Annotated in this window: 47 protein-coding genes (2 of these 47 running past the window's edge); 13 read left to right on the top strand and 34 right to left on the bottom strand. The window is 70.7% G+C overall.

Annotated elements, in window-relative coordinates; all coding sequences use genetic code 11:
• On the bottom strand, positions 1-192 hold the start of the coding sequence (locus EV279_RS04025) for a substrate-binding and VWA domain-containing protein (protein WP_133541618.1). It extends 1,569 nt beyond the left edge of the window; only the first 192 of its 1,761 coding nucleotides appear in the window; the start codon lies at positions 190-192; the stop codon falls past the left edge of the window.
• A 336-nt stretch (positions 193-528) separates the two neighbouring features.
• Here EV279_RS04025 and EV279_RS04020 point away from each other — a divergent pair, with 336 nt between their 5' ends.
• Positions 529-5,037: a DUF11 domain-containing protein gene (locus EV279_RS04020; RefSeq protein ID WP_166644434.1), complete on the top strand. Its 4,509-nt coding sequence runs from the start codon at positions 529-531 to the stop codon at positions 5,035-5,037.
• A gap of 52 nt (positions 5,038-5,089) precedes the next feature.
• Here EV279_RS04020 and EV279_RS04015 read toward each other — a convergent pair whose 3' ends face one another.
• From EV279_RS04015 to EV279_RS03995, 5 genes are all read right to left on the bottom strand, one after another.
• A complete protein-coding gene (locus EV279_RS04015) occupies positions 5,090-5,458 on the bottom strand; it encodes a DUF4870 domain-containing protein (RefSeq protein ID WP_347876848.1) in 369 nt (122 codons plus the stop codon).
• A gap of 98 nt (positions 5,459-5,556) precedes the next feature.
• A complete protein-coding gene (locus EV279_RS04010) occupies positions 5,557-6,360 on the bottom strand; it encodes a hypothetical protein (RefSeq protein WP_133541616.1) in 804 nt (267 codons plus the stop codon).
• 143 nt (positions 6,361-6,503) lie between these two features.
• On the bottom strand, positions 6,504-7,637 hold the full coding sequence (gene menC / locus EV279_RS04005) for an o-succinylbenzoate synthase (protein WP_133541615.1): 1,134 nt from the start codon (positions 7,635-7,637) through the stop codon (positions 6,504-6,506).
• Positions 7,638-7,926: 289 nt separating this feature from the next.
• The gene (locus EV279_RS04000) at positions 7,927-8,700 is read right to left on the bottom strand and encodes an isocitrate lyase/phosphoenolpyruvate mutase family protein (protein ID WP_133541614.1); all 774 of its coding nucleotides are present in this window, start codon (positions 8,698-8,700) and stop codon (positions 7,927-7,929) included.
• A gap of 134 nt (positions 8,701-8,834) precedes the next feature.
• The gene (locus EV279_RS03995; RefSeq protein WP_133541613.1) at positions 8,835-9,254 is read right to left on the bottom strand and encodes a hypothetical protein; all 420 of its coding nucleotides are present in this window, start codon (positions 9,252-9,254) and stop codon (positions 8,835-8,837) included.
• 170 nt (positions 9,255-9,424) lie between these two features.
• Here EV279_RS03995 and EV279_RS03990 point away from each other — a divergent pair, with 170 nt between their 5' ends.
• Positions 9,425-10,234, top strand: a complete 810-nt coding sequence (locus EV279_RS03990) for an SDR family oxidoreductase (RefSeq protein WP_133541612.1) — start codon at positions 9,425-9,427, stop codon at positions 10,232-10,234.
• A 173-nt stretch (positions 10,235-10,407) separates the two neighbouring features.
• Here the strand turns inward: EV279_RS03990 and EV279_RS03985 are convergent, their stop codons facing one another.
• Together EV279_RS03985 and EV279_RS03980 are read right to left on the bottom strand one after the other, a co-directional pair.
• Positions 10,408-11,346, bottom strand: a complete 939-nt coding sequence (locus EV279_RS03985; protein ID WP_133541611.1) for a cyclase family protein — start codon at positions 11,344-11,346, stop codon at positions 10,408-10,410.
• 142 nt (positions 11,347-11,488) lie between these two features.
• Positions 11,489-12,214, bottom strand: a complete 726-nt coding sequence (locus EV279_RS03980; RefSeq protein WP_133541610.1) for a GNAT family N-acetyltransferase — start codon at positions 12,212-12,214, stop codon at positions 11,489-11,491.
• Positions 12,215-12,451: 237 nt separating this feature from the next.
• On the opposite strand from EV279_RS03980, the gene EV279_RS03975 reads away from it, so the two are divergent.
• The 3 genes from EV279_RS03975 (at position 12,452) to EV279_RS03965 (ending at position 16,448) form a co-directional block, all read left to right on the top strand.
• A complete protein-coding gene (locus EV279_RS03975) occupies positions 12,452-13,852 on the top strand; it encodes an MFS transporter (RefSeq protein WP_133541609.1) in 1,401 nt (466 codons plus the stop codon).
• Between the two features lie 194 nt (positions 13,853-14,046).
• Entirely contained in the window at positions 14,047-15,495 is a 1,449-nt protein-coding gene (locus EV279_RS03970) for a peptide MFS transporter (RefSeq protein WP_133544583.1), read from the top strand.
• A 179-nt stretch (positions 15,496-15,674) separates the two neighbouring features.
• The gene (locus tag EV279_RS03965; protein WP_133541608.1) at positions 15,675-16,448 is read left to right on the top strand and encodes an SDR family oxidoreductase; all 774 of its coding nucleotides are present in this window, start codon (positions 15,675-15,677) and stop codon (positions 16,446-16,448) included.
• Between the two features lie 13 nt (positions 16,449-16,461).
• Here the strand turns inward: EV279_RS03965 and EV279_RS03960 are convergent, their stop codons facing one another.
• From EV279_RS03960 to EV279_RS03915, 10 genes are all read right to left on the bottom strand, one after another.
• Entirely contained in the window at positions 16,462-18,057 is a 1,596-nt protein-coding gene (locus EV279_RS03960) for a GMC oxidoreductase (RefSeq protein ID WP_133541607.1), read from the bottom strand.
• A 28-nt stretch (positions 18,058-18,085) separates the two neighbouring features.
• Positions 18,086-19,567, bottom strand: coding sequence for an MFS transporter (locus EV279_RS03955; RefSeq protein ID WP_243728428.1), 1,482 nt, complete (start codon positions 19,565-19,567; stop codon positions 18,086-18,088).
• 289 nt (positions 19,568-19,856) lie between these two features.
• Positions 19,857-20,774 carry a fumarylacetoacetate hydrolase family protein gene (locus EV279_RS03950; protein ID WP_133541605.1) on the bottom strand — a complete coding sequence of 306 codons (918 nt, stop codon included), beginning with the start codon at positions 20,772-20,774 and terminating at the stop codon, positions 19,857-19,859.
• A gap of 161 nt (positions 20,775-20,935) precedes the next feature.
• Complete coding sequence (locus tag EV279_RS03945) at positions 20,936-21,961, bottom strand: amidohydrolase family protein (RefSeq protein ID WP_133541604.1); 1,026 nt, start codon at positions 21,959-21,961, stop codon at positions 20,936-20,938.
• A complete protein-coding gene (locus tag EV279_RS03940; protein ID WP_133541603.1) occupies positions 21,958-23,091 on the bottom strand; it encodes an FAD-dependent monooxygenase in 1,134 nt (377 codons plus the stop codon). The genes EV279_RS03945 and EV279_RS03940 overlap by 4 nt, the downstream gene beginning before the upstream one ends.
• A 33-nt stretch (positions 23,092-23,124) precedes the next feature.
• Positions 23,125-24,123 carry a cyclase family protein gene (locus EV279_RS03935; RefSeq protein ID WP_133541602.1) on the bottom strand — a complete coding sequence of 333 codons (999 nt, stop codon included), beginning with the start codon at positions 24,121-24,123 and terminating at the stop codon, positions 23,125-23,127.
• On the bottom strand, positions 24,120-25,121 hold the full coding sequence (locus tag EV279_RS03930; RefSeq protein ID WP_133541601.1) for a fumarylacetoacetate hydrolase family protein: 1,002 nt from the start codon (positions 25,119-25,121) through the stop codon (positions 24,120-24,122). Before EV279_RS03930 ends, EV279_RS03935 begins: the two co-directional genes overlap by 4 nt.
• 78 nt (positions 25,122-25,199) lie before the next feature.
• On the bottom strand, positions 25,200-26,219 hold the full coding sequence (locus EV279_RS03925) for a VOC family protein (RefSeq protein WP_133541600.1): 1,020 nt from the start codon (positions 26,217-26,219) through the stop codon (positions 25,200-25,202).
• A gap of 107 nt (positions 26,220-26,326) precedes the next feature.
• Complete coding sequence (locus EV279_RS03920; protein WP_133541599.1) at positions 26,327-27,118, bottom strand: hypothetical protein; 792 nt, start codon at positions 27,116-27,118, stop codon at positions 26,327-26,329.
• Complete coding sequence (locus EV279_RS03915) at positions 27,115-28,167, bottom strand: Gfo/Idh/MocA family oxidoreductase (RefSeq protein WP_243728427.1); 1,053 nt, start codon at positions 28,165-28,167, stop codon at positions 27,115-27,117. The genes EV279_RS03920 and EV279_RS03915 overlap by 4 nt, the downstream gene beginning before the upstream one ends.
• 104 nt (positions 28,168-28,271) lie before the next feature.
• On the opposite strand from EV279_RS03915, the gene EV279_RS03910 reads away from it, so the two are divergent.
• Together EV279_RS03910 and EV279_RS03900 are read left to right on the top strand one after the other, a co-directional pair.
• Positions 28,272-29,540, top strand: coding sequence for an ROK family protein (locus EV279_RS03910; RefSeq protein ID WP_133541598.1), 1,269 nt, complete (start codon positions 28,272-28,274; stop codon positions 29,538-29,540).
• A gap of 110 nt (positions 29,541-29,650) precedes the next feature.
• Positions 29,651-31,144 (top strand): sugar phosphate isomerase/epimerase, encoded by a 1,494-nt coding sequence (locus EV279_RS03900; RefSeq protein ID WP_243728426.1) that lies wholly within the window; start codon positions 29,651-29,653, stop codon positions 31,142-31,144.
• Between the two features lie 29 nt (positions 31,145-31,173).
• Here the strand turns inward: EV279_RS03900 and EV279_RS03895 are convergent, their stop codons facing one another.
• On the bottom strand, positions 31,174-32,319 hold the full coding sequence (locus EV279_RS03895; RefSeq protein WP_133544577.1) for a Gfo/Idh/MocA family oxidoreductase: 1,146 nt from the start codon (positions 32,317-32,319) through the stop codon (positions 31,174-31,176).
• A 112-nt stretch (positions 32,320-32,431) separates the two neighbouring features.
• Positions 32,432-33,472: a substrate-binding domain-containing protein gene (locus EV279_RS03890; protein ID WP_133541597.1), complete on the bottom strand. Its 1,041-nt coding sequence runs from the start codon at positions 33,470-33,472 to the stop codon at positions 32,432-32,434.
• Positions 33,473-33,764: 292 nt separating this feature from the next.
• Here EV279_RS03890 and EV279_RS03885 point away from each other — a divergent pair, with 292 nt between their 5' ends.
• The 3 genes from EV279_RS03885 (at position 33,765) to EV279_RS03875 (ending at position 37,570) form a co-directional block, all read left to right on the top strand.
• A complete protein-coding gene (locus EV279_RS03885; protein WP_133544575.1) occupies positions 33,765-35,240 on the top strand; it encodes a sugar ABC transporter ATP-binding protein in 1,476 nt (491 codons plus the stop codon).
• The gene (locus EV279_RS03880) at positions 35,237-36,301 is read left to right on the top strand and encodes an ABC transporter permease (RefSeq protein ID WP_133541596.1); all 1,065 of its coding nucleotides are present in this window, start codon (positions 35,237-35,239) and stop codon (positions 36,299-36,301) included. The genes EV279_RS03885 and EV279_RS03880 overlap by 4 nt, the downstream gene beginning before the upstream one ends.
• A 129-nt stretch (positions 36,302-36,430) precedes the next feature.
• Complete coding sequence (locus EV279_RS03875; RefSeq protein WP_133544573.1) at positions 36,431-37,570, top strand: ROK family transcriptional regulator; 1,140 nt, start codon at positions 36,431-36,433, stop codon at positions 37,568-37,570.
• 123 nt (positions 37,571-37,693) lie between these two features.
• Here the strand turns inward: EV279_RS03875 and EV279_RS03870 are convergent, their stop codons facing one another.
• The 13 genes from EV279_RS03870 to EV279_RS03810 form a co-directional block, all read right to left on the bottom strand.
• On the bottom strand, positions 37,694-38,683 hold the full coding sequence (locus EV279_RS03870; RefSeq protein WP_243728425.1) for a Gfo/Idh/MocA family oxidoreductase: 990 nt from the start codon (positions 38,681-38,683) through the stop codon (positions 37,694-37,696).
• A gap of 2 nt (positions 38,684-38,685) precedes the next feature.
• Positions 38,686-39,558, bottom strand: coding sequence for a ThuA domain-containing protein (locus EV279_RS03865; RefSeq protein ID WP_133541594.1), 873 nt, complete (start codon positions 39,556-39,558; stop codon positions 38,686-38,688).
• 72 nt (positions 39,559-39,630) lie between these two features.
• Positions 39,631-40,638, bottom strand: a complete 1,008-nt coding sequence (locus EV279_RS03860; RefSeq protein WP_133541593.1) for a sugar phosphate isomerase/epimerase family protein — start codon at positions 40,636-40,638, stop codon at positions 39,631-39,633.
• Positions 40,639-40,692: 54 nt separating this feature from the next.
• The gene (locus EV279_RS03855; protein ID WP_208109462.1) at positions 40,693-41,895 is read right to left on the bottom strand and encodes a Gfo/Idh/MocA family oxidoreductase; all 1,203 of its coding nucleotides are present in this window, start codon (positions 41,893-41,895) and stop codon (positions 40,693-40,695) included.
• On the bottom strand, positions 41,892-42,308 hold the full coding sequence (locus EV279_RS03850) for a DUF6379 domain-containing protein (protein WP_133541592.1): 417 nt from the start codon (positions 42,306-42,308) through the stop codon (positions 41,892-41,894). Before EV279_RS03850 ends, EV279_RS03855 begins: the two co-directional genes overlap by 4 nt.
• Positions 42,309-42,317: 9 nt before the next feature.
• The gene (locus EV279_RS03845; RefSeq protein ID WP_133541591.1) at positions 42,318-43,121 is read right to left on the bottom strand and encodes a nuclear transport factor 2 family protein; all 804 of its coding nucleotides are present in this window, start codon (positions 43,119-43,121) and stop codon (positions 42,318-42,320) included.
• Entirely contained in the window at positions 43,114-44,187 is a 1,074-nt protein-coding gene (locus tag EV279_RS03840; protein ID WP_133541590.1) for a sugar phosphate isomerase, read from the bottom strand. The genes EV279_RS03845 and EV279_RS03840 overlap by 8 nt, the downstream gene beginning before the upstream one ends.
• Positions 44,184-45,308 (bottom strand): sugar phosphate isomerase/epimerase, encoded by a 1,125-nt coding sequence (locus tag EV279_RS03835; RefSeq protein WP_133541589.1) that lies wholly within the window; start codon positions 45,306-45,308, stop codon positions 44,184-44,186. The genes EV279_RS03840 and EV279_RS03835 overlap by 4 nt, the downstream gene beginning before the upstream one ends.
• A complete protein-coding gene (locus EV279_RS03830) occupies positions 45,305-45,712 on the bottom strand; it encodes a DUF6379 domain-containing protein (RefSeq protein ID WP_133541588.1) in 408 nt (135 codons plus the stop codon). Before EV279_RS03830 ends, EV279_RS03835 begins: the two co-directional genes overlap by 4 nt.
• 37 nt (positions 45,713-45,749) lie before the next feature.
• The gene (locus tag EV279_RS03825) at positions 45,750-47,318 is read right to left on the bottom strand and encodes a GMC oxidoreductase (protein WP_133541587.1); all 1,569 of its coding nucleotides are present in this window, start codon (positions 47,316-47,318) and stop codon (positions 45,750-45,752) included.
• On the bottom strand, positions 47,315-48,109 hold the full coding sequence (locus tag EV279_RS03820; protein ID WP_133541586.1) for a TIM barrel protein: 795 nt from the start codon (positions 48,107-48,109) through the stop codon (positions 47,315-47,317). The genes EV279_RS03825 and EV279_RS03820 overlap by 4 nt, the downstream gene beginning before the upstream one ends.
• A gap of 123 nt (positions 48,110-48,232) precedes the next feature.
• Positions 48,233-49,069 (bottom strand): carbohydrate ABC transporter permease, encoded by an 837-nt coding sequence (locus EV279_RS03815; RefSeq protein ID WP_133541585.1) that lies wholly within the window; start codon positions 49,067-49,069, stop codon positions 48,233-48,235.
• Position 49,070: 1 nt separating this feature from the next.
• Positions 49,071-50,030 (bottom strand): sugar ABC transporter permease, encoded by a 960-nt coding sequence (locus tag EV279_RS03810; protein WP_133541584.1) that lies wholly within the window; start codon positions 50,028-50,030, stop codon positions 49,071-49,073.
• A 155-nt stretch (positions 50,031-50,185) separates the two neighbouring features.
• On the opposite strand from EV279_RS03810, the gene EV279_RS03805 reads away from it, so the two are divergent.
• The 3 genes from EV279_RS03805 (at position 50,186) to EV279_RS03795 (ending at position 57,223) form a co-directional block, all read left to right on the top strand.
• Entirely contained in the window at positions 50,186-53,464 is a 3,279-nt protein-coding gene (locus EV279_RS03805; protein ID WP_243728424.1) for a glycosyl hydrolase, read from the top strand.
• 149 nt (positions 53,465-53,613) lie between these two features.
• Entirely contained in the window at positions 53,614-54,918 is a 1,305-nt protein-coding gene (locus tag EV279_RS03800; protein WP_133541582.1) for an ABC transporter substrate-binding protein, read from the top strand.
• Between the two features lie 157 nt (positions 54,919-55,075).
• The gene (locus EV279_RS03795) at positions 55,076-57,223 is read left to right on the top strand and encodes a glycoside hydrolase family 3 N-terminal domain-containing protein (protein ID WP_133541581.1); all 2,148 of its coding nucleotides are present in this window, start codon (positions 55,076-55,078) and stop codon (positions 57,221-57,223) included.
• A 121-nt stretch (positions 57,224-57,344) separates the two neighbouring features.
• Here the strand turns inward: EV279_RS03795 and EV279_RS03790 are convergent, their stop codons facing one another.
• On the bottom strand, positions 57,345-57,479 hold the end of the coding sequence (locus EV279_RS03790; protein ID WP_243728423.1) for a family 43 glycosylhydrolase. 1,332 nt of this gene lie beyond the right edge of the window; 135 of the gene's 1,467 nt are visible here — the last part of the coding sequence; the start codon falls outside the window, past its right edge — the gene reads right to left on this strand; it ends in the stop codon at positions 57,345-57,347.

Here is a 57,479-nt window from a genome sequence, read left to right as displayed (position 1 = left end):
GCGCACCGTGGCGCACGTGTCGAGGTCGTCGAACTCCGGCGACTCCTTGAACGCGTCCGCCAGCGCGTCGAGCATGTTGACCTTCTCCGAGGACGTCGCGATGACGACGCTCGTGCAGCCGTCGTCGGCGAAATCCCCGCCGTCGCCGTTGTCGTCCGAGCTCGCACCCGTGCACGCTGCGAGCACGATCATCGCCGCCGCCGCGAGCGCCGACGCAGCGGCGAACCGCCCTGATCGCGAATGTCCGTGTTCGGTCGGAAGGTCTGAGGAACCGGCGAGGGTGCGCCGTGGGCCGGGCGACATGTGGCCAGTGTAAGGCTGACGGTTCGGCTGTTGGGGTGGCCGAGCTGCGCGGGATGCCGAGCACATCGGACGCCGTCACCCGGAAGTGATGATTGCCCAGGTCGTATGGCAATTCAGTGATGCGCCGCGCGCGGGCCCTGTGCTTGACTCGCCCCAACGGGGAAGGCGGCCGACGTGCAGAAGCGATCCACTCACCGTCCTGAGGCGCGTCTATCGATGAGGGCGGTGGCGGCTGCATTGGCCGCCGTGCTGGCGATCGGGGGCGTGGCCGCCATGGCAGCGCCTCCCGCGGCCGCCGATCCGCCGACGGGCGGATCGGTCATCGTCGACGAGACGTTCACGGGAGCGTCGGCCGCCGACCCGGCCTGGACCGTGCAGGGGGACGCCTGCCTCACGGGGGCGGCCGCCGGAGCGACGCCTCCTCCGGGTGCGGCGCAGATCCCGTCCTGCATCGCGCATCGCTCGGGGCCGGTCCCGCCCATGGGAGGGGCGCCGAACGGCTACCTGCAGCTGACCGACACCGCGGGCAACCGCGCGGGCAGCATCCTGTACAACAAGCCGATCCCCGCCAGCAGCGGCGTCTCGGTCACGTTCGAGCAGTACCAGTACGGCGGGAACGGCGCGGACGGCATCGGGTTCTTCCTCGTCGACGGGTCCGTCTCGCTGACCAGGACGGGCGGACTCGGCGGGAGCCTGGGCTACGCCCAGCGAAACAGCGAGCCCGGCGTCAGCGGGGGCTATCTCGGCGTCGGACTGGACGCCTACGGCAACTTCTACGGCGACGGCGAGAATCGCGGAGCCAACTGCCCCGCCGGGCAGCGATCGCCGACGACGGCCTCCGGCGCGATGGCGCCGAACGTCATCACGCTCCGCGGCCCCGGCAGCGGACTGTCCGGCTACTGCTGGCTCAATGCGACGGTGCCAAGGCCCATCACCAACCCCACCAAGCCGGGAACGACCCTGAACGGGGGAACCGGGACCCTCCGCGCGGCGACGCTCGCGGCATCCAAGCGCACGGTCAACGTGCAGATCACCCCCGTCACGCTCGAGAGTCCGGTCGCTCGCGTGATCGTGCAGGTGCGCTACACCGACGCCGGCCCGTGGGTCACCGAGCTCGACATCCCGGCTCCGCCCAGCACGCCGTCCACGTACAAGTTCGGCTTCTCGGCGTCGACGGGCGGGTCGAACGACGTGCATCTCATCCGACAGACCCGCATCGAGACGATCGTCCCCCTGGCGAGCCTGCAGCTCGAGAAGCAGGTGGACCGGACCGGAGCGGCGCTGCCGCCGGTCATCGGCGTCGGCACACCCATCCCCTACCAGTACATCGTCACCAACACGGGCGCGCCGGTCAGCGGCCTCTTCATCACCGACGACCAGATCGCCACCGCCGGCATCACGTGCGCCGCGACGAGTCTCACGACGGCGCCCGCCCCGGGGTCGTCGACGGTGTGTCGTGGCTCCCACATCGTGACGGCGGCGGATGTCGCGGCCGGCCGAGTGGTCAACGTCGCGACGGCCACCGCGACACCCGACGGCGGAGGCAGCGTGTCGTCGCCGGAGGCCACGGTGACGGTGCCGCTCGTCTCCTCGATCTCGATCACGAAGTCCGTTGCCACGGCCGGCCCCTACTCGGTCGGGCAGCGGGTGGCCTACTCGTACACGCTCACCAACACGGGCGGAAGCGACCTACGCGGATTCGTCGTCACCGACGACCGCATCGCCGCGAACGGCGTCACGTGCCTCGCCGGGCTCCTCTCGCCCGGAGCGTCGACCACCTGCGCGGGCTCGCACACCATCCAGACCGGCCAGATCAACACCGACGGATTCGTCGTCAACACCGCCTCGGTCCGGGCGCAGTCGCTCATCGGGCAGGATGTGACGGCCGGTCCCGTGCAGGCGCAGATCCCGGTCGCGACGGATGTCGCGGTCACGAAGTCGGTCGACGATCCGGCGCCGCTCGTCGGGTCCGACGTGACGTTCACGATCACAGCGTCCGGCAACGGCCCCGCCACGGCGACGGGCGTCGTCGTGACGGATCTCCTCCCCGACGGCGACCCGGTGAACAGCATCGTGTTCGTCTCCGCGACCACCACCGCCGGCACCTACGACTCGGCGACCGGCGCGTGGACGATCGGATCGCTCACCACGGGCCAGACCGAGGCCCTCACGATCACCGCCACCGTCAACACGGGGACCCCCTTCACGAACACGGCCGTGCGAACCCGGAGCGACCAGCCGGACCGTGACCCCAGCAACGACGTCGCAGCCGTCACCATCAATCCCGTCCTGCCGTCGATGGACATCGCGATCGTGAAGACCGTCGACCAGGGTCGGATCCCGCTCGGCGCCACAGCGACGTTCACCGTCACCGCGACCAACTCCGGACCGCAAGGCGCCGCGGGCGTCCAGGTGCGCGACGTGCTCCCGCCGGGACTCACCTTCGTCGCCGACGCGCCCGGCGACCCCGACCAGGGGACGTATGACCCGGCGACCGGGATCTGGACGATCGGCACCCTGGCCGCCGGGGCGACGGCGACGCGCACCATCACGGTGACCGGGTCCGAGCTCGGGTCCTATGTGAATCTGGCCGCGCTCACCGGTGATCCCGTGCCCCCCGACAGCAACCCATCCAACAACTCCGACTCCGCGACCCTGGAGGTCGTGCCCGGGGTCGCCGACCTCGCCGTGGTGAAGTCGGCCTTCCCGCAGACCGTCGTGGTGGGGGACGAGGTCACGTACCAGCTGCAGGCGAGCAATCTCGGACCCGACACCGCCTTCGAGGTGAGGGTCGTCGACCTCTTCCCGCCGGGAGCGGTCGTGCTCTCCGCATCCGCGTCGACCGGCACGATCAGCCCGGACGGCGGCACGTGGACCATCGGGACGATGGCGCCCGGTCAGCAGGACGTCACGGCCACCGTCACCGCGCGGATCGATACGTCGGGGTCCCTCGTGAACACCGCGACGATCGGCTCTCCCGTCGTCGACGATCCGGATCCGTCGAACAACTCCTCGTCGGCGACGGTGACCTCTGGCCAGCCGGAGATCGACATCGCCGTCGGCAAGACCGTGACGGTCCCCTCGGGGGCGAGCCCGGACGCCGTGCCCCTCGGCGAGCAGGTGGAGTTCACACTGACGGCCGAGAACACCCCCGGACCGACGACCGCCGCGGCGACCGAGGTCGTGCTCACCGATCTCCTCCCCGATGGACTGACGTTCGTCTCGACCAGCGGCGACGGATCGTACGATCCTGTGACGGGGCGATGGACGATCGCGTCGATCGCCTCCGAGACGACGGCCTCCCGGACCATCGTCGCGACCGTCAGCCGGCCCGTCTCGTTCATCAACACGGTCACCCTCACCTCGCTCACGCAGATCGACAGCGACCCCTCGAACAACAGCGCGTCGGTGCAGGTGACCGGCATCGTGGTGGCCGACCTCCGGCTCACCAAGACCGCGGATCCGACGACCTCCCGGCCCGGCGAGCAGGTGACCTACACCGTCGTCGTCGAGAACGACGGACCGAACGGCGCGACGGGCGTGTACGCCTTCGATCCGTTCATGCCGGCGGCCACCATCGTCGGCTCGTCCGTGACGACGGGGACGTTCGACGAGGAGACCCGCGTCTGGGACATCGGCGCTCTCTCCTCCGGCGCGTCGGCGACGCTGACGGTCGTGATCGAGGTGACCCGCCCGGGCTGGACGCGCAACGTCGCCGTGGTGCTGGGGCTCGACCAGGTCGACCCCGACCTGGACGACAACGTCGACGACGCCGATCTCTTCGTGCCGGCAGCCGACATCGCCGTGGTCAAAGCCGTGGACGACCCCGAGGTGTTCGTCGGGGACGAGGTGGCGTTCACGATCGGGCTCTGGAACTACGGGCCGGATGCCTCTGGCCCCCTCGTCGTGAACGACCTTCTGCCTGCGGGGCTCACACTCCTCACTGCCTCGCCGAGCGCCGGCACGTACGACCCCGCTACGGGCGCATGGACGCTCGACGACCTCGACCCCGTCGATCTGCCGGGGGCCGGCCGAGACGCTCCCCCGCCCCAGCAGACGCTGCAGATCACGGCCCGGGTCGACACCGCGGGCTCGTTCGAGAACGTGGCATCCGCTCCCCGCGAAGCGCCCGACGTCTTCGATCCCGACCTCTCGAACAACACAGCGTCGGCGACGGTCGCGGCCACCCCCAGGCCGGCCACCCTGTTCGTCGCCAAGTCCGTCGCGCCCGCGACCGTCACGGCCGGCGGAGCCGTGACCTACACGATCACGGTGTCCAACGGCGGGCCCGCGGACGCTGCGGAGGTCGTCCTCGTCGATCCGTTCCCCGCCGGTGTCACACCGCTCGCGGCCGACGATCCCCGGTGCGTCCTCGACGCGGAGGGGACGTTCTCGTGCAGCCTCGGCACGATCGCCGTCGACGAGACGGCGACTGTGACCATCACGGCCAGCGTCGACGAGGTCGGCACGTTCGCGAACACGGCGGCGGCCACCTCCACCACACCGCTCTCCCCCGACTCGGAGCTCCGCGCCGAAGCGGTCGTCGAGGGCCTCGCGCCGGACAGCGGAGGAAGCGGCGGGAGCGGAGGCTCCGGCTCGGGCGCGGGTGGCCTCCCGGTCACCGGCGGCAGCGGGCCCGACGCGGGTCCTCTCGGCGGGATCGTGCTCACCCTGACCGGCGTGCTGCTCCTGGTGTGGTCACGCCGACGGCGGCGTGCATACCGCCTCGACTGACCGCGGGGGCCGGATCCTCGCCTCCGGCAGGGGGCGACAGAGCAGGCCGGGGTCAGCGGACGAAGGGGATCGACAGCGGATACGTGAACCACTGCCCATTGCCGGCCTTCACGGCGGCGATGATCGGGAAGACGATCGCGAGGATTCCCGCGGCGATCAGGATCGGGATGCCGATGAGCACGACGGACAGGATGCCGCCGACGGCGTAGGCGATGAGGAGGGTCAGCTGGAAGTTGAGCGCCGTCGCGGTGTGCGCGCGGATGAAGGGGCCGCGATCCTTGAGCAGCAGGTATCCGATGAGCGCCGGGAAGAAGCTCAGGAAGATGCCGCCGAGGTTGATGAGCACGGCCCACAGCTTCTCGTCGGAGGGGTTCATGGGGGCGGTCGGGCCGCCGTAGGGTGCGGGGTCGGGGTAGGTCACGGATCAAGAGTAGGCGCGGCCGCCGCCGCGCACCCGGTGGCTTTCCCCCGTCCTTCCGGGGGTCACCCATGGCGGCGGTGCACGCGGGCGGTCGTCCGTCAGTGCGGGAAGCCGCACCACTGGCCGACCCACGTGAGGATGCGGCCGCGCATCTCCTCGCTCGCAGCCAGCTGGATCTGGCCGGGCTCGCCGTCGACGGCGATATCGACGTTGAACACCGTGCCGCGCTTGTCCTCCTGCACCGCATGCGGGTCGCAGCGGAGCGGAATCATCGGGAGATGCACATCGAACGGCTCCGCACCGCCCGAGGCGATGTCGATGCCGAGCGGGTGCTCGACGTTCGGGTGGTCGGACCACGTCAGGAGATTCGTCGAGTGGATGCCCTCGATCCGCGCCGCCCCTTCGCCCGTCGGGGCGACCGTCAGGGTGAGGTCGGCGGGCTGCCCGGCCGGGGAAGGGGTGAAGGCCGAGATCGAGACGGCCGCCGTGGCCGCGAGCGCGAGTGCCCGGCACTCCCGTTCGTGCAGCGGAGGGACGAACGAGAGCGGATCGGTCAGCGGAGCCGTCGCGGTGCCCGAGGCATCCGTCGTCGCCCACTCGAGTGTCACCGTGCCCGTCGCCTCGTCGGGCGCGGGGCAGGCGACCGGCGGGAGCTGCACCGGGATCGCGACCGTCGAGCCGGCGCGCACGGTGCTCTCGCGGTCGTTGATCCGCCCGGCGGAGCCGTCGAAGCGCGGATCGTCGACGTGCAGCGGCCCCACCGTGACGTCGGTCTCGCCGTCGTTCGTGATCATGACCTGAGCCCAGCGCGCCGCGACGTCGGACCGGAGCTGCCGCAGCTCGACGCTCACGCCCGCGGGGAGCGCAGAGGGCGACGCCGTTCCCGCCGTCGGCCGGTCCATCGGCCCGTCCTGCCCGCTCGCCGCCGTGCAGGCGGCGAGCGCGAGGGTCGTCGCAAGCGCTCCGCACGACGCGAGCACGGCACGCCGTGCGTGCCCCCGCACAGGACGGCGTGTCTCCCGCGGGTCGTGCGGACGGCGCCGGCTCATCGCCGGAGGACGACCTTCTTGACGGTGAAGTCCTCGAGCGCGGACCGGTCGATGTCGACGCCGATGCCCGGTCCCGTCGGGACGCGCACGTGCCCGTCCTCCAGCACCGCGGGCTCGGTCACGATGTCGCGCGCGTAGAACCGGCTCGAGGCGGAGACGTCGCCGGGGAGCGTGAAGCCGGGAAGCGCCGCCAGCGCGGCGTTGGCCGCGCGGCCGATCCCGGTCTCGAGCATGCCTCCGCACCACACCGGCACCGAGGCATCCCGGCACAGGTCATGCACCCGGACCGCCTCGAGGTAACCGCCGACGCGCCCGGCCTTGATGTTGACGACGGATGCCGAACCCAGCGCGAGCGCGTCGGCGGCGGCCTTCGACGACACGATCGACTCGTCGAGGCACAAGGGGGTGCGCAGCTGCCGAGCGAGGGTCGCGTGGTCGACGATGTCGTCCTCCTGCAGCGGCTGCTCGATGAGGAGGAGGTCGAAGCGGTCGAGCTCGGTGAGCGTGTGCGCGTCTGCGAGCGTGTACGCCGAGTTCGCGTCGACCTGCAGCGGGATCGCGCCGAAGGCGTCGCGGACGGCGGCGGTGTCGTCGACGTCGCGCCCGGGCTTGATCTTGATCTTGATCCGGACGTATCCCTCATCGAGGTAGTCGCGGACGGTCTCGACGAGCGCGGCCGGATCGCGCTGGATGCCGACGCTCACTCCGCTCGGAACGCGGTCGCGGACGGCGCCGAGGTGTTCGCCGAGAGAACGGTCCTCGGAGCGCAGCGCCGCGTCGAGGACGGCGAGCTCGAGACCGGCCTTGGCCATCCGGTGGCCGATGAAGGGCTCGAGCACCGGGGCGACCTCGTCCGGCGCGAGCGTGTGCCGTTCGAGAAGGGCGGGGATGAGCCATCGGGTCGCGACATCCCACGCGCCGTGCGTGTACTCGCTCGAGTAGAGCGGCGCATTCTGCGTGACGATCTCTCCCCAGCCGTCGCCGTCGGCTGTCAGGGCGCGTACGACGATGACCTCGCGGACCGACTCGGTGCCGAACGAGGTGGTGAACGGCGACACGAGGGGGATGTGCAGGGTGCGCAGCTCGAAGCCGTCGAGAGCGACGGATGCCGCGTTCCGGGCGATGGGCATGGGTTCAGGCTAGCCCTGGGGCGGAGGCTCTCCGGCGGTCCGGGGCGTTTCGTCTCGCTTCGCTCGCTCTACGACCGGGTCGCTTCGCTCGCTCGACGACCGCGGGCGTCCGGGGCGTTTCGTCTCGCTTCGCTCGCTCAACGACCGGGTCGCTCCGCTCGCTCAACGACCGGGGGGCTTCGCTCGCTCGACGACCGGGCGGACGATTCCCCTTCCGGTCGTTGAGCGAGGGAGCGCAGCGACCGAGACGAAACGCGTCGATCCTTCGAGGAGCTCCCCCGCCCCAGAATCAGTTGAGCGGCTGCGTGCCCTCGGGGATCCCGCCCCCGGCGTGCACATCCCGCACGAGGTTCTGCAGCGCGGTCAGCGCGACTCGCTGCGACCAGGGGCCGTACGAGACCCGGGCCACGCCGAGCTCCTCGAGCTTCGCGAGCGGAAGCGAGCCGGGAACGGCGATGACCGAGAGCTTGCGCGGGCCGAAGGCGTCCACGAGCGTTCGCACCTGCTCCTCACCGAGACGTCCGGGCACGAAGACGACGGGAGCGCCCGCCGCGAGGTAGGCCCGTCCGCGGGTCACGGCGTCCTCGAGGTTCTCCTCCGGCGTGCGGTCGGCACCGCGGACGAAGGCATCCGTCCGCGCGTTGAGCACGAAGCGGATGCCCTCCGCCTCACCCGCCGACAGCGCCGCCTCGACACGGCGCAGCGCCTCGTCGAGGGGCCTCAGCTGGTCCTCGATGTTGGCACCCACGACGCCGACGCCGATCGCGCGGCGGATCGTCTCCCCGACGTCGCCGTAGCCCGCTTCGAGGTCTGCCGAGACGGGAAGGTCGGTCGCCTTCACGATGCGATCGATCGCGTCGATGTGCAGGTCGAGCGGGATGTGCTCGCCGTCCTCGTAGCCGAAGCTCGCGGCGATCGAGTGGCTCGCTGTCGCAAGAGCGTGCGTGCCGGGTTCGGATGCGACGACCTTGGCCGAGATCGGATCCCAGATGTTCACCACGGTCAGCAGCGCGGGGTCTTCGTGGAGCGAGAGAAGTCGGTCGGCGTTCTCCTGTAGTGTCATGCTCCGAGTCAACAGCGCCACCCGGTCGCCGTCATCCCTCTTGACGCCGGATGACGCTGCCGCGCACCCGTCCGCCCACCTAGGCAGGCATCCGCCCACCGGCGGACGGGACCGCTCACCCGGGGGCGGACCGATCAGCCGAAGGGAGTCGTCGTCACCTCTCCCGGCTCGCGGCGCCGAAGGGTCGGCGGCGCCGGCCAGGCGAGCTCGATCCTCTCCACCGGCGCGTCGATCGCCCCGAAGTCGTCGGTCTGCACGATGATCCGCCCCGGCTCGCCGACCCGCCCCGGCGTGACCTCGACGAGCTTGACGCGCCACATCGCCACCCCGGAGGCGGCCGCGAGCTGGCGCGGCGGGATCTCGAGCACCCACACGTCGGCGAGCCACGACAGGCCGTGAGTCTCGAGCGCCGCCTCGGCCGCGAGCCAGTCGACGGCGCCGGACGCTTCACGCCCCAGGAGATCGACGGCGACCCACTCCGCACCCTCCGGCCGGATCCACCCGAGCAGCTCGCCGTCGTCGCGGCGGTGCGGTGTCCAGTCGGGAGGCAGCATCCTTCCACGCTAGTGGCCGCTCATCGCTCGCGGACAGCATCCATCCGCTGCTCGAGCCGCCGGGTTCCGCCCCGGTCCGGCCGGCCGAAGAGGTCCGCCCGGGTAACCCATCGCCGGGGGCCTGTAAACCCCCGAGCGGCCGGCCGGCCGCTCAGCCTAGCGTCGGTCGCATGACCAAGACGCAGGAGTTCTTCCCCCGACGGGCGATCGTCACGGCCTCCGACTCGGGAATCGGCCAGGCGACCGCGCTCGCCCTCGCCGACGCAGGTATCGACGTCGGCATCACGTGGCACAGCGACGAGGAGGGCGCGCAGCGCACGGCCGACGCGGTGCGCGAGCGCGGCCGCACCGCCTTCGTCGCGCAGTTCGACGCGACCAGGCTCGAGGAGGTCCCCGGGGTCGTCGAGTCGCTCGTCGGCCGGCTCGGCGGTCTCGACGTGTTCGTCAACAACGCCGGCGGCGGTTCGGGCGGCCCCTTCCTCGACATGTCGGTCGGCGACTGGCGGGAGGTCGTGTCGCTCAACCTCGACGGCGCCTTCGTCGCCCTCCAGAGCGCGGCGCGGCACATGGTGCAGGCCGGCGCGGGCGGACGGCTCATCGCGATCACGAGCGTTCACGAGCACCAGCCGCGCGTCGCTTCGGCGGCGTACGTCGCAGCAAAGCACGGACTGGGCGGTCTGCTGAAGACGATGGCGCAGGAGCTCGCCGAGCACGGCATCACGGTGAACGCCGTCGCTCCGGGCGAGATCGCCACGCCGCTCACGGATCAGGAGCCGGAGGACGCCGAGCACACCCACCGCCCCGGCGTACCCCTCGGTCGCCCCGGCAAGCCCGAGGAGATAGCGGACGTCGTCGCGTTCCTCGCCTCGCCGAAGGCGAGCTACGTCACGGGCGCGAGCTGGGTCGTCGACGGCGGGATGCTGCAGATGGGGCCGCAGGCGGGCTCGCACCTCGAGAGCGACGACTGGCGCAAGGGCTGAGGCTCAGGCCCCTCGTCGGTGAGCGGCGTTTCGTCTCGCTTCGCTCGCTCAACGACCGGGTCGTTCCCGGTCGTCGAGCGGGAAGCGAAGCGACGCGACCGGTCGTTCCCGGTCGTCGAGCGAGGAGCGAAGCGACGAGACGAAACGCCCCGGACCCGCGAAGACGGCCGGCTTCAGGCCGGCACCTCTGCGAACGCCCGCACGGGGAACGTTCCGAACCCCTCGACCGCGGGCGGGGCGGCCGTGAACCGCGCGCCGCTCGGCGGCAGCGCGCCGAGGTTCGTGAGGTGCTCGACGACGTGGATGCCGGCATCCAGCAGCAGTGAATGAGCCGGACGCTCTCCACCTGACTCGGTGTCGTCGATGTTCAGGGCGTCGATGCCCACGAGCGCGGCTCCCGCCCCGATGAGATGGCGGACCGCGTCCTCCGTGAGGAAGGGCGAGCCCGTCCCGTACTCCGGCTGCCCGAACCAGCGGTCCCACCCCGTGTGAAGCAGCACGGCCGCGCCGCGCACGTCGCGGTCGAGGAGGGTCTCGGCACGGATGCCGCGGCGCTCGGGCGTCCAGGCGTCGTCGAGATGGAAGACCTCGGCGCGCAGCCCGACGAGCGTCGAGAGGTCGAGCGCGGCGAGGTCGGCCCCGTCGGCGTAGCGGTGGAACGGAGAGTCCAGGTACGTGCCGGTGTTGCCGATCATGTGGATGACGTCCATCGCGAACTCGGTGCCCGGCGCGTAGCGCGCCCGCGAGTCCTCACGCGTGAGGTGCGGAGTGATGGCGGGCGCCGGCAGGCCGGGGTAGGTGATGAGGCCGGCCCGGATCGGATGGCTGAGGTCGACGACGCGCGTCGCCGCGGCAGTTCCCCTGAGCTTTGTCGAAGGGTCCGTCGTCCTCCCGATCCCGCGGCTCCCGCGATGCGCCTCCTCGACGATGCGGAGCCCGCGCAGCTCGACGCTGTCGACGAGCGCGAGCCCGAGATGCCGGACGAGCAGGCGGCCGATCGCCGCCTCGTCGAGGTCGGCCGAGGGCAGATCGAGGCGGAACCCCGTGCCGGCGAGCTCGCCGCCGTTGGCGAAAGAGATCTGGAAGTCGAAGTGGGCGCGATAGTCGGGCATGCGCGTCAGCCTAGGACCGACGGATGCCGCGTCCCGTGCGGCCGTCGGACGATCGCGCCGGATTCGGATGATTCGGCAGGAATCCTCCGAATCCGGTGCGATCCTCCGACGTTCGACCCCTCGCCGAGGTCGGGGACCGCGATCAGGGCCGCACGAACAGGTAGCCGCGCGCGTCGTCGAAACCTCCGACCACCAGGCCGTCGGCCAGGTGCTGGAGGAACTGCGCGCGCACGCGCAGGCGCCAGGACGCGGCATCCGTCGCCTTCTCCCGGCGAAGGCCCTCGATGTCGGACGGAATTCCGACGGAGGCGACCACGGCGTCGTCGGGCGGCGTCGGGACCGGCGGAGCCGCGAGCGCCCACGCCACGAGCAGCCGGTCGGTCTCATCGCCGCGGTTGACACCGTCGTCCATGGGCCCGTACTGGTTGACGAGGTACTCGGTCACGCGCGTTCCGAGCACGCGCAGGTTGAAGTGGGCGTTGCGCGCGACCAGCGGATCGAACGTCCACGTGATGTGGCCGACCTCACGGGCGAACGCCCACGCACGCTGATGCTGCTTGAGCACGCGACCGAGGCCCTGTCGCTGGTACTGCGGCAGCACCCCCGTGATGTGCGAGTGCATCGAGCGCTCGGAGGGAGCGGCGAAGAACGCGACGGATGCCCCGACCAGCCGGTCGCCGTCGTACAGGCCGACGGCGTAGTTGCCCGAGTGCGCGAGCGCCCGCAGCAGGTTGGGCGGCATGCCGCCGCGGTCGCCGCTCCATACATCGGCCAGGACCTCGGATGCCGCGAACACCTCCTCGACCGTCTCGAGGGGACGGATCTCGATGCCGGGCGGAGGAACGGGGTCGGCGGAGGGGTCGGTCATGCGCCTAACCTACGCGCGCTCGGCGGTGCCCGTCGGCCCCGACCGTCTCGCCTCCGGCGCTGTGCACCTGGACTTCACGACCCGCGATCCTCCCGATCGTCGAGCGAGCGAAGCGAGACGCGCCGCGCACGAGCCGGGCCGGTCGGGCCCCCAGGCCCCGGCCCTCGCTCGTCAGCCCGCCGATAGCCTGGATCGGTGGCGGCGAAGGATGAGGAAGCGAGAAGACGACTCACCCGAATGCCGCCTCAGGGTGCGATCGTGGCCGTGCTCGCGATCGCCGGTCTCGCCTCGTCGTTCATGTTCACGCTCGTCGTGCCGATCCAGTCGAGGCTCCCCGAGCTGCTCGATGCCAGCCGCGAGGACACCGCGTGGGTCGTGACCTCGACGCTGCTCGCAGCGGCGGTGCTGACGCCCATCTCGGGCCGGCTCGGCGACATGTACGGCAAGCGGCGCATCGTCCTCGTACTGCTGGCGATCATGGTGGTGGGCTCGGTCGTGGCCGCGCTCTCCCCGGGCATCGTCGGGATCATCGTCGGCCGGACGCTCCAGGGGGCCATCGTCGGCGTCGTGCCGCTCGGCATCTCGATCCTGCGGGATGTGCTCCACGAGAACCGCGTCGACTCCGCGATCGCCCTCATCAGCGCGACGCTCGGCGTCGGGGGTGCGCTGGGTCTTCCGATCAGCGCCTTCATCACCGAGCGCGCCGATTGGCACGTGCTCTTCTGGGTGGCCGCGGGGCTCGGCGTCGTCGTGTTCTGGCTCGTGCTGTGGATCGTGCCGGTGAGCGTCCTGCGCACCGCCGGACGCTTCGACTACATCGGAGCGGCGGGGCTGACGGCGGGCCTCCTCGGCATCCTCCTCGCCATCTCGCGGGGCAACGAGTGGGGCTGGACGTCCCCCTCCATCCTCGCGCTCGGCATCGGCGGCGTCGTCGCGCTGCTCGCGTGGGGATGGTTCGAGCTGGGCATCGATGCGCCGCTGCTCGATCTGCGGGTCGCCGCGCGCCGCCCCGTCCTGCTCACCAATCTCGCGTCGGTCGCGATGGGCTTCTCGCTGTTCGCGTCGAACGTGGCCTATCCGCAGATGCTCGAGCTGCCCGCGGTCGCGGGCGGGTTCGGGCTCTCGCTCCTCGCCGCGAGCTTCGTCGTGATGCCGGCCGGGGTCGTCATGATGGTGCTCTCGCCGTTCTCGGGGCGGCTCGCCCGGACGGTGGGACCCAAGCTCCTGCTCGTGCTGGGCGCGATCTCGCTGATCGTCGCGTACGGCTTCACGCTCCTCTTCTCCACGGAGGTGTGGCAGCTCGTCGTGGCGAACTTCCTCATCGGCGCGGGCATCGGGTTCGGGTACGCCGCGATGCCGATGCTCATCATGCGCTCGGTGCCGCAGTCCGAGACCGGCGCCTCGAACGGCCTGAACGCGCTGTTCCGCTCGCTCGGCACGAGCACGGCGGCGGCGGTCATCGGCGCCGTGCTCGCGACCTTCGTCGTGGACGTCGAGGGGATGCCGGCCCCCACGCCGACCGCGTTCACCCTGTCGTTCGTCCTCGGCGGGATCGCCGCCGTGATCGCGCTCGTCGTCGCGCTCTTCATCCCGCGCCGGCATTGGGCGCAGGAGCGGCATCCGTCCCTCCGAGAGTGAGACGTCTGTCCCGCGAGGGACGCGGGGGCTAGCCTGACCCCATGAGCGACCGATCGCGGGGGCAGAGCGGACCGGACGACGAACCGGCGCAGGTGCCGGTCGGCGCGCCGGACGGCGCGACGGCGGCGGGGGCTGCCGGCGACGGAGCAGGGCGAGTCGCCGCGGAGCGCAGCGGGACGGATGCCGCCGGCACGATGGGGCGCGGCGATCAGGACACCCGGTTCTTCGGGCAGCCGTGGCCCCTCTGGCACATCTTCGGCGTCGAGATGTGGGAGCGGTTCAGCTTCTACGGCATGCAGGGGATCCTGCTGCTGTACATGTACTACTCGGTCGCCCAGGGCGGCCTGGGGATCGACCAGGCGACCGCGACGGGGATCGTCGGCGCCTACGGCGGCACCGTCTACCTCTGCACGATCCTCGGCGCATGGCTCGCCGACCGGCTCTTCGGCTCGGAGCGCGTGCTCTTCTGGAGCGCCGTGGTCATCATGGCGGGTCACATCGGGCTGGCGGTGCTGCCGAATGTGTGGGGACTCGGCGTCGGCCTCATCCTCGTCGCGGTCGGCTCGGGCGGCCTCAAGGCGAACGCGACGGCGGTCGTCGGCACGCTGTACCGGGCCGGCGACAGCCGCCGTGACGCCGGATTCTCGATCTTCTACCTCGGCATCAACCTCGGCGCCTTCCTCGGGCCGCTCGTGACCGGCTTCCTCCAGACGAACTACGGGTTCCACTGGGGCTTCGGGGCCGCCGCGGTCGGCATGGCCATCGGGCTCATCCAGTACTCGTTCGGCCGCAAGGAGCTGCCGAAGTCGGCGAGCGTCGTCGCCAATCCCCTGCCTAGGAACCGCTACGGCATGATGATCGGCATCGCGGCCGGCGGACTCGTGGTCCTCGCCGCGCTCGTGCTCCTGGGCGTCATCCGCGCGGACAACCTCGCCGGCGTGGTCATCATCGTCACCCTCCTCGCGGCGATCGCCTACTTCTTCGTCATCACGTCGTCCAAGCTCATCTCGTCCGACGAGCGGTCGCGGGTGCTGGGCTTCATCCCGCTCTTCATCGTCAACGTCGGCTTCTGGTCGCTGTACCAGCAGCAGTTCACCGTGCTGACGATCTACTCCGACCAGCGCTTGAACCGGAACATCCTCGGCTGGGAGATGCCCGTCTCGTGGGTCAACTCCATCAACCCGGTCTTCGTGATCATCCTCTCGGGCGTCTTCGCCGCGATCTGGACGAGACTGGGCTCCCGCCAGCCGCCGGCGCCGGTGAAGTTCGCCCTCGGTGCGATCATCATGGGCATCGCGTTCCTGCTCTTCCTGCCCTGGGCGAACGGAGCGCCCAACTCCACGCCGCTGCTGGCGATCGTGCTCATCCTCTTCGTCTTCACGATCGCCGAGATGTTCATCTCGCCGCCGGGACTGTCGGTCACGACGAAGCTCGCGCCCGAGCGATTCCACACGCAGATGGTCGCGCTGTACTTCCTCTCGGTCGCCCTCGGCACGTCGATCGCCGGCTGGCTCGCGCAGTTCTACAACCCGGACGACGAGGTGCCGTACTTCACGATCCTCGGCGCGATCGCGATCGTCCTGGGCATCGCGCTGTGGCTCTCGGTCAAGCCGGTGCTGAAGCTCATGCGCGGAGTCCGCTGACCGCAACCCGGCCCCGCGCCGGTCGACCAGGGCCGCGGGGGTGGCGCTCCTCGCGGATCCAGCGCGTTTCGTCTCGCTTCGCTCGCTCAACGACCGGGGCCCCGCTTCGGGGGATCCCGATGCGGGGCATCACCGATCGTGCGTTCCGCGCGCCGGCGGGTGGCGGCTAGCGTCGACGCATGACCAGCGCCGCCTACCCGGGACTCGAGAGCCGCACGATCGTCGTGACCGGGGCGGGCGGCGGCCAAGGCGCCGCCGAGGCGCGGCTGCTCGCGGAATCCGGGGCGCGGGTGATCGCGACGGACGTGACCGACGCCCCGCCGCGCGACCTCGCCGGGGTCGAGTACCGGCGGCTCGACGTGGCGGACGAGACGGCGTGGGCGGCCCTCGCGCGGGACCTGGCCGATCGGCTCGGGGACGAGCCGCTGCGCGGCCTCGTCAACAACGCCGGCATCACGCACCGCGCACGGCTCGGCGCCGTCGACCGCGCCGCTTGGGACCGCGTGCTCGCGGTCGACCTCACCGGCCCGCTGCTCGGCATCCAGGCGCTCGCGCCGCTCATGGGCGCCGGATCGTCCATCGTGAACATCGGATCGTCCGCCGCGCTGAACGGCCACTATCCGGTCGCGTACACGGCGTCGAAGTGGGGGCTGCGCGGACTCACGCACGCCGCGGCGACCGAACTCGGTCCCCGCGGCGTCCGTGTCAACGTCGTCCACCCCGGCTTCATCGAGACGCCGATGACGGCGAGCGCGCCGGACGCGATGCGCGCGGCCCAACTCGCCCTCACACCGCTCGAGCGCACGGGCGAGTCCGACGAGGTGGCGCGCGTCGTCGCTTTCCTGCTGTCCGACGCCGCGTCGTACGTGTCCGGGGCCGAGATCCCCGTCGACGGGGGGTTCACCTCGTCGGCCGGCGCGAAGTACATGTCGGACCGCGTCGCCGCCCCGTGAGCCGGGCCTGCACTCAGCCGGCCGAGACCTCCACTCGCGCGTCGGCGAGCTCGTCGACCACCCGCCGCGCCCCGCGCACGGCGATCGCGACGCTCATGAGGGTCGGGTTCATCGTGTTCGCGGTCGGGATGAGGGCGTTGCCTCCCACGACGAGGTTGTCGAAGCCCCACACGTGCGACCAGGGGTCGGCCACCGACGTGCCGTCGTCGGCCGCGCCCATCCTCATCGTGCCCATGTAGTGCAGGCTCGAGCCGTTCGGCAGGAGCCTCGGCTCGGCGATGAAGGTGCCGAGGGCCGCGCCGGCGCGGCGGATCCGCTCGTGGGCCTCGTCGAGCTCGGGCTGCTCGGCATCCGTCAGCGCGTACTCGATCGTCATGTTCGGGAAGCCCCGGTAGTCGAGCTCGTCGTCGTGGAAGGTCACGCCGTCCTCGACGCGCGGGAACTTGCGCACGCCGTAGCCCATGTTCACGTAGCCCCAGCGGTTGCCCGCGGCGGGGTGCGACGGGTCGAGCTGGAAGGGCGGGTTCTCGGCGTACATCACCTGCAGCGAGAGCGGGTGATCGGGCTCCGAGAACGGGATGCGGTTGACCGCCGCGACAGGATCGGCGGCGTTCAGCGCGCGGCGGGCGAGCTCGGTCTCGAACTCCTCCTGCGAGATGAGCCCGCCCATCCGCTCCTCGTCGAGCGCGATCGTCGTGATCACCACGTGGTGCTCGGTGAGGTAGCGCCCCAGTGCGGCGGGTCGGATGCCGGATGCCCACAGCAGCTGCGGAGACCGGAAGGCGTCCGCCGCGACGACGACGACCTCGGCGGGGACGAACGACACCTCCTTCGTGCGGAGGTCCTCGATCGTGACGCCGGTCGCGTGGCCGCCCTCGTGCTCGATGCGCCGGACGAGGGTGAGGTCGCGCAGCTCGAATCGTGCGGATTCGGGCGTCCCCGCCTCGATGAGCGGTCCGAGGACGGTGTTCGCTCCCGCCCAGACCATCGACCCGTCGGGCTGCGGGTCGCCCGCGACCGGCAGCGTGCCCACGCCGTAGCCCGGCGGGAGTTCGGCGCCGAACTCGTCGTCGAGGAGGGAGCGGATGGCGGTGCCGATCGGCGAGTCGGCGAACGCCGCGCTCTGGGCGTGGAGCAGCCCCTCGGCGGTCGAGATGAGGTCCTCCCATTCGCCGTCGTCGATGAAGTCGACCTTCTCGCTGAAGGCGGGCCGCGGGATGGCGCAGGTCCAGTGCGCACCCTGGCCGCCGACGTTGGTCGCGCCCGCCGCGGCAGGGAAGGTCGGCGCGTGCGCCGAGCCCTCGCCGCCGAAGTCGAGGAGGTGCGTGCCCTGCCGGGCCGTGAACATGCCTTCGACGACGACACCGGCGGGGATGCCCAGCGTCTCGCGGAAGGCGCCGGACTGCGGCCCCTGCGACATCTCGCGGGCGCGGGCCTTCTCCTCCGGGTCGGTGATGTTGCGCACGCTCTCCCCCGGGACGGCGGTGAGCTGCGGCCCGGCTTCGAACATGACGACGCGGACGTCTGGGTCGGCCTCGAGGATCACGCGGGCGTACGCGGAGCCGATCGGGCCGGAGCCGACGATGGCGACGGTGGGCTGGTGCGACATGGGAGTACCTCTTCTGGTCACGTCGGGGTCACGCGGTGACGGGTTCGGAGCTGGCAACGGGCGCGGTCTCGTCGGAGAGCCGGCCGGCGGGAAGGAGGATCGCGGCGATGACGCCGGCGGCGTAGACGACGGCGAGCGCCGCGAAGACCGGGGCGAAGACGCCCGTGTAGATCGCGGCCACCTCCGTCTGAACGGCGGGCGCCGCCGCGTGCACGAGCTGCGGCGTGAGGGTCGAGGCATCCATCGATCCCGGCAGGCGAGCGGCGACGCCGAAGCCGACGACGCCGCCGATGATCGCCGTCGCGACGGTGGAGCCGATCTGGCGCACGAGGTTGACGGTCGCGGTCACCGAGCCCGTGTCGCGACGCGGCGCAGCGCTCTGCACGACGGCGATGACGAGACTCATGAACGCGCCCGTGCCGACGCCGACGACGGCCATGACGATCATCGGCACCCACAGCGGCACGCCGACCGGGAGCAGCGACATGGTGAACAGTCCCGCGGCGCCGAGCGCCGTGCCCGCGATGGGGTAGACGCGGTAGTGGCCGGTCCGGCTCACGAGCCAGCCGGTGGCGAGGTTGGAGAGCAGCATCCCGAACACCGTCGCGATGGGAATCAGGCCCGAGACCGTCGCGCTCGTGCGGTACGCCATCTGGACGTAGGTGGGCAGGTAGGCGGTGATCGAGAAGAGCCCGATGCCGATGATCGCCGAGAGCGCGACCCCCGCCGCCACCGTCCGGTTCGCGAAGAGCCGCAGCGGCACGAGAGGCTCGGGGGCGCGCAGCTCGAAGAGGAAGAACGCCGCGAACGCGATCGCGGCGACGGCGAACGAGACGATGGATGCCGCGGTGAGCGCCGCATCGCCGACCCACGTGACGGCGAGCACGAGCGCCACCATCCCGACCGTGAACGCGACAGATCCCGCGAGGTCGAAGCGCCGACGGCCGAATCCCGCGATCTTCGGCACGGCGACGATCGCAAGCAGCAGGGCCGCGACGCCGAAGGGGAGGTTGATCCAGAAGACCCACTGCCAGCCCCAGTAGTCGGTGATCAGACCGCCGAGGACGGGGCCGATGAGGATCGCGATCGGGAAGGCGGCGCCGATGATCGCGAGGTACTTGGGCCGCACGCGCGGGGTCGTGACCTCGGCGACGATGGTCTGGGACATGAGCTGGATGCCCGCCGAGCTCATCCCCTGCACGACGCGCGCGGCGATGAGCTGCGGCATGTCCTGCGCGAACCCGCACGCGAGCGAGGCGAGGAGGAAGAGGATCAGCGAGGTGAGGAACACCCCGCGCGGACCGATCGCGTCGCCCAGCTTGCCGATGACAGGAAGCAGCACGGTGCTCGCGAGGGTGTAGCCGACGACCACCCAGCTCATGTGCTCGAGGGCGCCGAGCTCGCCGGCGACGGTGGCGAGCGAGGTCGCGACGATCGTGTGATCGAGGGCGCCCAGCAGGGAGACCGTCAGAAGGGAGACGATCAGGAGGCGGAGCCTCCACGGTGACATGCTCATACGCGCAAAGACCCGTACGACCGGGCGATCGACGCGACGGGGTGTGCCCCCGCGGCGGCTTCGCTTCGGGGAACGGGCTCCAGGAAGAAGCCCCGACGTCACTGTCGATTCTAGCCGATCTTTGGCTATTTTTCAACCAAAGCCTCGATCGTCGGCTCTCGCGGCCCTTCCCCTCTCCGCGGGTCGAGTCCGCGGGGACGAGTCGAGGTCTCCTCCGCCCTGACCCGCACCCGAAAGCCCGACTCGCCGGCGTGCGCCGCGTGCGGAGGGTGGTGCGGGGGGATCAGCGGCGGCGGGCGCGGGAGCGCGGGCGCGCGGGCGGCAGCTCCGGCGGCACGACGACCGGGCCGACCGTGCCGACCAGCTCGCCGATGCCTTCGACCGTCATCCGGACTTCGTCGCCCTCCTGCAGGGCGGGGAGGGTCGAGCCTCGCCCCCACAGCTCGCCGAGGCATCCGCCGTTGCCGACCGTGCCGCTGCCGAGCACATCGCCGGGCACGACCCGGGCGTTGCGCGAGGCGTAGGCGACGAGCTCGGGGAAAGGCCATCCCATGTTCGACACCAGGTCCTCGCCGACGAGGTCGCCGTTGACGCGCACCTCGGCGCGGACGGCGAGGAACCCGTCGGCGTCGAGATACTGCTCGAGCTCGTCGGCCGTGACGATCCACGGGCCGAGGGCCGTGCCGAAGTCCTTCCCCTTCGCGGGGCCGAGGCGCACCTTCATCTCGCGGGCCTGGACGTCGCGCGCCGACCAGTCGTTCATGATCGTGTAGCCGAAGATCCGGGATGCCGCATCCCCCGCCGTCAGATTCGACTCGCCCACCTCCGGCGCGTTGCCGATGACGACGGCGACCTCGAGCTCGAAGTCGAGGCGCCTGGTGACCGGCGGCGAGACGGCGTCACCGGGTCCGAGGATCGTGTGCGGGTTCGTGAAGTAGAAGGTCGGCGCCTCGTACCACTCGGGGGCGACGAAGCTCCTGCCCTCGACCCCGGCGCTGACGCCCTCCACGTGCTCCTCGAAGGCCACGAAGTCGCGGACGGATGCCGGGACCACGGGCGCCAGCAGCCTCACGTGCTCGAGCGCCGTGCCGGGCTCGTCTTTCACACGGGCGAAGGCGGCGTGCGCGGCATCCACACCTCCCGCCAGGATGTCGGCAACGGTTCGGCCGTCCGGGAACGGGACGACGCGGTCGTCGATCACGAACCCCTCGCCGACCGAAGCCGCCCGCGCCTCCGAGCGCGTTTCATCTTGGCGCTCCGCTCCTGGGTCAACGACCGGGAGAGGAGTACCGGTCGTCGAGGGAGCGAAGCGAGGCGAAGCACCTGGAGCCTGCGAGGGCTCTTCCACCCACCGGGCGATCCTCATGCGCGCACCTTCGTCTGGAGGAGGGCCTCCGCATTGCCCGAGAAAATCCGCGCGGTGAGCTCTGCCGGGAGGTCGGCACCCCGCACGAAGCCGACCGGGTCGTCGAGCCCCATGTCGAAGGGGAAGTCGCTGCCGAGCACGACCTGCGTGCCGCCGGCCACCTCGACCAGGTGACGCACGGCCACGGGGTCGTGCACCACCGTGTCGAACCAGAGCCTGCGGAGGTACGTCGACGGCAGGTGCTCGCACCGCCGCGCCTCGGGACGCACGCGCCACGCCCGGTCGGAGCGGCCGATCGCGAACGGCAGGTACCCGCCGCCATGGGCGGTGACGACCTTGAGCCCGGGGTGGCGGTCGAGGACGCCCGAGAAGATCAGGTGCGACAGCGCGACGGCGTTCTCGGCGGGCTGTCCGACGGTGTTCGCCAGGTAGAACCTGTCGAGCCGCTCGTCGAGGCTGCAGCCGAAGGGGTGCAGGAAGACGATCGAGCCGAGCTCCTCGGCGCGGGCCCAGAACGGCTCGAGCCGCTCGTCGGACAGCTCGACGTCCCCCGCGAACGACGAGATCTCGACGCCCGCGAGGCCCCGGCCGAGGACAGCGTCGTCGAGGCACTCCAGGATGCGGGAGGGATGCTGGAGCGGTACGAGGCCGAGACCGACCAGCCGGTCGGGAGCCTGCGCGACATGCTCGGCGATGAGGCGGTTCGCCTCGGATGCGATCCACACGCCGAGGCCTTCCGGCGCCCACGGATAGAAGTGGTTCGGCGAGGCGCTGACCCACTGGCGGTCCACGCTCTGCGCGTCCATCGCGGCGAGGCGCTCGGCGACCGACGTGAGCTTGGGCACGCGTGCGCCCACCATCGGCCCCGACACGGCCTGACTCTCGGCGCCGTTGCGGCGAAGGTCGAGCGCGGCCGCCTCCGCCACCCCCTCGGGCGCGCGGCGCTCCACCTCCGCGTGCAGCGACGGCAGGAGGACGTGCGCGTGGACGTCGGTGATCGGTGCGGTGGTCGCGTCGCTCATGCGGGGAGCGCCATCTGCTGCGCGATGCCGAAGATCAGTCCGCCCGCGTCCGCGTCGCGGTCGCCGTCGATCTGCCACTGGCCGAGCTGGACGGATGCCTCGACGACCGCCTTCGCGCGCGGAAGCCGGCGCGCGTGGAAGGCGTCCCACAGGTTCTGGTCGAGCGTGTCGGACTGCACGAGCAGCTCGGTGAGCACCAGGGCGTCCTCGAGGCCCTGGGCGGCACCCTGGGCGATCGTCGGCGGGCAGCTGTGCGCGGCGTCCCCGATGATGACCACGCGGCCCCGGTTCCACGGCTCGTCGACGAGATGCTTGGTGAACCACGTGTAGTTGGCGTGCGCTCCGCCCTCGAGGTCGGCGCGGATGTCGTTCCACGGGCCGTCGTAGGCGCGGGACTCCTCGATCATGATGCGGGTCGCGTCCTCGTCGCTCACCCCGAAGCGGTCCTGAGCCTTCTCGACGAGGAACGCGTACATCGAGTCCTCGCCGGTGGGGGTGTAGCCGGCGATGTAGACGGGTCCCCCGTAGTAGAGCTCGCTGCGCTCCACCTCAGCCGGGCGCGAGACGAAAGACCGCCAGATCCCCATGCCGGTGGGCTCGGGCTTCTGCTCGATGCCGATGAGGTCGCGCACGGTGGAGTTGAGGCCGTCCGCACCGATGACGAGGTCGTAGCGCCCGGCGGACTCGTCGTCGACGAAGAGCTCCACACTCTCGGCATCCTGCTCGATGGCCGTCACCTTCCGACCGAAGTGCGCGTTCGCGCCGGCGCGCTGCGCGTGCTCGAGGAGGATGCGGGCCAGTTCGGGACGCGGCATCCCCATCGCCGACGGATAGTCCGGCCCGCCGGTCTTGACGTCGGGCAGCTGCGCGACGATGGGTGCGCCCGGTCCGGGGGCGCGGAGATTCAGCCCTTCGAACGCGTAGCCCGCCGCGCGGATGTCGTCCCACGCGCCCAGAGCGTCGAAGACGCGGAGGGCATTGCCCTGCAGCGAGATGCCCGACCCGAGTGCGCTGAGCTCGGGCTTGGCCTCGAACAGGTCGACGTCGACGCCGGCCTTGGCGAGCTGGATGGCGGCGGCGAGTCCCGCCACGCCGCTTCCGGCGATGGCGACCTTGCGGACTGCGGTCATGTCAGAACCTCTCTGTTCTTGTTTGCGGGGGATCTAGAGGACGGCGACGGGATTGACGGGCGACCCGACCGCTCCCGTGATCGGGAGAGTCGGAGCGGCGAGGAAGAAGTCGTACCGTCCGAGCCGGCGGCACGTCTCTGCGAGCTCGTCGAGGTCCCACATCTCGCCGATCGACAGGCCGATGTTGGGGATGACGACTTGGTGCAGCGGCTGGAAGGACGGCACGTCGAACTCGTTCGGCCGCACCTCGAAGCCCCACGTGTCCGTCGCGATCCCCGCGATCTGAGTGCGGTGGAGCCAGCCCGCGGTGGTCAGCGACAGACCCGCCGCGGGACCGCCGGCGTAGCCGTTCCAGCCTTCGCGGCGGGCGCGGGTGTAGCGCCCGGTGCGGACCACGACGATGTCGCCGCGACCCACCGCGCTGGAGGGGCCCTGGGCGGCGATCGTCGCGTCGAGGTCGGCCGCGGAGATCGCGTAGCCGTCCTCGAGCTCGCCGGTCTCGGGCCGCAGATGCCGGGCGACGTCGAGGAGGACGCCCCGGGTGACGAACGCCGTGCGGGTGTGCTCGATGCCGGTGACGAGGTCGCCGTCGCTCGTGACCACGTCGCCTGCGCGGCGGCCGTTCCACGCATCCCCGTGGTCGAAGATGTGACCGAGGCCGTCCCACTGCGTCGAGCACTGAAGGGGCATCGCGATGACGTCGTCCGCGCCGCCGATCCCGTGCGGGAACCCCTGGTTGCCGCGCTCGGCGTCGGTGCCGGTGTCCGTCATCGTGTGAACCGGGTTGGTCCGGCGACGCCACCCGGTCTGCGGACCGTCCGTGTCGAACGGCTGAGAGAGGGAGACGACGATGCCCTCGCGCACGAGACCGGCGGCCTCGACGCGCTTGGCGGCGTCGATGAGGTTGAGGGTGCCGAGACGGTCGTCCTCGCCCCAGCGGCCCCAGTTGCGGTACGCGCGGGCCCGGGCCGCGATCTCGCCCTCGGGGTTCTGCCGGTCGAGGTCGCGCGGGTCTTCGGAGGGGCCGGTCATACCGCGGGCCCCTCCGCGAGGCAGCGGACGACCTGCGTGCCCAGGCCCTCGATCGTCCCCGTCATGACGTCGCCGTCGCGCAGGTACCGCTTCCAGTGCTGGCCGTTGCCGGCGGGGCTGCCCGTCAGCAGCAGGTCGCCCGGCAGGAGCGGGAGGGTCTGGGATGCCGCGGCGACGAGCGTCCGGACGTCGAAGACGAGCTCGGCGGTCGTGGCGTCCTGCATCACGTCGCCGTTGAGCCGGAGCGTGATCGACAGGTCGCCGGGGTCGACGAAGGTCGCCGGCACCAGGAACGGCCCGGCGGGGAGGAACCCCGGAGCGTTCTTGGAGCGGTACCAGTCGGCTCCGATGTCGCCGACATCGGGCGGGAAGACCCGGTCGCGCGTGGTGATGTCGTTGACGATCGTGTACCCGGCGACGTGGTCGAGAGCGTGCTCGGGGTCGACGCGGAACGCCTCGCGGCCGATCACGACGGCGAGCTCGAGCTCCCAGTCGTGCGTCTGGCTGTAGTCGGGCAGCACGAGCGGCACGTCGTCGCCCACGACGCACTGCGGGAGGCCCAGGAAGATGAACGGACGCCCGCTCGCGGCGCGGGCATCCATGATGCTCTCCGCCTTGGCGCGCACCTCGTCCGGCGACAGGGCCGACTCCCCGCCCTTGGTGAGGCCCGCCATGATGAGCTGCACCACGTGGGTGCGGTAGTTGGCTCCCGCCTGCAGCACCTGCCGGGGCTCGACGGGTGCCGCGAGCACGACGTCGGCGAGCGGCATCCACCCTTCGACAGGCTCGGGGACCGTCGTGGAGCCGGGCTCGGCCAGCGCGTCCAGGCGATCCCAGTCGGCGTGCGCGAGGAAGTCGTTGAGGTCACCCGCGCCGAGGTCGTCGGCCGAGAGCGGCCGGATGCGGTCACCCGCGACGAGGCCCAGACGCACGGAATCGCCGTCGCGGAATCGTGCGAGGGCGAAGGGGGCGGCGAGCCCCTCTGACGTCGTCGTCATGTGTCCTCCGAGTTCGTGGCTGCCAACGTGGTGCGAGGGCGGGGGCGCCTTCACGCAGCGCCCCCACCCTCGAGCCTGTCAGCCCTGGCCGTGCTTGGCGTAGGGGTTGATCAGGGCGTCGCGGATCTCGTCGGGCACGCCCTCCTCCGTCGCCGACGGACCGTCGGCCGGGGGGAACGACTCCGTCATCGACATGGGCATGACGCTGTTGCGGTAGAAGTTGTTCGATCCCTGCGACGGGCGCCAGGTCTGGGCATCCCAGTCCGGCACGTAGTTGCGGTAGCCGCCGGTGTTGAGCTCGATGCGCAGCGTGGAGGGTTCGCGGTAGTAGAGGAAGTTCTGCTCGCCGATGCCGTGGATCGACGGGCCGTACTCGATCGGGTAGCCGTTCTCGCCGAGGATGTCGGCCGCGATGAGCAGCTCCTCTCGCGTGTCGACCCAGAAGGCGTAGTGGTTGACCCGGCCGGCGCGGGTCGAGCCGTCGAGCACGACGCCGAGGTCGTGCGACTTCTCGTTGGTCGTGAGCACGGAGAACACCGAGATCGGCGCCTCGTCGAGGACCGTGCGGGCCATGAAGCGGAACCCGAGCACGTCGACGTACCACTTAACGAAGGCGTCGACGTCGCTCGTGGCGACGGTGACGTGGTCGAGCTGTCGCGGTGCGCCGGCGACCTTGCTGCGGCGCGAAGGGCGGTCGGGGTAGATCGACGCGGCGTCGCCCTCGGTGTCCTTGTGACGGGTGACGTCCCAGTGCAGCGTCAGCGTGTGGCCGAAGGGGCCGGTGAACCGGTAGGCGCGGCCGATCTTGTGCACGTCGACCCACTCGCCCTGGACGCCGGCGGCCTCGATGCGCCTCGCCGCCTCCTCGAGCGCCTCGGGGCTCGAGGTGCGCCACGCCGCGGTGTCGAGCGACGGCTCGTCGCCCGGCAGCACCACGACCGAGTACGCGTAGTAGTCGCCCCAGCAGCGGAGGTACACGGCGCCGTCGACGCGGTCGACGACCGTGAGTCCGACCTGGTTGACGTAGAAGTCGACGGATGCCTCGACATCCGGTGACGTGATCGCCACGTACGACAAGTGCGAGAGCAGCTTGATCATCTTCGATCCCTTTCGGTGAGTCTTCGGGTGTGGTCCCGTCAACAACTTTCGTCGGAGACCGGCATATCAGGGAACGGCATATCGCCTATCTCACGGATCAGCACCGTTTATGAAGTGGATGCCTCGGCCCCGGCGTCCGATGCGCGGCGCCAGATCGCCTCGGCGAGCGCGGAATCGCGCGCGTAGTCGGCCAGATCGGACGGCATCGCACCCGACCGCACCGCTTCTGCGGCACGCCGGAGCGCGATGCGTTCGGCGCTCTCGAACCGCGTCGGCCAGACGCGGCGGAACGCGGCATCCGTCGTCGTGAGGCGGATGTCACCCTCCTCGAGCTCGACCTCCAGACGCGTCTCGCCGAGCGTCGTGGCGCGGATCCTCCCGCACGGCGGAGCGCCCGCCGATGCCCCTGCGACGAGGGAGACGGTGACCCCGCCGCCCGCATCGATAAGGGCCGTGCCCCGACCGTCGGCGAAGGCCGTCGAAAGGAGCGCCGGTGCCCCGGGCGCCAGCTGCCGGACCCACCCGAGCGCATCGCGGAGCGCGGCTCCGAGTTCGGCCGCCGACGCGTGGCACTCAACGACGAGAGCCGAGGCGCTCGGGGCGGCGGCCTGCGCCGCTTCGACGTCGGAGGCGGTGTCGGGTCGGAGGAGCGGCCGCTCGAGAACGACCGGCGCGCCGGCCAGGCGTGCGACGCCCGCGGCCGGAGCGGGAGCCGGCCGGCTGACCACGATCGCCGCGGCCCCTGCCGAGATCGCCAGCGCCGCGTCGTCCCACCAGCGTCCGGCGCCGTCGACGACGACCACCGAGCCGGCCGCGGAGTCGGACGTGAGGGCGGTCACCGGAAGCTCCCCGACCGCGCCGCGGTAACGGGCCGGCGCGGCGGAGACGGGAATGCTCATGCGGAGACCTCCACGAGCCCCGCAGTCGACACGACGGCCGCGGCTTCGTCTGCCAGCCGGAGCGCATAACGCACGTCGTCGAGCAGCTCCTCGTACTCCACCGGCTCGCCGAACTCGACAAGCTCGGCCAGAGCGCGCCATTCGGCGACGTACCCGTCGTCGTGCTCGCGCGCATAGGCCGTGTCGCGGCCGTCGATCGTGCGGACGCGCACCGAGGCGCTGCCGGCGTGCACGAAGGCGGGCGGGAAGTCCACGTCGAGCCGGTCGCGGTCGGTCGTGACGGTGAGGCGCCACAGTGCGTCGGCCCCGTCGGGGAGCATGACGGTCGTGAGCTGCACGGGGATGCCGCTCGCGACGAACCCGACCGCGTAGCCCACGGGCGCGAGAGCCCGCGCGAACACGATCCGCTCGAACCGGGGCGCGAGGTCGCGCACGAGCGGCAGATCGTGGATCGCGAGACCCGTCAGCAGAGCCCGCACGACTCCTGCGGCGACGACGGGATCGGCGAGGTCGGCTCTCGGTCGCGCAGGCGACGGTTCGAACGCCTCCGTGACGACGTCGTGATACCGGCTGTTCGGTGGCAGGGCGAGAGTCACCGAGATCGATACGACGGGCCCTCCGGACACGGTGAGGTGATGACGCGCCCGCCCCCACGCTGGGTCGTAGTAGTGGTTGGTTCCCACGACGAGCGGGATGCCCGCTCGACGGCAGGCCTCGATCACCTTCTCCGCGTCGGCGACCGTCGTCGCGAGGGGCTTCTCGCAGAGGATCGCGCGCTTGCCTGCCGCGACGCTCGCGAGGATCTGGGCAGCGTGGTCGCCAGGAGGACTGCAGATGGCGACGACCTCGACGGCCGGATCGGCGAGCAGTTCCGCCGTACCGCTCGACGCCCGGGCATCGGCGCGGGCCGCCAGGGTCGCCGCGCGTCCGCTCCCCGCGTCGGAGACGTGGACGACACGGAACCGGTCGGCCAGGCGCGCAATGGTCGGCAGGTGCAGGGCCGCGACGCCTGGCCCCGCTCCGATCACGCCGACTCCATGAGGCATCATCGCCCTCCCTCGCTTATGCGAGAAGACTACATAAGTTTCCCTCGATGCGACGATAGATGCTCTCAAATGGACTCATCCACCCCGAGCTTGTGTCAGAATCTGCTATGGCCAAGGAGTCCACACTGCGCTTCGGCGCGCAGACCGACGAAGTGACGAGCCTGCTGCGCATCGTGAACATGGTGCGCACGCACGAGGCATCCACCCGGCCCGAGATCGGGCGTGTGACAGGCCTCGGGCGCGGGGTCGTGACGCAGCGCGTCGATCAGGCCATCGATATGGGGTTCCTCGAAGACGGGGAGTTCGGTCCCTCCTCGGGCGGCCGCGCGCCGCGCACTCTGCGCTTCCGCAGCGATCAGGGTCGCATCGTCGTGTGCGCGCTCGGGGCCCTTCACATCCACGTGGGGGTCGCGCTCCTCGAGGGCGACATCATCGACGAGACGCACCGCGCGTGGGACGTCTCCCGGGGGCCGGCAGAGACCCTCGACACCGCCATGTCGATGCTCGACGAACTGCTCGCCCGTACGCCCGATGTGCCCATCTGGGGCGTGGCCGTGGGCGTTCCCGGCCCCGTCGACTTCCTCACGGGCCGACCGGTGGCACCGCCCATCATGCCGGGATGGAACGGGTTCGACGTGCGTCGCAAGTTCGAGCAGCGCTACGACGCGCCGGTGTGGGTCGACAACGATGTGAACCTCCTCGCACTCAACGAGCGGGCGCGCCGTCGGGACGAGCACGCCGATCTCATCTACTGCAAGATCGGCACGGGCATCGGCGCCGGGCTGCTCTCGCAGGGACGCCTCCATCGGGGGGCGAACGGGGCCGCAGGCGACATCGGCCACGTGCGCGTGCGCGACTCCGACGTGCCGTGCCGCTGCGGGAAGGTCGGATGCCTCGAGGCGGTCGCGGGCGGCTGGGCCCTCGTCCGCGACGCCGAGCAGGCGATCGCCGACGGCGCGACGGGGTACCTCGCGCGCGCGGCACAGACCGGCGAGGCCATCACGCCGGAGCGGATCTCGATGGCCGCCGAAGACGGAGACGCCGTCGCGATCGCCCTCGTTCAGCGGTCGGCTCGCGTGATGGGCGAGTCCATCGCGGCCCTCGTCAACATGTTCAACCCCAGCACGATCGTGGTGGGCGGGGCCGTTCCGGCGGCGGGCGAGATCTTCCTGGCCGAGGTGCGCCATCGGGTCTACGAGCTTTCGCTGCCGCTCGCGACCCGCGACCTCACCATCGCGCAGTCGGTTAACGACGTGCGCGAGCCCCTGCGCGGCGGAGCCGAGATGGTGCGCGAGCAGCTCTTCGACGCGACGTTCCCGCGGTGGTTCGCCGACGGGCGGCCGACGGTGCAGGGAATCTTCTCGGTCGCGGCGTGAAACACTTCTTCCGAAAATAGACAAAAGCAGGTAGATTCCTGTCTCAAGTCCGAGACACGAGGAAGTGACCCATGCCCGCACCCGTTCCCGCGCCCGCCGAGTAGGGCGCCATGTCGCTGCCCGTCCTGCTCCCCGACGCCCTCCGCTCGACCGAGTCCGGATTCGCCCTGCGGGTGAGCCTGCCGTGGATCCGCTCCCTTCCCCTCGCGAGCGTCGCCGATCTCGGCGTGGTCATCGACGGCGAGCCCGTCGATGTCGTCGTCGCGCTCGAACGGCATCGGGTCGCACCGTCCGCCCTCGTGTTCGAGTCCGGGTGGTGGTTCGTGCAGAACCGGCTCGTCCTCGAAGGGCGACGGATGCTGCGCCCCGGGCTGCGAGACGTCTCGGTGTCGTTCACGCTGGCCGTGCCGTATCTGCAGGCCGGTCCCGCGGGCCCGCTGACCCTGCCGTTCCGCGCCGACGCGGCGCTCGCGCTGGACGCGTCGGCCGAGGCATCCGGCTCCGCTCCCTCCGGGACGTGGTCTCGGCATCGGATCCTGACACCGGATCCGGATGCCTCGGCGGCGTTGATCCGAGACGAGCGCGTCGATCCGCGACCGGCGATCGGCGAGGCCGGCTGGGATCTCGGCGCGAGCGCGTTCAACTGGACGCGCGAGGTCATCCGCGCCGAGCGGCCGGCGACGGACATCGCCGTCGGCATCGTCGGAAGCGGCATCGCCTCGACCATCGAGGTCGAGCCGGGCCAGCTCTGGCGCTCCTTCCCGCAGCCGTCCGACGCGGAGATCGACGCTCTGGCCGCGCGTCTCGCGGGCGCCGGCGGGCGCGTGAGCGTCGTGGGCGGCAGCCTCGACGACTGGGCGCTGCCCGTGCGTCGCCGCTCGCTCGAGGAGCGGGCGGCGTTCCTGGAGCCGCAGCTGCGCGCCGCCGCCCGGCTGGGCGCCCGGGGTGTGCGGGTGCCGTTCGGGCAGGCAGGAGGCGAGCTGCTGCGCCGACTCCAGCCGGTCCTCGCCAAGCTCGACGTCGTGCTCTACGAGGAGATCCAAGGTCAGCAGAGTCTCGATGTGCCGGGGAACGCCGAGAATCTCGAGCTGCTCGCGTCGCTCGACGATCCGCGGATCCGTGTGCTCATCGACATCAGCATGCTCATGCCCGCGCTTCCCCCGAGCTACCTCGAGGAGCTGCGCGCCGGAGGTGTCGGCGACGCGCTGCTGGACCGGCTCGAGGACGACTGGCGCTCACCGCAGACGCACGCGGCCGTCCTCGCCGCGCTGCGCGGCGGCGAGGTGCCCCCCGCCGTGCACACGCTCTTCATGAATCTGCTCGTGCGCTTCGGCCGCTCGTCGGTCGCCGACCTCGAGCCCCTGCTCCCGCTCACCGCCGGCGTACACCTGAAGTTCTGGGACCTGGATGACGCGGACCGCCGCGTGTCGCGCCCCATCGCCGACATCGGCGCGGCCCTGGTGCGCAGCGGCTTCCGCGGCACGCTGACCAGCGAGTGGGGCGGCAACGAGTGGCTCGGGGACGACCCCGCCGCGATGACCCGCGCGCACCTCGCGCTCGCGCGCAGGGCTCTCGCGGAGGCGTCCGTTCCCTCCGCGCACTGAGCCGGGCGTCGCCCGAGGGCGCGGAGCGCCTAGCTGTCGGTCGGGGTCCAGGCGCTGCCGTCTTCCGAGCTGCGCTCGACCGCGGCGAGCACGCGCTGGATGTGCAGGCCGTCCTCGAACGAGGGCTCGGGCTGGGTCCCGTCGGCGATGGCGGTGACGAAGTCGGCCACCTGGTGACTGAAGCCGTGCTCGTACCCGAGCATGTGCCCCGTCGGCCACCACGGCGCGAGGTAGGGATGGTCGTGCTCGGTCACGAGGATCCGCCGGAAGCCGAGCTCGGTGCCGGGGGCGGTCGCGTCGTAGAAGCCCAGCTCGTTCATGCTCTCGAGATCGAACGACAGCGCGCCGAGCGAGCCGGCGATCTCGATGCGCAGCGCGTTCTTGCGGCCGGTGCGGAACCGGGTCGCCTCGAACGACGCGAGCGCGCCCGAGGAGAGCCGCCCCGTGAAGAGCGCCAGGTCGTCGACCGTCACCTGGCCGCGTTCCTGGAGCGCGGTGCCCGAGAGACCGACGCCCTCGCCGAGAAGCGGGCGCTCCGTGACGATCGTCTCGAGGATGCCCGAGACGGTCTCGACGCGCTGCCCCGTGATGTACTCGGCGAGATCGATCGCGTGGGCGCCGATGTCGCCGAGCGCACCCGAGCCGGCACGGTCCTTCTGCAGGCGCCACGTCAGCGGCGCCTCGGCGTCCATGAGCCAGTCCTGCAGATACTCCGCCCGCACCTGCCGGATCTCGCCGATGCGCCCCGCCGCGACGAGGTCGCGCGCGAAAGTCGCGGCGGGCACGCGCCGGTACGTGAAGCCGACCATCGACCGGACTCCCCGCGCGGCCGCACGGGACGCGGCATCCGTCATCGCCTGCGCCTCGGCCACCGTGTTCGCCAGCGGCTTCTCGCACAGGACGTGCTTGCCGGCCTCGAGGGACGCGATCGCGATCTCGGCGTGGGTGTCGCCCGGGGTGACGATGTCGACGACGTCGATGTCGTCCCGCGCGATGACCTCCCGCCAGTCGGTCGCGCTCTCACGCCACCCCCACTTGCCGGCGGCCGCCGCGACGGCCGCGGCGTCGCGCCCGACGACGACGTCCATCGACGGCGCCAGCGGCAGATCGAAGAAGCGCGGTGCGACCCTCCAGCCCTGGGAGTGCGCGGCGCCCATGAAGCCGTAGCCGATCATGGCCACGCGAAGAGGTTCCTGAGCTTGTCGAAGGGGGGTCACGACTCATCCTCTCTGGGGTCGACCGAGGGCGCCCGCCGTCATCGACGGACGCCCGAGGTCTGGTCTCTGCTTACTGGAACGACAGATCGATGTATTGGTCGACGTTGTCCTTCGTGACGACGGGAGCGTCGAGCACGATCCGGTTCGGGATGCTGGGAGTGACGAGGTCGCCCATCGTCTTCGACTGGGCGATGAGACGCGCGAGCGCGACGCCGTCGGCCGCCTGCGTCGACGGGTAGATGACCGTCGCCTTCAGCACGCTGTCGTCGGCTTCGATCGCCTCCATGGCGCTGCGGCTTCCCGCGCCGCCCATCATGAAGAACTCGTCGCGACCGGCTGCCTCGATGGCGGCCAGCACGCCGATGCCCTGGTCGTCGTCGTGGTTCCAGATGGCGTCGATCTGGGGGTTCGCGGCCAGCAGCTGGGATGCTGCGGCCTCCCCGCCCGCGACCGTAAAGTCCGCGGCGACACGGGCGTCGACCTTCAGTCCGCAGTCGTCGAGCGCGTCGGCGAAGCCCTGCGAGCGGTCCTGCGTCAGCGGCAGCGAGTCGATGCCGGCGATCTCGGCGACGAAGCCTTCGCCGCCGAGCTGCTCGCAGATGTACGTTCCAGCGCTGACGCCCATGCCGTAGTTGTCGCCGAGGATCGTCGAGCGTGCGGCGAAGGGGCTCGAGAACTCGCGGTCCACGTTGATGACGGGGACGCCCGCCTCCATCGCGGCGATGGCGGCCTCGGTGAGAGCGGCGCCGTCGGTCGGAAGGAGAACGATGGCGTCGACGCCGTCGTTGACGAACGTCTCGACCGCGGCGATCTGGGCGATGGGATCGTTCGTCCCCTCGGCGACGCGCAGCTCCACATCATCGAAGCTGTCGGCGGCCGCCTGGGCACCCGAGTTGATGGCACCGAGCCAGCCGTGGTCGGCGGCGGGGCCCGAGAAGCCGATGACGACGGTGTCGCCCGACTCCGCGTTCTCCTCGGTCGTCGTTCCCTGGTCGACGACGCTGTCCTCGTCGGCGCCCGTCCCGGTGCAGCCGGCGAGCAGACCGATGGCGGCGACGACCGCCGTGCCGGTCAGCACGAGCCGCGTGCGCGCCTTCAGGTGTGAGCGCATTCTTTCCTCCTTGAAATGTGATGCAGGTCGGCAGCGCTCGGGTGAATCCGTCGAAGAACGGGCTACGGACCGATCCGTCCACGCTGACGGGCCTCAAGGTAGCAGACCGCTGTCGTCAGCGACAGCTTTTGTATTAGTTGCGGCAGAAGCGCTTTCCTCGCGGTCCGCGTAAAGTCAACGGGCAGCCGGGGCTCGACGCATACCCAGCAGCATCGACGGAGCGGAGGGCTCATGTTATGTTCATGCCGTGATCAAAGATGACCATGGTGCGGCGTTGCTGCGCGTCCAGGGCGTGACCAAGTCGTTCGCGGGCGTGAAGGCGCTGCGGGGCGTGGATCTCGATGTGGCGCCCGGCGAGGTGCACTGCATCCTCGGACAGAACGGCGCCGGCAAGTCCACCCTCATCAAGACCCTGGCGGGCGTTCATCGTCCCGACGAGGGGGTCATCTCATGGCAGGGCGAGCAGGTGGAGATCCCGAACCCGGAGTCGGCGATCGAGCTCGGCATCGCGACGATGTACCAGGAGCTCGACGTCGTCGACGGCCTGACGATCGCCGAGAACATCTTCCTCGGCCACGAGCTGTCACGGGGCGGTTTCACGAGGAGATCCGAGGCGGCGAAGCAGACCAAGGAGCTGCTGCGGCGGCTGGGGCACGGAGGCCTTTCGCCTCACACCGAGGTCGGCTCGCTCAGTGCGGCGAACAAGCAGATCGTGAGCATGGCGCGCGCGCTGTCGCACGACATCAAGCTCATCATCATGGACGAGCCCTCGGCCGTGCTCGACACCGAGGAGGTCAAGAACCTCTTCCACGTCGTGAAGGAATTGACGGCGGAGGGCATCGCGGTCGTCTACATCACGCATCGCCTCGAGGAGATCCGGCAGATCGGCGACCGGATCACGGTGCTCAAGGACGGTCGTTCGATGGCCAGCGGACTTCCGGTCGCCGGGACGCCGACGCCCGAGCTGATCCGGCTCATGACGGGCCGCGAGGTCGCCAACGTCTTCCCGCCCGCCGCGCCCGTCGCCGCCGACGCACCGGTCGTTCTCGAGGTGGCCGATCTCGGCCTCGCCGGCGTGTTCGCCGACGTCTCGTTCTCGGTGCGCGCGGGCGAGATCGTCGGTCTCGCGGGGCTCGTCGGATCGGGCCGCTCCGAGATCCTCGAAACGGTCTATGGAGCGCGCAGGTCGACGGCGGGATCGGTCGCGGTGGGCGGCAGGACGCTCCCGCGGGGATCGGTGGTCGCGGCGGTCGACGCGGGCATCGGCCTGTCGCCCGAGGAGCGCAAGAGTCAGGGACTCGTGCTCGACGAGCCCGTCTACTTCAACGTCACCCTCGCCTCGATGCGAAGGTTCGCCAAGGGGGGGTTCCTCGATGAGCGGGGCGCGCGGGCCGCAGCCAGGGCGCAGATCGAGTCGCTCGAACTCCGCCCGGCCGACCCCGACCGTCCCACGATCACGCTGTCCGGCGGGAACCAGCAGAAGATCCTGCTCGCGCGATGGCTCGTGCACGGCACCAAGGTGCTGCTGCTGGACGAGCCCACGCGAGGCGTCGATGTCGGCGCGCGTGCCGAGATCTACGCGCTCATCCGCGAACTGGCCGCCGCCGGCAACGCCATCGTGGTCGTCTCCAGCGAGATCGAGGAGGTGCTCGGCCTCGCCGACACGGTCCTCGTCATCGCCGACGGCCGCATCCTCCAGACGCTCCCCGCCGCCCAGATCGATGAGCACGGCGTGCTCGATCTCGTCATGAAAGGAACCGCCGCGTGAGCGAGCAGACAACGCAGGGAACAGCCGGCGTCCCCACCGCCAGCGAGGCACCGCCGCCCGCGGGCGCACCGGATACCGAGCGCGCCTCGGGGCTCCGCCGCTTCCTGTCGGGATCGATCGGCCGCAACCTCGGCCTCGTCGTCGCGTTGCTGCTTCTCGTCATCGTCGGTGCGATCACCGCGCCCGACACCTTCCTGAGCGTGAGCAACACGCTCACGATCCTGCGGCAGGCGTCGATCCTCGGCGTCGTCGCGATCGGCATGACCCTCGTGATCACCGCGGGCGGCATCGACCTCTCGGTCGGGTCGGTCGCCGGGCTCGCATCCGTCGTCGCGGCCCTCGCCGTGATCCAGGATCTCGCCGACCAGCTCCACTGGGCTGTCATGATCGTGATCGCACTGCTCGTGGGCGTCGCGGCGGGGCTCATCAACGGCATCGTGATCGCCTACGGCAAGGTCGTCGCCTTCATGGCGACGCTCGCCATGCTGATCGCCGCCCGCGGGCTCGCCGAGGTGCTGGCCGAGCGGCGCACGCTGCAGGTCGGGGACCGCAGCTTCATCGAGTTCATGAACCTCGACATCATCGGGGTCGACATGCTCATCTGGATCTTCGCGATCGTCGCCGCGATCGGATGGGTGGTGCTCAACCGCACCACCTTCGGCCGCCGCACCGTGGCGATCGGAGGCAACCGCGAAGCGGCACGCCTGGCGGGCATCAACGTCAGGCGGCACACGATGTGGCTCTACGCGATCTCCGGACTCTGCGCGGGCATCGCGGGGATCATGTTCCTCGGCCGCACGACCGCCGGCACGTCGACCCACGGCACGCTCCTGGAGCTCGATGCGATCGCTGCCGTGGTCGTCGGCGGGACCCTGCTCGTGGGCGGTCGCGGCACGATCACGGGGACCGTCTTCGGCGTCCTCATCTTCACGACGCTGACCAACGTGTTCGTGCAGAACAACCTGAACTCGTCGATCCAGGCGGTCGTCAAGGGCGTCATCATCGTCGTCGCGGTGCTTCTGCAGCAGCGGTTCGCCAGGCCGACGGGTCGGGCGACGTGACGCGTCCGTCGAGGCCGGGGTCCGGCATCCATTCATGCACACGTGTGACGGGTTCTCGCCCGCGCGGCGCCGCGAGGTGACCGAGCAGTGGTCACCCTCTCCCCCGAGTCGGCCGCCGGAAGCGGAGCGATGGAACTGTTCCAGCTGCTGCGGGATGGCACGCCCCGCACTCGCGCGCAGCTGGCGAAGTCGACCGGCTTAGCCCGGTCGACCATAGCGGCGCGCGTCGACGAGCTCATGCGCATGGGGCTCATCATGCCGGTGGCCGAAGCCGCGTCGACGGGCGGGCGACCGCCTTCGCAGTTCGCTCTCAACCCGAGCGCGCGGGTCGTGCTCGCCGCCGACATCGGGGCGTCGCACACGACGGTCGCGGTCATGGACCTCACGGGCGCCATCCTCGGCAAGCGCAGCGAGGAGCTCCCGGTGGCGGAAGGCCCGGTGCCCGTGCTCACGCGGATGCTCGATGCGGCGACGGGGCTCCTCGACGAGCTGGGCCGCGACATCCGCTCGCTCGTCGGAATCGGGATCGGCGTGCCGGGGCCGGTCGAGCACTCGACGGGACGGCCCGTCAATCCCCCGATCATGCCCGGGTGGGACCGCTTCGACGTGCCGGGATGGGTGCAGCAGCACCTGGAGGTGCCCGTGCTCGTCGACAACGACGTCAACATCATGGCCCTCGGCGAGCGCGCGACGGCGTGGCCCGCCACGACGCATCTCATGTTCGTCAAGGTCGCCACGGGCATCGGCGCGGGCGTCATCTCCGGCGGCGAGCTGCAGCGCGGAGCCCAGGGAGTCGCCGGCGACATCGGGCACGTGCAGGTAGCGCGAGGGTCCGACGTGCCGTGCCACTGCGGGAATCGCGGATGCCTCGAAGCCCTCGCCTCCGGCCCCGCGATCGCCCGGACGCTCCGCGCGCAGGGCGTCGCCGCCGACAGCGCCAAGGACGTCATCGCGCTCGTCAAGGGAGGGAACCTCGATGCGATCCAGGCGGTGCGGCAGGCCGGACGCGACATCGGCGAGGTTCTCACGGCATGCGTGAGCCTCATGAACCCCTCCGTGATCGCGCTCGGAGGATCGATGGCTCGTGTCGGCGAGCATCTCATCGCCGGCGTGCGCGAGGTCGTGTACACCCGGTCGATGCCGCTTGCGACCGAGCACCTCGCGATCGTGCAGTCCGCCGCCGCCGAGAACGCCGCTGTCATCGGGGCCGGCATGCTGGCGATCGACCACGCGCTGTCGCCCGACGCTTTCCACTCCCTCGCCGGCTGACCCCGTCGCCAGGCGAGGGGATCCCGCGGGACGAGGAGGATCGGCGGTACTGAGCGCTCGTTTCGCGAGATCCCCTCGCTTCGTGGTCGGCCGGATGAGGCTCCGGATGCCCCGGCCCGGCGGTCAGCGTGGCTCGAGGCCGGCCGCGCGGTAGATGTCGTCGACGATGCGCATCGTGCCGACGCCGCGCTCGGCGTCGAGGATGCTCGGGGAGCCGTCCTTCAGGACGGCGACGAGGTGCTCCAGCTGGCGCGCGTAGCTGTTCTCGCCCTCGGCAGCCTTCTCCTCCACGAGGACCTCGTCCCCCTCCGTGACCCGCAGCGTCGCTCCCCATTGGGGCACGATGACGCTCGTGGCCTCGAGGCGGGCACGCGTCCCGTCGACCCGCAGTGACATAGCGCCCTCGTCGTCGCCGATGAAGGATGCCCGCACGTGCGCGGGCGCTCCCGAGGGCAGGCGCAGCACGGCATCCGTCCGCAGATCGATCCTGGGATCGGCGTCGTAGCGCGCGGCGGTCGCCGACTCGACGACGGGCTCGCCCCATGCGGCCCGCAGAAGGTCGACCGCGTAGCATCCGACATCCATCACCGCTCCGCCCCCCAGGTCGCCGTCGAGTCGGATGTTCCCGGGCTTCACGACGAAGTGCGGGATGCTGAAGTCGATGTCCACGCGCCGGACGTCGCCGAGCACGCCCGAGGAGATCACCTCGATCAGTCGCTGCGTGAAGCCGTGCAGCCGGTAGTGGAAGCCGACGAACGCCCGGCGTCGCGTCGCCTCAGCGGCATCGGCGATGGCCGCCGCCGTCGTGCCGTTGACCGACAGGGGCTTCTCGCACAGGACATGCTTGCCCGCCTCGAGTGCGCGCACGCCCCACTCGGCGTGCGTGATCGGTGGCAGCGCGAGGTAGACCAGATCGATGTCGGGGTCGGACAGGATCGCCTGGTAGTCGCCGTGCTTCGGCAGATCGACCCGCTCGGCGAAGGCATGCGCACGTCCGGGGTCACGAGCGCCGATCGCGACGACGCGGACGCCCTCGACCTCGCGCGACGGCTCCACCATCGCGCGCTCTGCGATACCGCCGGCACCCAGGATGCCGATCCTCAACTCGGACATGGTCATCCCTCCCGGTTGTAGTACGGCCAAGGCAGGAAGCGCCGCTCGCCGCGGCGGTCGGGGCCCTCGAGCGTCACCTCGCCCGTGGCGGCCCACTCGACGCCGCGCGGGAACATCCGGATGAACTCGATGCGCCGGAACGTGTCGATGTCGTGACCGATCGTGATGGTGAACGACCGCCCTTCGCCGTACTCGTTGATCCACGCGATGGGCTGGTCGGTGTTCATGCCGTTGAGCTCGGCGATGCCGCCCTCGGGGATCTCCACCGGGTAGTGCGACATCGGCCACATGGGCGCCTTCTCGTAGGCCTCGAGGTCGTCGAACGTCGTGAGCAGGACGTGCGCGCCCTGGTAGAGGTCGACGCCCGTCAGGATGTCGTCGCCGGTCACGGTCCAGCGGGCGCTGATCCCTTCGGTGATGGGATGCCGCGGCTCCACCGTGTCGAGCTGCGCCTCGCCCCACGGCCGCGGGCGGAGGCCGGTCTCGTAGGCGCTGAGCTTCGCGCCGCGCATGACGTTGTACTCCTCGGGATAGCCCCAACGGTCCTCCTGGGCCGCCGACCCGTGGAACCACACGATGCCCCTGCCGTGGTCGTGCACGAACCGCAGGATCGCGGCATCCGTCTCCGCTCCGAAGCCGACGGCCTTCTCGAAGAACCCGTCCCGTCCCTCGAACACGACGATCAGCACGTCGTACTTGTCGGTGATCTCGGCGCCCAGGCCCCGCGGGTCCTCGATGACCCGGACCTTGAAGCGTCCGGTGTCTTCCAGCAGCGTCGTGATCCATTGGTTGTGCAGGCGGAAGCTGCGGTGCTCGTTGTCGTGCTCGCGGGTCATGTGCCCGGAGAGGATCAGCGCGTTCAGGACGTCGGTCATCGTGTTCCTTCGGTTCGGTGTCCGGGCGCGCCGAACGCCGGCCCCGTCGGGCCGGTGTCGCGCGTGCGAGCGTCAGTCGGTCTTGGTCGAGAACGCAGCGTCGAAGGCCGCGGCAGGCGGGGTGATCGCGTTGAGCTTGCGGACGAAGGCGAGAGCCTCGGGCGCGCCGTCGAGGCGGTCCATGCCGGCGTCCTCCCACTCGACCGAGGTCGGGCCGTCGTAGCCGATCGCGTTCAGCGCGCGGAACAGCGGCTCCCACGGCACGGCGCCGTGGCCGGTCGAGACGAACGTCCATCCGCGACGGGGGTTGGCCCACGGCAGGTGCGAGCCGAGCACGCCGTTTCGTCCGTCCAGGTTGGTGATCGACTCCTTCACGTGCACGTGGAAGATGTGGTCGGCGAAGTCGAGCACGAACGCGACCGGGTCCAGCTGCTGCCACATGAAGTGCGAGGGGTCGAAGTTGAGGCCGAACGAGGCACGGTGCCCGATCGCCTCGAGCATGCGCTTGGCGGTCCAGTAGTCGTAGGCGATCTCGGACGGATGCACCTCGAGCCCGAAGCGCACGCCCTCCTCCTCGAAGACGTCGAGGATCGGGTTCCAGCGGTCCGCGAAGTCCTGGTATCCGGCGTCGATCCACTCGTCGGAGGCCGGCGGGAACATCGCGACCGCCTTCCAGATCGACGAGCCCGTGAAGCCGTTGACCGTCTTCACACCGAGCTTCGCGGCGAAGCGCGCGGTGTTCTTCATGTCCTCGGCCGCGCGCTGCCGCACACCCTCCGCCTCGCCGTCGCCCCACACGCGGGCGGGGAGGATGTCCCTGTGGCGGACGTCGATCGGGTCGTCGCACACGGCCTGACCCGTGAGGTGGTTGGAGATCGCCCAGACCTTGAGGCCGTTGCGCTCGAGGATGTCGCGGCGGGATTGCACGTAGGCCTCGTCGTCCCATCGCGACACGTCGATGTGGTCGCCCCAGCAGGCGATCTCGAGGCCGTCGTAGCCCCACTCGCCGGCGAGGCGTGCAACCTCCTCGAAGGGCAGGTCGGCCCACTGGCCCGTGAAGAGGGTGATCGGACGAGGCATCGCAGCTCCTTTGCTTTGTTGTGATCTCAAACCTATCCGGTGACGGGAGTGCGCTCAGCGTGTCGGCGAGGAGATTCCTGCGGCGACGCGCACCCAGGCTGCATCCCGGGCGGAGCTGTCTTCGACGGCGGCGAGCACGCGCTGCACCGACAGGCCCTCCTCGAAGGAGGGATGAGGATCGGTGCCCTCGGCGATCGCCGTCACGAGATCGACGACCTGGTGGCTGAACCCGTGCTCGTAGCCGAGCATGTGCCCGGCGGGCCACCACGCGGAGACATACGGATGCTGCGCCTCGGTCACGAGGATGCGCGTGAAGCCCTGCGTCGCCTCCGGTGCCGTGCGGTCGTAGAACCACAGCGAATTGAGGTCTTCGAGATCGAAGCGCAGAGCGCCTTTGTCCCCCGAGACCTCGATCGACAGGTCGTTCTTGCGGCCGGTCGCGAAGCGGGATGCCTCGAACGAGACGAGGGCGCCGGACTCGAGCCGTCCCGTGAAGATCGCGATGTCGTCGACCGTGACCTCGCCGTAGCCCTCGGCCGCCGTTCCGCCCTTCGACAGGCTCAGGGACCGGTTCTCGCCCGACCCCTGGAGGGGGCGCTGCGTGACGATCGTGTCGACGACGCCCGACACGGCATCCACCGACAGACCCGTCACGAACTGCGTCATGTCGATGATGTGCGCGCCGATGTCACCCAGCGCCCCGGAGCCCGCGTGCTCCTTCTGCAGCCGCCACGCGAGCGGCATCTCCGGGTCGACGAGCCAGTCCTGGCGGTAGGCCGCTCGGACCTGCGCGATCCTGCCGACGGCGCCCTGCGCGATGAGGTCGCGGAGGAACGTGACGGCCGGGACGCGACGATATGTGAAGCCGACCATCGACCGGACGCCTCGGCTCGCGGCGCGGGACGCGGCATCCGCCATCGCCTCCGCCTCGGCGACCGTGTTCGCGAGCGGCTTCTCGCACAGCACGTGCTTGCCCGCCTCGAGGGCCGCGATCGCGATCTCGGCATGCGAGTCGCCGGGCGTCACGATGTCGACGATGTCGATGTCGTCGCGCGCGACGACCTCGCGCCAGTCGGTGGCCGACTCCTGCCACCCCCACTTGGCGGCAGCCTCGGCCACCGCCTCGGCGTTGCGGCCGACGACGACGGCCATCTCGACGTCGTCGGGCAGGGCGAACATCCGCGGCGCCTGACGCCAGCCCACCGAGTGGGCGGCGCCCATGAACCCGTAGCCGATCATGGCGACGCGGAGGGTCATGCGAGCACGACCTCTCGCTCGACGGGGACGCGGTTGGTGACGTAGCGGCCGGGACCGCCGTCGACCCCGGGCGCGATCTGCATGTAGAGGAGGCGCATCGTGAGGACGACCTCGACCGTGAGCTTCTCACCGGGCTCGGGCGTGCGACCGAGGTCGATCACGACATCCGGCTTGTCGGCGACGAACCACAGCGTCTCCGACTGCTCCGGCAGCTCCTCGATGCGGTAGCTCTTGCCCTGCAGCTCGAACCGCAGCGAGTCCTTCGGGATCTCGACGCCGTTGACGGATGCGGCGACATCGTCGACCGCCGAGAGCCACAGGCTCCGGTACCACGGCAGCTGCAGCGAGACGGCGACGCCGTTCTCGGTGCGCCGGACGTCCTTGTCGGCGAAGAGGGAGTCGTGCGTTGCCATGATCGTTCCTCAGGCGTAGGTGTCGGTGAAGGTCTCGTGCGGCACCGGCGGGGCCGGCTCGAGCTTCTGCACCGTCTCGGGGCTGTACGGGTGGTTGGTCGAGGGGACCGGCTCGTCGGCCGGCGGCATGAAGACGGGCTTGCCGTCGTCGCCGAAGTACATCAGGTCGAGGTCGAAGGCGCCCTGGTTCTTCAGGCCGAAGCTGACCCAGTTCTCCTCGAAGGGAGCACGGGCGAGCTCGTAGCAGCGGAACTTCCAGAACTTCCACTCACCGTCCTGCTTGAGGAAGTCGATGGCGTACTTGCACCACACCCAGTGGGCCCAGACCTTCTTGCCGAGGACCTCCTGCGGCGAGTACATGTCGGGGAAGGCCTCGGCGACCTTCGGGTCGGTGAGGCCGGACTCCGTACCGGCCATCATCCACACGCCCTTGGCGGTCTTCCCGTCGGCCGCGACCTCGATGACGGGCGTCGTCGTCGCGTGGAGGATGAGCTTGCCCTCGGGGTGCGGGCGACCGCGGTGGTAGTCGGTGACGCTCTTCCACGTCGTGTACTGACCGGCGTTCGTGTAGCGCGCCCGGATGCCCTCCGTGCCCTCCCGGACCCACAGCGGGATGATCTGCTCGTCCTCGAAGGCGTTGTGCAGGTACATGTAGCGGTTGAACAGATTCTCGACCTGACCGCGGTCCTCGGCGCGCTGCGCGAGGCGCTGCGCCGCCGCGACCTGCTCGCGGAGGTCGGCCAGCTCGGCGGCGAGCTCCGCGACAGAGCGGTCGGTCACCCCGGTCGTCGAGCTCGTCGAGACGTCAGACATTCGCGGTCTCCTTCGACTGCTCGGCAACGGTGTCTTCGATGGCTCTGCGCATGAGCGCGTGCTGCTTCTTCACCAGTTCGATCGGGTCGGCCTCGCCGAGGTCTTGGAAGGCGTGACCCTCCCACTCGCTGGAGAGGTACCCCTGATAGCCCCCCACGACGAACTGCCTGACGATGCGCGGGATGTCCATCGCCGGCTCTTCGCCGTCGGCGCCGATGTCGTAGAACTTCGCGTGCACGTGGAAGATCTGCGGCATGATGTCGAGCCACTCCTCCGGCGGGACGAGCCCGTGCATGTTGAACGCGAGCCGCGTGAACGGCCCGAACGTCAGCGGGTCGACGCCCTCGCTCACCAGGTAGTCCTCGAAGGTCTGGTTGCGCACGTGCATGGGCGTCGGCTCGTGCCAGATCTCGTCCATGACGGCGAAGTGCTTCTCGTCCATGCCCATCTTGCCGAGCTGCGCGAGCAGCGTCGGGGAGAGGCTGTGCATCGTCGACGAGAAGTCGGCGGTGAAGCCGAGGCGCTCGGACTGGAGCTCGTCGTACATCTCGCGCATCTGCAGCACCTGCGGGTTGTTCGGTCCCGACGGCGCATGGATCTCATAGCCGAGGTACTGGTCGTACTTCTCCGCGAGCGGCAGAAGACCGCGCAGCAGCTCCTTGCCGTGCGAGCGGATGACGACCCTCTTGAACCCGAGGGTGTGGGCCGTCTCGAGCTGGCGCGCGAGGAAGTCGTGCTCCTCGTCGGGCGTCATGTCCCGGTCCTTGCGTCGCCCCATGTCGAGGTTGGTGCCTACCGCGCTCGCTTCGAGGCCGTACTTCTCGAGCGCGTCGAACCAGAGCTTCACGAACGCCTGGTCGACGTCGGGGTATGTCCGCAGGAGCTGCGCGATGTTGAACTCGACGCCCGGGCCGATGCCCTCTTCCGCGACGGCGGCGATGAGGGTCTCGGGCGTGTAGAGGCCCGCGGCGAACTCGCTCGTCATGGAGTAGAGGGTCGTTCCGAGCTTGATGCCGGTGCCGGCGATGCCGTCCGAAGCGCCGTCCTGAGCTCGTCGAAGGGTCATGCGTTCGCTCCTGTCGTGGTCGGCAGCCACTGTGCGAGCTGCGTGCGCGCCGCCGCGGCATCCGTCGTCATCTGCGAGCCGGCCGCCTCGGCGGCCGAGCGCTGCACGGCCTGCTCGTCGCGGATGATGTCGAACGGCGACTGCCAGTAGTTCCAGTGCCAGCCCTCGTACTCGCTCGAGATCGCGCCGTTGTAGCCGTTCTCGACGAGCAGGCGGACGAGATCGCGCACCGGAACCGACGGCTCCTCGTGCTGGTCGTCGATGCCGAAGAACTTGCCGTGGACGTGCGTGATCCACGGGAAGATCTCGAGCCAGTCGTCCACCCGCGCCGGGCCGAACAGGCCCGTGGCGTTGATGCCCATGTCGATCCCGAGGTCCGGGCGACCGTGCTCGGCGGCGAGGCCGATGAAGCGACCGAAGCGCCGGCCGTGGTCGGCCTGGTCGGCGGGCGGGCCCTGCTGGTAGAACTCGTCCCAGAGACCGGTGACGGCGGCGAGCAGCTCGTCCGACGCGCCCCGGCGGCGGTACGCCTCGAGGAGCGAGGGCGCGAAGCCCGAGACGGTCGCGCCCCAGTCCATCGTGAATCCGAGGAAGGGCGAGCCGACCTTCTCGTAGCGGTCGCGGAGCGCCAGGATGCGCGGATGCGACGCGTACTGGTCGGCGTGCACCTCGAGCGCGAGCGTGACCCCGTACTCCTCGGCGATCGGCGCGAGCGCCTCCATCGAGTCGGGCGTGATCGAGATCTGCACACGGGCGATGGGGAACCCGAGCTTGGCGGCGGCTGCGATCTGGCGGCGCATGTACTCGAGCAGCTCGTCCTGCGTCAGGAGGCGGTCACGGTGGATGCCGATGTCGGCGTTCACCGCGAGCGAGGTGGTGACGAGCCCGGTCTCGGCGATCAGGTCCTTGAACCAGCCGGCGTAGTGGTCGTCGATCTCGGGGAAGCCGCGGAAGCTCGAGAAGCCGATGATCTCGAGGCCGGGGCCGAAGCCCTCGGCGGCGGCCTTGCGGATGAGGCCCTCGAGGTCGTACTCACGCCCGTGGAATGCGCGCGTGAAGCTGTAGAGCGTGACGCCCTGGATCGGGCTACCCGGTCCCTGAGCTTGTCGGAGGGCGGTCATGCCGCCACCGCCTTGCGTGCGGTCATGGTCTTGGAGTCCTTCTCCTCGATGTGCAGCACCTCGTCGGCGCCGATCACGATGTAGGGGATGTAGAGCACGAGACCCACCTCGACGGTGTGCTCGGCGGCGTCTTCGGCGAGCGGGATGTCGCCCGACAGCACGGCGGAGTCGGTGGGGAACCACCACTCCTCGGTGTTCGGGACGAGCTCCGCGAAGGTGGACGTCGTGCCGTTCATCTCCCATCGCAGAGACTCGGCGGGCGCCTCGACGCCGTCCACGGCCAGTGTGGCGCCGGCGATGCAGGACGCGGGAAGCGCACGGTACCAGGGCAGGCGCACTTCGACCGAGGCTCGGACGCCGTCGGTGGTGAGCGTTCCCTGCTCGATGATGCGATCGGGGATCACGAGTCCTCCTTGACTACTTTGACTTCGTTTCTACAGCCTAATGTCTTTTTTCGACATAAGCAACGGCGGCGGTCGAGCGAGAGACCGGAGTACGGCTCGTCTCCAGATCGCGGGCGATCCGCCGCGCACCGCGCACGGCGAGCGCGACGGAGGTGAGCGTCGGGTTGCACGCCGTGGCCGTCGGGATGACGCCGTTGCCGGCGACGAAGAGCCCGGGAGCTCCCCACACCTCGCTGTCGGGCCCGCACACGCTGGTGCCGTCGTCTGCCGGGCCCATGCGCGTCGTCCCCTGGTAGTGCAGCGACGATCCGAGGGGCAGCGTGAAGGGACGGGAGTCGAGCGGGTCGCCGATCGCCTCGCCCAGGCGCACGATCTCGGCACGCGCCCGCTCGATGACCTCGCGGTCGCGGTCGGTGAGCGCGTAGTGGATGCGGGGCGCCGGCATCCCGTAGGCGTCGCGCTCGGCGTCGTCGAAGTCGATCCGGTCGTCGGCCTGCAGGTCCTTCGCGCAGAAGAGGCCCAGTCCGACGATCGACCCCGGGACGACGGGGTCGTCCTCGGCGAGCGGGATGGGCGAGGCATCCAGCTGCATCACCTGTCCGTGGAAGGGCACGTCGTCGGTGAACGGGACCCAGCTGACTCCGCTGTACTCGGCGAGGCCCGTTGTCGGAGCGTCCGCGCCGAGGGTCTCGACCCCGCGCAGGCGGGAGGCGAACACGACCTGCGCCTGGTCGTTGAGGTACCTGCCCAGAGCCGGCGGACGGATGCCGGAGGCCCACAGCAGCTGCGGAGTGCGCAGCGCGTCGGCGGCGACGACGACGAAGCGCGCACGGACCTCGTGCTCCTCACCGGTGCGCAGGTCGCGCACCTTCACGCCTGCGACGCGACCCTCGTCGAGCAGGACCGAGGTGACGAGGGATTCGTCGAACAGCGAGAACGCGGGGTTGTCGCGTGTGACCTCACCGAGCACGACGTCCGACCCCGACCACACCAGGCGGCCGTCCTCGCGGCGATGGGCGGCGAGCGGCATCCGCTGCACCTTCGTCTCTGCCGTGCGCCCTTCGTCGACCGCCTTCGCGAGGCGCTCGCGGACGATCTCGCCGAACGGCGCCGCGTCGAATGCGTTCGTCGTCACGCCGAGGAGGCGGTCGCCCTCGGAGAGGAGCTCGTCGAGATCGGGGAGGAAGTCGATCCGCTCGCTGCCGCCGGGACGCGGGCACGCGCCGGTCCAGTGTGCCGACATGCCGCCGACGTTGCTCGACATCGCGACGACGGGAAGCCCGTCCTCGCCGGGGAACCGATATCCGTCCTCGAGGAGGAACGTGCCCGGACGCGCAGCGCGCACGCCGGCCTTCGCGGCCCCCGGGTTGGCGACCTTGGCGCCCCGCTCCCCCGGTCCTTCCGAGGCGGCCTGCGCACGCGCGCGCGCCTCGGGGTCGGCGATGTTCTTCACGTGCGCGCCCGGCGGGTCGGAGATCGTCGGGCCCACTTCGAACATCGCGATGGTGGTCCCGGGCGCCTCTTCGCTGAGGATGCGCGCATACGCGGCACCCGTCGGGCCGCTGCCGACGATGGCGACGTCGACCTCGTCGGGGTACCCGCTCATGCGTTCACCGCCACTTCCCGGATGAGCGCGACGGATGCCTCGGACTGCGTCGTCGGGTAGTACTCGAGCCCGATGGGACCGTCGTAGCCCGCCGCGCGGAGGATGCCGAGGCGCTCGGCCCAGTCGAGGGAGCCCGTCCCCGGCTCGCCGCGACCCGGAGCATCGGCCAGCTGCACGTACGTGACGAGGTCCCCCGCGTTCGCCAGCTCCGCCGCCATGTCCTCACCCTCGACGGCCGAGTGGTAGATGTCGTAGAGCACGCCGAAGAACGGCGAGTCGACGCCGCGGGCGATGTAGACGGCCTCGCTCGTGCGGTCCAGGAGCGAGCCGGGGTGGTCGACGCGAACGTTGACGGGCTCGAGCACGAGCGTGATCCCCGAGCCGTCGATCTGCGCGATCGCCTTCCGGTAGATCTCGATGAGCTTGTCGAGCTGCACCTGTCGCTTCCAGCCGCCGAAGCCCGTGCCGCTGCCGACGACGATCCGGGGGCAGCCGAGGTCCTGAGCGATGGCGACGCCCCCGTCGAGCTTGCGGTAGAACTCGGAGTGGTCCCACGGCGGGATCATGAACTGCGTCCGCGGCTCCGAGAGCTGGGCCGTCAGCTGCGTGCCGGTCTCCTCGAGAGCCGCCTTGAGGGCCGGGAGGTCCTTCGGCTGAGCCGGGGCATCCACTCCCGTGGGTCCCCACATCTCGACCGCGTCGAAGCCGGCCGCCGCGGCGGCGCGGACACGGTCGTGGTAGTCGCCGGCCTCGGTGAAGAGCAGTTCGATGTTGGGTGCGAGCTGGTACATGACGGGCCTTTCGGTCCTCGAGCGCGTCGAGGGGTCGCAGATCGGTTGGAGTGGGCGACGTGCGGAGGGCGAGTGCCGCCCACCGCTCGACGATCCGGCCGCCCCCGAATCGATGGACGGGCGTCAGCCCTTGAGTCCCCCCGCGAAGCCCTGGATGAACTTCTTCTGGGCGAACATGTAGAACAGCAGGATCGGGACCATCGAGATGATCACGACGGCGAAGATCTTGTTCCACGCGGAGACGAGACCGCCGACGTAGGTGTACATCGCGACCGGCAGGGTCTGCGTGGTCGATCCGCCGAGGAAGATCAGCGAGTTGAAGAAGTCGTTCCAGACGATGAGGCCCGCAAGGATCGCGACGGTGCCGGTGGCCGGTGCCATGAGGGGGAGCACCACCCGGAAGAAGGCCTGCGTGGGCGAGGCGCCGTCGATGACCGCGGCCTCCTCGTACTCGGTGGTGAGACCCCGGAAGAAGCTCGCGTAGAGGAAGACCGACAGGGGCAGCAGGATGCCGATCCACAGCAGGATCATGCCGAGCGCGTTGCCCGTGAGTCCGACCGTGCGCGCCCCGATGTACAGCGGCACGGTGCCCAGCTGAGCGGGCAGGATGATCGCGATCAGCACGAGATAGAACGTGAGGTTCGTCCACGTGCGCGTGCGGCGCGTGATGACGTAGGCGGCGACCGATCCGAAGAGCACGAGCCCGGCGATGGCGCCGGCGGTGATGATGACGCTGTTCAGGATGCTGAGCGGGATGCTGTTGCGCCCGCCCGTCGTCAGCACCTCGACGAAGGCGCTGAAGTCGAGCGACTGCGGCGGGGCGACCGCGCTCGTCGTGAGCGCCTCCTGATCGCCCTTGAAGGCCGTGGCGACGAGGAAGTAGAACGGCAGCAGCCAGATCAGCGTGATGACCCAGATGAGGGCTTCGCGGACGGCGGTGAGCTTGGTGTAGCGGAACATGTCAGGCCCTTCCGACGGCGTCGCGGTCGCGGGTCGCGAACTGCTGCATGATGGCGAAGACGAGGATGATGAGGGTCAGGACGAGCGCGAGCGCGGAGCCGAAGCCGAACTGCCCGAGCGAGAAAGCCTGCTTGTAGACCTGGGTCGCGAGCGTCTCGGTCGCCCCCGCCGGACCGCCGCCCGTGAGGGCGAAGATCTGGTCGAAGATGCGCAGGCCCTGGATGATGCCGAGCGTCGTGGCGATGGCGATCGAGGGGCGGATCGCGGGGACCGTGACGTGCAGGAAGCGCTGCCAGATGTTGGCGCCGTCGAGCGCGGCAGCCTCTTCGATCTCCACGGGAACCGAGGCGAGGCCGGCCAGGTAGATCACCATGACGAAGCCCGTCTGCTGCCAGACCACCGTGATGAGGATCGCCCAGATCGACCAGGTCGGGTCGGCGAGCCACACCTTCTGGAGGTCGGGAAGGCCGATGAGGGCGAAGAAGCCGTTGAGCGGTCCGTTGAACTGGAAGATGAACTTCCAGATGTACGCGACGGCGAGCGGGCTGAGGACGACGGGCAGGAACAGGAGCGTGCGAAGGACGTAGCGGGACTTGAGCGTGCGGTTGATCGCGAGGGCGAACCCGAGTCCGAAGACATTGGTCAGGATCACGCTGCCGAACGCGAGGAAGAGCGTGTTCCAGACCGACCCGAGCAGCGTCGGGTCCTGGAAGATGCGGACGAAGTTCTGGAATCCGATGAACTCCCAGTCGCCCAGGCCCGTCCAGTTCGTGAAGGCGAAGAAGCCGCCCGTGAGGGTCGCGGCGTAGTGCACGCCGATGACCAGGACGATGGCGGGGAGGGCCCACCACCAGTGGCCGTAGCTGATGAGCGGCTTGCGGCCGCGGGGGCGCGGGGTATGCCGTGCGTCCGGGGGCACCGTGAGGGTGCGAGTAGCGTCGCGCTCGATCGTCACTGTCATCTGCTCTCTGACCTCGTCGTCACGCACCGCCCTGTCCGGCAGCGCCTGCAGCAATGCTCACACACTTGCGTCGAAAGCACACATTAGTTGTAGCGATATCGGATATAAGTGGAGCAGACGCCTGCCCGTCACCCTTCGCGGCCAGGATGAACAGCGTGGCAGAGCAGGCACCCCCCGCGCCCGGACCCCTCGCGGACCTCTGGAGAGCGTTCGCGGATCCGCCCGATGACGCCCGCCCCCGCGCCTGGTGGCACTGGATGGACGGGAACATCGATCCGGCCGGCATCGAGCGCGACCTCGAGTGGCTGCACGGGGCCGGGGTGCGTGGGGTTCAGCTCTTCGACGGCGGCGTGGGGGTGCCGCTCGTCGTGCCCGAGCCGGTGCGCCCGGGGACGGATGCCTGGACCGAGGCGCTGGATACGGCATCCCGCACGGCGGCCGGCCTGGGCCTCGAGTTCGCGGTCGCGACCTCGTCGGGGTGGAGCGCCGCCGGCGGCCCCTGGGTCGAGCCGGCGGATGCCATGAAGAAGGTCGTGTGGTCGGAGCTCGTCGTCGACGGCGGCGGTCCGGTCGACGTGGAGCTGCCGCCGCTCCCCTCGGTCGCCGGCCCCTTCCAGGATGCCGCGCCGTGGGGCGCCGATCCGCGCGAGCCGTGGGCGGTGGACTGGCGCGTGCTGGCCTTTCCCGCCGACCGCGTCCACGAGAGGCTGATCCCCGCGCGAGTGACGGGATCGGTGGCCATTGCGGATGCCGCGCCCCTCGTGGACGGCTCGTTCCAGGATGCCGTCTCGCTTCCGCGCGACCCCGACGCCTGGTCGTCGGCCTGGCTCGAGCAGGAGTTCGACCGGCCCGTCACCGTCGGCTCCGTGACCGTCGGCCTCCCCGGCCCGCGCGGGTTCGGCGCCGCGCCGTCTCCCGACGCGGTGCTCCAGGCGAGCGACGACGGCGCCCTCTACCGCGACGTCGTCGTGCTTCCCGCGTCGACCGTCCCCGCGCGCACGGCGGCCTTCCCGCCCGTCACGGCCCGCCGCTTCCGGCTCGTCGTGTCGGGGGCGAGCGCCGCCGATGCCCTGCCTCCGCTCTCGGACGGGGTCCGCCGACCGCCCGTGCTGCGTCGCAGCGACGCCTTCGTCGTGTCGGAGTTCGCCCTTCGCGCCGGCGGCCGTGTGCATCAGGCCGAGGTCAAGGCCGCGTTCGGGGTCGTGCCCGACTTCTACGCCGTGGACACCGCCGCCGCCGCGGGGACCGCCGCCGTCTCTCCCGGCGACGTGCACGACCTGACCGGCCTTGCCGGCGCGGACCGCGTCACGTGGGAGGCGCCGCCCGGGCGGTGGCAGCTGCTCCGGCTCGGGGCATCCCTCACGGGCCAGACCAACGGGCCGGCGCCGCGGGACGCCACCGGACTCGAGGTCGACAAGCTCGACGGGCGCCGCGTCGCCACCTACCTCGGGACGCACCTCGAGCGCTTCGCTCCCGGCCGGTACGACGCCCTGCTGAGCGACAGCATCGAGGCCGGCCCGCAGAACTGGACCGACGGCATCGCCGAGCGCTTCCGGAGCATGCGCGGCTACGACCCGACCCCGTGGCTGCCGGCGCTCGCGGGATACGTCGTCGGCGGAGCCGAGGCATCCGATCGCTTCCTCTACGACTACCGGCGCACGATCAGCGAGCTGCTGGCGACCGAGTACTACGGCGCGCTCGCCGCGGAGGCCCGCGCGCGAGGGATGGCGTACTACGCCGAGGCTCTGGAGGATCGCCGTCCGCAGCTCGGCGACGACCTGGCGATGCGCTCGCACGCCGACGTCCCGATGGGGGCGATGTGGACCTTCGACCCCGACGACGGGCCGAAGCCGACGTATGTCGCCGATCTGAAGGGAGCGTCGTCCGTCGCCCACGTCTACGGCAGGCGATGGACGGGAGCGGAGGCCTTCTCGAGCTTCGACCGCCCGTGGGCCTCGACGCCGCGGAGCCTCAAGCACGTCGCCGACCTCCAGCTCGCGCTCGGGGTGACGCGCTTCTGCATCCACACGTCCCCTCACCAGCCCGTCGCCGCTCCGCCGCCCGGCATCGCCCTCGCTCCCTTCCTGGGTCAGGCGTTCACGCGGAACGAGACGTGGGCGGCGATGGCGCGCCCGTGGATCGACTACCTCGCGCGCTGCTCGGCGGTGCTCTCCTCCGGCGAGCCGGCCGTCGACATCGCCGTCTTCATCGGCGAGGAGGCGCCGGTCACCGGCCTCTTCGGCGAGGCCTTCGACGCGTCGGTGCCCGACGGCTTCGACTTCGACTACCTCGGCGTCGACGGGCTCGGCATGCTCGACGTGGACGAGGGCCGCCTCGTCGCGGCGGGAGCGCGGTATCGCGTGCTGTATCTCGGCGGGTCGAGCCGGCGCCTGACCGTCGGGGCGCTGCGGAGGATCCGTGACCTGCTCGACGCCGGCGCGACGGTGGTCGGGACGCGTCCGGAGGGATCGCCGTCGCTCGGCGACGACGATGACGAGTTCGCACGTCTCTGCGACGAGATCTGGGCGCTCCCGCGCGCCCGAGGGCGGATCGTTCCGACGGGCGACCTGGGCGCGGCCCTGGAAGAGCTCGGAATCGAGCCGGAGCTCCGCATCGTGGGCGCGGCGCTGCGGACGATCGCGCGGCGCATCGACGGGCGGCGGGTGACGTTCCTCGCCAATCCCACCGCCGCGGAGGTGCGCGCGCGTGTGCGGATGCCGCGGTCGGTCGACGCCGTCAGCGCGTGGGACCCCGTCGAGGTGCGCTCGCGCCGGCTTGCCGAAGCGGAGACCCCCGAGGATGCGCGGGTGTTCGAGGTCCTGCTGCCGCCGTTCGGCTCGGTCTTCCTCGTTCCGGACTCGGGCGGCTCGCTCCAGGACGAGGGCGCGGACGAGCGCGCGACGACCCCTCAGCAGCCGCAGGTCGACGCGGGGACGCGAGGTGGAGCCGCCGAGTGCGCCGTCGATCGCCGTCCCATCGGGGGCCCGTGGACGCTCGAGCTCCCGGGGCGAGAACCTGTCACCCTGGGCGACCGTCCGCGGATGTGGACCGAGCTCGACGCCGACGCGCGCGGCTTCTCCGGGGTCGGGCTGTACCGGGCCCGCTTCCAGCTCGAACCCGGCACCGCGGACGAGCGGATGCTGATCGATCTGGGGCAGGTCGGCGACCTCGCGCGCGTCCGCGTCAACGGCGTCGACTGCGGTGTCGCGTGGACAGCCCCCTTCCGGGTCGACGTGACCGACGCGCTGGCCGGCGGGAGCAACGGGATCGAAGTCGAGGTGGCGACGCCGTGGCGGAATCGCCTCATCGCCGAGGCAGCCGCTCCGTCAGGTCGAGTGTTCGCCCCGATGACCGAGGTGTTCGAGCCCACAGCCGCGCCTCTCCCCGCGGGCCTCGCGGGGCCGGTCGAGCTCGTCGTGGAAAAGGGCGTGTGATCTGGAGTTGGCCGCGGATCAGCGGGACTATTGCACTGCATAAACGATACTAATGTCGGAATCATGCCAATGTGTGCCAGGCTGAAGTTGCGGCCAGCGGCCGGGCCAGCATCCCGAGCTGGCGACAACGAAGTCACGAAAGGGTCGACATGTCACAGCACACAGCCTCCCGGCCTCTCCGGTGGTCGCTTCTCGCGGCGCCGGCGGTCGGAGTCCTCATCCTCGCCGGCTGCTCGGCAGGCGGCGGCGACGGCGGCAGCACCGGCGGCAGCGGAGACGGCTCCGAGCCCGGCTTCAGCCTGATGGTCGCGCAGGCCAACGACCAGGACGACTACTACGCCAAGATGGCGGCGGCGTACACCGAGCAGACGGGGGTCGAGATCGAAGTGATCCCCTACCCCTCGGATGCGTACAACACGCAGGTCACCACCCAGCTGCAGGCCGGCAACGCGGCAGACATGATGGTGCTCGCACCCGGAACCGGACAGGCCATCTCGGTCGTCACGCTCGCCGAGGCGGGATTCCTCGAGCCCCTCGGCGAGGCTTCCGCGGCCGTCATCCCCGAGGGCACCGAGGCCCTCTACGAGGTCGACGGCGACATCTACGGCCAGCCCACGGCCCTCGCGCCGGTGGGTCTCATCTACAACGCCGCCGGCGGCGAGGAGGTCGGCATCGACGCCTACCCCGAGACGTTCGAGGAGATGCTGGACGACTGCGCGACGGCGCGCGACGGCGGCAAGACCTTCACGGTGCTCGCCGGCGGGGTGCCCTTCAACACGGGCCTCTTCTCGATGCTCGTCTCAGCCACCCGCGTCTACGAGGCCGACCCCGACTGGAACGAGCAGCGCGCCGCGGGCGACGTCACCTTCGCCGACAGCGAGGGCTGGCAGGAGACGCTCCAGACGGTCATCGACCTCAACGAGAACGGCTGCTTCCAGGACGGCGTCGCCGGCGGCACCTTCGACACCATCACGCAGGGCATCGGCGGCCAGACGTCGCTGACCGCGGCGGTGCCCGGATCGGCCGCGATCTCGATCGGCGCGGGCACGGGTCTGGACCTCACCGTCCAGTCCTTCCCGCCCGCCGACGGCCAGGAGCCCTGGGTGCTCGCCTCCGCGAACTACGCGTGGGCCGTCAACGCCTCGTCGGAGGACGACGTGAAGGCGTCGGCGCAGAGCTTCCTCGACTGGCTCGCCGAGCCCGAGCAGCTGCAGGAGTTCGCCGACCTGTCGGGCTTCGTGCCGATCTCGGGTGCGACCGCCGACAACGTCAACCCGGTCTACGAGCCGATCGCCGGCCTCATCGAAGGGGGCTCGTTCACCGGCCTCCCGAACGCCACCTGGCCGAACCCGGCGGTGTACGACACGCTCGGCACCGGCGTCCAGGGTCTGCTGACCGGCCAGAAGACCGTCGACCAGGTGCTCGAGGAGATGGACGCGGCCTGGGGCGAGTGATCCACTGACTCCGACTGGGGGACGTGCCGCCCGGAGCTTCGGCTCCGGGCGGCATTCCCTTGCCCGACACACTCCGCGCGAACGCGCTTCCCGCGACGGCGCCTCCCGCGACGGCGCTTCCCGCGACGGCGCTTCCCGCGACCACGAAGGATGAGCGATGACAACCGGACGAATCGAGCGCCTGATCGGCGACATGACCCTCGCTGAGAAGCTCGGCCAGCTGCAGATCGTGTTCCGTCCGGCCCTGGAGGACGCGGCGCAGCTGGTCCTCCAGGGCGTCGGATCGGTGTTCTGGCCGCCGTCGGCGGCCGCGACGAACGCGCTGCAGCGCGTCGCGGTGGAACAGACGCGCCTGGGCATCCCGCTCCTCGTGGGGCTCGACGTCATCCACGGCCAGCGCACGATCGCCCCCGTGCCGCTCGCGCAGGCCGCCGCCTTCGATCCGCCGCTCGTCGAGGAGCTCGCCTCCCTTGCGGCGGCGGAGGCGCGGTCGGGCGGTGTGAACTGGACGTTCTCGCCGATGGTGGACATCTCGTTCGACCCCCGGTGGGGTCGAGTCGTCGAAGGCTTCGGCGAGGACGTCCACCTCACCGCGACGATGGGACGCGCGATGGTCCGCGGCTACCAGGGGGCCGGACTGTCGTCGCGCCGTGCGATCGCGGCGACCGCCAAGCACTTCGTCGCCTACGGACAGCCCGAGGGCGGGCGCGACTACGACGCGGTGGATGCCTCCGACCACCGCCTGCGCAACGTCCACCTCGAGCCGTTCCGGGCCGTGATCGAGGAGGGGGTCGCGTCGGTGATGGCGTCGTTCAACACCGTCGCGGGCGTGCCCATGCATGCGAACCGGCGGCTGCTCACCGGCGTGCTGAAACATGAGTGGGGGTTCGACGGGGTCGTCGTCGGCGACGCCGACGGCGTGCGGAATCTCCTCCCCCACCGCGTCGCCGAGACACTCGCGGATGCGGTCGCGCTCGCCTACTCCGCGGGCGTGGACGTCGAGATGGGCGGCGCCGCCTCCGAGCTCGGCGTCGAGGAGCGCGACGCGATCGACGTCGCGCGCCTCGACGACGCGGTCGAGCGAGTGCTCCGGCTCAAGGAGGCGCTCGGCCTCTTCGACGACCCCTATGTCGATGAGGGTGCCGAGATCACCGCTCCCGACGAGGGCTCGCGACGGCTCGTCCGCCGCGCGGCGGCGCGCTCGAGCGTCCTGCTGAAGAACGACGGCACACTGCCCCTCCGCGCACCTCGGCGCGTGCTGCTGACCGGTCCCTACGCCGACTCGACCGACCACCTCGGCGCCTGGACGCAGTACTTCGGCGCGGGTGCGGGAACGATCGCCGATGCGCTGCTCAGCCGGCCGGCGATCCAGGTCGAGGTGCTCCCCGGCGTCGGCTTCCTGAGCGATGACGGAAGCGGCATCGCCGACGTGGTCGAAGCCGCCGCACGCGCGGATGTCGTCGTCGTCTGCGCGGGCGAGCCGAGCGCCCTCTCGGGCGAAGCCGCATCGCGGAGCGACCTGCGGCTGCCCGGTCGCCAGGCGGAACTCATCCGCGCGATCGCCGGCACCGGCATCCCGTACGTCGTGGTGCTCGAGACCGGGCGCCCGCTCGTGGTGGCGGACTGGATCGACGTCGCCCCCACCGTCCTGGTCGCGTGGCACGGCGGCACCGAGGCGCCGGCGGCGATCGTCGATGTGCTGCTCGGCGAAGCCGACCCCGCGGGACGGCTCCCGATGTCGTGGCCGCGCTCGGTGGGGCAGATCCCGATGCGCTACGCGCACGAGAACACGGGCCGGCCCGCGACGACGGGAGGCGTCCTCACCGCCGAGTCCATCGACGTCGGGTTGCACGGACCCGACAACGTGCAGGAGAAGTACACCTCGAAGTACCTCGATCTCGACCTCGGCCCGCAGTTCGCGTTCGGCCACGGAGGCGGTTATGCGAGGTTCGAGCATGGGACTCCGCGCGTCGCCGACACCCGGATCCCCGCCGACGGCGGCACGCGAGTCGAGGTCGAGGTGACGAACTCGTCCGACCGCGCGGGGGACGAGGTCGTGCAGGTCTACGTGGAGGACGTCGTGGCGAGCGTCGCTCCGCCCGTCCGTCGCCTCGTCGCGTTCGAGCGCCGCACGCTCGAACCGGGTGAGACGGCGACGTTCTCGTTCGAGATCGGCCCTCGCGCTCTCGGGTTCTGGTCGACGGCCACGCCGGCTCCGGAGTTCGTGGTGGAGCCCGGGCTCTTCCGCCTCCACATCGGCCCGACGCTCGCCTCCACGCAGGCGGTCGAGCTGCGGGTGCGCTGACCGACCGTGTCCGCGGGTTCCGGGCGTTTCGTCTCGGTCGCTGCGCTCCCTCGCTCAACGACCGGCAGCACACCCGCCCCCGGTCGTCGAGCGAGCGAAGCGAGACGAAACGCCCCGGACGTCAGAGCGGGCGGTAGCGGAAGTCCCGGAAGCGCACGTCGCCCCTCCCCGCGGCGTAGAGCGCGGGGCGCAGGCTCTGCAGGTCGCCCATCGTGTTGGCGTGATACCCCGAGGTCTCGTAGCGGATCGCGTGCCG

It is taken from the genome of Microbacterium sp. BK668 (genome assembly GCF_004362195.1).
GTDB lineage: Bacteria > Actinomycetota > Actinomycetes > Actinomycetales > Microbacteriaceae > Microbacterium.
The sequence above is the reverse complement of the archived record's forward strand: the minus strand, read 5'-3'. Positions and strand labels throughout refer to the sequence as shown.

What these genes read in the sequence shown, in the direction of transcription:
- EV279_RS04010 (WP_133541616.1), bottom strand. Translation starts at nt 6,360, where the DNA reads ATGGACCGGCCGACGGCGGGAACGGCGTCGCCCTCTGCGCTCCCCGCG.
- menC (WP_133541615.1), bottom strand. Translation starts at nt 7,637, where the DNA reads ATGCCCATCGCCCGGAACGCGGCATCCGTCGCTCTCGACGGCTTCGAG.
- EV279_RS04000 (WP_133541614.1), bottom strand. Translation starts at nt 8,700, where the DNA reads ATGACACTACAGGAGAACGCCGACCGACTTCTCTCGCTCCACGAAGAC.
- EV279_RS03995 (WP_133541613.1), bottom strand. Translation starts at nt 9,254, where the DNA reads ATGCTGCCTCCCGACTGGACACCGCACCGCCGCGACGACGGCGAGCTG.
- EV279_RS03990 (WP_133541612.1), top strand. Translation starts at nt 9,425, where the DNA reads ATGACCAAGACGCAGGAGTTCTTCCCCCGACGGGCGATCGTCACGGCC.
- EV279_RS03985 (WP_133541611.1), bottom strand. Translation starts at nt 11,346, where the DNA reads ATGCCCGACTATCGCGCCCACTTCGACTTCCAGATCTCTTTCGCCAAC.
- EV279_RS03980 (WP_133541610.1), bottom strand. Translation starts at nt 12,214, where the DNA reads ATGACCGACCCCTCCGCCGACCCCGTTCCTCCGCCCGGCATCGAGATC.
- EV279_RS03975 (WP_133541609.1), top strand. Translation starts at nt 12,452, where the DNA reads ATGCCGCCTCAGGGTGCGATCGTGGCCGTGCTCGCGATCGCCGGTCTC.
- EV279_RS03970 (WP_133544583.1), top strand. Translation starts at nt 14,047, where the DNA reads ATGGGGCGCGGCGATCAGGACACCCGGTTCTTCGGGCAGCCGTGGCCC.
- EV279_RS03965 (WP_133541608.1), top strand. Translation starts at nt 15,675, where the DNA reads ATGACCAGCGCCGCCTACCCGGGACTCGAGAGCCGCACGATCGTCGTG.
- EV279_RS03960 (WP_133541607.1), bottom strand. Translation starts at nt 18,057, where the DNA reads ATGTCGCACCAGCCCACCGTCGCCATCGTCGGCTCCGGCCCGATCGGC.
- EV279_RS03955 (WP_243728428.1), bottom strand. Translation starts at nt 19,567, where the DNA reads ATGTCACCGTGGAGGCTCCGCCTCCTGATCGTCTCCCTTCTGACGGTC.
- EV279_RS03945 (WP_133541604.1), bottom strand. Translation starts at nt 21,961, where the DNA reads ATGAGCGACGCGACCACCGCACCGATCACCGACGTCCACGCGCACGTC.
- EV279_RS03940 (WP_133541603.1), bottom strand. Translation starts at nt 23,091, where the DNA reads ATGACCGCAGTCCGCAAGGTCGCCATCGCCGGAAGCGGCGTGGCGGGA.
- EV279_RS03935 (WP_133541602.1), bottom strand. Translation starts at nt 24,123, where the DNA reads ATGACCGGCCCCTCCGAAGACCCGCGCGACCTCGACCGGCAGAACCCC.
- EV279_RS03930 (WP_133541601.1), bottom strand. Translation starts at nt 25,121, where the DNA reads ATGACGACGACGTCAGAGGGGCTCGCCGCCCCCTTCGCCCTCGCACGA.
- EV279_RS03925 (WP_133541600.1), bottom strand. Translation starts at nt 26,219, where the DNA reads ATGATCAAGCTGCTCTCGCACTTGTCGTACGTGGCGATCACGTCACCG.
- EV279_RS03920 (WP_133541599.1), bottom strand. Translation starts at nt 27,118, where the DNA reads ATGAGCATTCCCGTCTCCGCCGCGCCGGCCCGTTACCGCGGCGCGGTC.
- EV279_RS03915 (WP_243728427.1), bottom strand. Translation starts at nt 28,167, where the DNA reads ATGATGCCTCATGGAGTCGGCGTGATCGGAGCGGGGCCAGGCGTCGCG.
- EV279_RS03910 (WP_133541598.1), top strand. Translation starts at nt 28,272, where the DNA reads ATGGCCAAGGAGTCCACACTGCGCTTCGGCGCGCAGACCGACGAAGTG.
- EV279_RS03900 (WP_243728426.1), top strand. Translation starts at nt 29,651, where the DNA reads ATGTCGCTGCCCGTCCTGCTCCCCGACGCCCTCCGCTCGACCGAGTCC.
- EV279_RS03895 (WP_133544577.1), bottom strand. Translation starts at nt 32,319, where the DNA reads ATGATCGGCTACGGCTTCATGGGCGCCGCGCACTCCCAGGGCTGGAGG.
- EV279_RS03890 (WP_133541597.1), bottom strand. Translation starts at nt 33,472, where the DNA reads ATGCGCTCACACCTGAAGGCGCGCACGCGGCTCGTGCTGACCGGCACG.
- EV279_RS03875 (WP_133544573.1), top strand. Translation starts at nt 36,431, where the DNA reads ATGGAACTGTTCCAGCTGCTGCGGGATGGCACGCCCCGCACTCGCGCG.
- EV279_RS03870 (WP_243728425.1), bottom strand. Translation starts at nt 38,683, where the DNA reads ATGTCCGAGTTGAGGATCGGCATCCTGGGTGCCGGCGGTATCGCAGAG.
- EV279_RS03865 (WP_133541594.1), bottom strand. Translation starts at nt 39,558, where the DNA reads ATGACCGACGTCCTGAACGCGCTGATCCTCTCCGGGCACATGACCCGC.
- EV279_RS03860 (WP_133541593.1), bottom strand. Translation starts at nt 40,638, where the DNA reads ATGCCTCGTCCGATCACCCTCTTCACGGGCCAGTGGGCCGACCTGCCC.
- EV279_RS03855 (WP_208109462.1), bottom strand. Translation starts at nt 41,895, where the DNA reads ATGACCCTCCGCGTCGCCATGATCGGCTACGGGTTCATGGGCGCCGCC.
- EV279_RS03850 (WP_133541592.1), bottom strand. Translation starts at nt 42,308, where the DNA reads ATGGCAACGCACGACTCCCTCTTCGCCGACAAGGACGTCCGGCGCACC.
- EV279_RS03845 (WP_133541591.1), bottom strand. Translation starts at nt 43,121, where the DNA reads ATGTCTGACGTCTCGACGAGCTCGACGACCGGGGTGACCGACCGCTCT.
- EV279_RS03840 (WP_133541590.1), bottom strand. Translation starts at nt 44,187, where the DNA reads ATGACCCTTCGACGAGCTCAGGACGGCGCTTCGGACGGCATCGCCGGC.
- EV279_RS03835 (WP_133541589.1), bottom strand. Translation starts at nt 45,308, where the DNA reads ATGACCGCCCTCCGACAAGCTCAGGGACCGGGTAGCCCGATCCAGGGC.
- EV279_RS03825 (WP_133541587.1), bottom strand. Translation starts at nt 47,318, where the DNA reads ATGAGCGGGTACCCCGACGAGGTCGACGTCGCCATCGTCGGCAGCGGC.
- EV279_RS03820 (WP_133541586.1), bottom strand. Translation starts at nt 48,109, where the DNA reads ATGTACCAGCTCGCACCCAACATCGAACTGCTCTTCACCGAGGCCGGC.
- EV279_RS03815 (WP_133541585.1), bottom strand. Translation starts at nt 49,069, where the DNA reads ATGTTCCGCTACACCAAGCTCACCGCCGTCCGCGAAGCCCTCATCTGG.
- EV279_RS03810 (WP_133541584.1), bottom strand. Translation starts at nt 50,030, where the DNA reads ATGACAGTGACGATCGAGCGCGACGCTACTCGCACCCTCACGGTGCCC.
- EV279_RS03800 (WP_133541582.1), top strand. Translation starts at nt 53,614, where the DNA reads ATGTCACAGCACACAGCCTCCCGGCCTCTCCGGTGGTCGCTTCTCGCG.
- EV279_RS03795 (WP_133541581.1), top strand. Translation starts at nt 55,076, where the DNA reads ATGACAACCGGACGAATCGAGCGCCTGATCGGCGACATGACCCTCGCT.